The sequence below is a fragment of the Lacinutrix sp. MEBiC02404 genome (assembly GCF_053601575.1).
Genome location: NZ_JBSHNV010000096.1, coordinates 1 through 53058, shown reverse-complemented (window position 1 = coordinate 53058; position 53058 = coordinate 1). Strand labels below are relative to the sequence as shown.

Annotated in this window: 47 protein-coding genes; 2 read left to right on the top strand and 45 right to left on the bottom strand. The window is 31.9% G+C overall.

The genetic code is table 11. From position 1 onward, the window contains the following. Nucleotides 1–457: 457 nt before the first annotated feature. The 34 genes from ACVCXO_RS01015 to ACVCXO_RS00850 all read right to left on the bottom strand — a co-directional run bounded on the left by ACVCXO_RS01015 (nucleotide 458) and on the right by ACVCXO_RS00850 (nucleotide 35711). Nucleotides 458–1852 carry a sugar transferase gene (locus ACVCXO_RS01015; protein ID WP_452227740.1) on the bottom strand — a complete coding sequence of 465 codons (1395 nt, stop codon included), beginning with the start codon at nucleotides 1850–1852 and terminating at the stop codon, nucleotides 458–460. 55 nt (nucleotides 1853–1907) lie between these two features. After that, nucleotides 1908–2918: a glycosyltransferase family 4 protein gene (locus ACVCXO_RS01010; protein ID WP_452227739.1), complete on the bottom strand. Its 1011-nt coding sequence runs from the start codon at nucleotides 2916–2918 to the stop codon at nucleotides 1908–1910. Beyond that, a complete protein-coding gene (locus ACVCXO_RS01005) occupies nucleotides 2869–4233 on the bottom strand; it encodes an O-antigen ligase family protein (RefSeq protein ID WP_452227738.1) in 1365 nt (454 codons plus the stop codon). Before ACVCXO_RS01005 ends, ACVCXO_RS01010 begins: the two co-directional genes overlap by 50 nt. A gap of 70 nt (nucleotides 4234–4303) precedes the next feature. Continuing rightward, a complete protein-coding gene (locus ACVCXO_RS01000) occupies nucleotides 4304–5137 on the bottom strand; it encodes a transglutaminase domain-containing protein (RefSeq protein WP_452227737.1) in 834 nt (277 codons plus the stop codon). Between the two features lie 110 nt (nucleotides 5138–5247). Further along, a complete protein-coding gene (locus ACVCXO_RS00995; protein ID WP_452227736.1) occupies nucleotides 5248–6375 on the bottom strand; it encodes a glycosyltransferase in 1128 nt (375 codons plus the stop codon). Further along, nucleotides 6372–7469, bottom strand: a complete 1098-nt coding sequence (locus tag ACVCXO_RS00990; RefSeq protein ID WP_452227735.1) for a glycosyltransferase family 4 protein — start codon at nucleotides 7467–7469, stop codon at nucleotides 6372–6374. The genes ACVCXO_RS00995 and ACVCXO_RS00990 overlap by 4 nt, the downstream gene beginning before the upstream one ends. A gap of 900 nt (nucleotides 7470–8369) precedes the next feature. Next, a complete protein-coding gene (locus ACVCXO_RS00985) occupies nucleotides 8370–9722 on the bottom strand; it encodes a glycosyltransferase family 2 protein (RefSeq protein ID WP_452227734.1) in 1353 nt (450 codons plus the stop codon). A 19-nt stretch (nucleotides 9723–9741) separates the two neighbouring features. Beyond that, on the bottom strand, nucleotides 9742–10824 hold the full coding sequence (locus tag ACVCXO_RS00980) for a glycosyltransferase family 4 protein (RefSeq protein WP_452227733.1): 1083 nt from the start codon (nucleotides 10822–10824) through the stop codon (nucleotides 9742–9744). A 1-nt stretch (nucleotide 10825) separates the two neighbouring features. Continuing rightward, entirely contained in the window at nucleotides 10826–11908 is a 1083-nt protein-coding gene (locus tag ACVCXO_RS00975) for a glycosyltransferase family 4 protein (protein ID WP_452227732.1), read from the bottom strand. A gap of 79 nt (nucleotides 11909–11987) precedes the next feature. Then, on the bottom strand, nucleotides 11988–12743 hold the full coding sequence (locus ACVCXO_RS00970) for a hypothetical protein (protein ID WP_452227731.1): 756 nt from the start codon (nucleotides 12741–12743) through the stop codon (nucleotides 11988–11990). Nucleotides 12744–12759: 16 nt separating this feature from the next. Then, nucleotides 12760–13497, bottom strand: coding sequence for a class I SAM-dependent methyltransferase (locus ACVCXO_RS00965; RefSeq protein ID WP_452227730.1), 738 nt, complete (start codon nucleotides 13495–13497; stop codon nucleotides 12760–12762). A 121-nt stretch (nucleotides 13498–13618) separates the two neighbouring features. Further along, nucleotides 13619–14818: a glycosyltransferase family 4 protein gene (locus ACVCXO_RS00960; RefSeq protein ID WP_452227729.1), complete on the bottom strand. Its 1200-nt coding sequence runs from the start codon at nucleotides 14816–14818 to the stop codon at nucleotides 13619–13621. Next, a complete protein-coding gene (locus tag ACVCXO_RS00955; protein WP_452227728.1) occupies nucleotides 14805–15983 on the bottom strand; it encodes a glycosyltransferase family 4 protein in 1179 nt (392 codons plus the stop codon). Before ACVCXO_RS00955 ends, ACVCXO_RS00960 begins: the two co-directional genes overlap by 14 nt. Before the next feature lie 13 nt (nucleotides 15984–15996). Next, nucleotides 15997–16893: a hypothetical protein gene (locus ACVCXO_RS00950; RefSeq protein WP_452227727.1), complete on the bottom strand. Its 897-nt coding sequence runs from the start codon at nucleotides 16891–16893 to the stop codon at nucleotides 15997–15999. After that, on the bottom strand, nucleotides 16893–18320 hold the full coding sequence (locus ACVCXO_RS00945) for an MBOAT family O-acyltransferase (RefSeq protein WP_452227726.1): 1428 nt from the start codon (nucleotides 18318–18320) through the stop codon (nucleotides 16893–16895). The genes ACVCXO_RS00950 and ACVCXO_RS00945 overlap by 1 nt, the downstream gene beginning before the upstream one ends. 12 nt (nucleotides 18321–18332) lie before the next feature. Continuing rightward, nucleotides 18333–19250: a hypothetical protein gene (locus tag ACVCXO_RS00940; RefSeq protein WP_452227725.1), complete on the bottom strand. Its 918-nt coding sequence runs from the start codon at nucleotides 19248–19250 to the stop codon at nucleotides 18333–18335. A 2-nt stretch (nucleotides 19251–19252) separates the two neighbouring features. Further along, nucleotides 19253–20689, bottom strand: coding sequence for an MBOAT family O-acyltransferase (locus ACVCXO_RS00935; RefSeq protein ID WP_452227724.1), 1437 nt, complete (start codon nucleotides 20687–20689; stop codon nucleotides 19253–19255). A gap of 9 nt (nucleotides 20690–20698) precedes the next feature. Continuing rightward, complete coding sequence (locus tag ACVCXO_RS00930; protein WP_452227723.1) at nucleotides 20699–21691, bottom strand: sulfotransferase family protein; 993 nt, start codon at nucleotides 21689–21691, stop codon at nucleotides 20699–20701. A gap of 5 nt (nucleotides 21692–21696) precedes the next feature. Further along, nucleotides 21697–22800: a glycosyltransferase gene (locus ACVCXO_RS00925; RefSeq protein WP_452227722.1), complete on the bottom strand. Its 1104-nt coding sequence runs from the start codon at nucleotides 22798–22800 to the stop codon at nucleotides 21697–21699. A gap of 13 nt (nucleotides 22801–22813) precedes the next feature. Further along, nucleotides 22814–23389 (bottom strand): serine acetyltransferase, encoded by a 576-nt coding sequence (locus tag ACVCXO_RS00920; RefSeq protein WP_452227721.1) that lies wholly within the window; start codon nucleotides 23387–23389, stop codon nucleotides 22814–22816. 15 nt (nucleotides 23390–23404) lie between these two features. Continuing rightward, the gene (locus tag ACVCXO_RS00915; protein WP_452227720.1) at nucleotides 23405–24397 is read right to left on the bottom strand and encodes a glycosyltransferase family 2 protein; all 993 of its coding nucleotides are present in this window, start codon (nucleotides 24395–24397) and stop codon (nucleotides 23405–23407) included. A 3-nt stretch (nucleotides 24398–24400) separates the two neighbouring features. Continuing rightward, nucleotides 24401–25786 carry an asparagine synthase-related protein gene (locus ACVCXO_RS00910; protein WP_452227719.1) on the bottom strand — a complete coding sequence of 462 codons (1386 nt, stop codon included), beginning with the start codon at nucleotides 25784–25786 and terminating at the stop codon, nucleotides 24401–24403. A gap of 142 nt (nucleotides 25787–25928) precedes the next feature. Beyond that, entirely contained in the window at nucleotides 25929–26903 is a 975-nt protein-coding gene (locus ACVCXO_RS00905) for a glycosyltransferase (RefSeq protein ID WP_452227718.1), read from the bottom strand. Between the two features lie 14 nt (nucleotides 26904–26917). Further along, nucleotides 26918–27601: a sulfotransferase family protein gene (locus ACVCXO_RS00900; protein ID WP_452227717.1), complete on the bottom strand. Its 684-nt coding sequence runs from the start codon at nucleotides 27599–27601 to the stop codon at nucleotides 26918–26920. An 11-nt stretch (nucleotides 27602–27612) separates the two neighbouring features. Then, nucleotides 27613–28545, bottom strand: a complete 933-nt coding sequence (locus ACVCXO_RS00895) for a hypothetical protein (RefSeq protein ID WP_452227716.1) — start codon at nucleotides 28543–28545, stop codon at nucleotides 27613–27615. Then, nucleotides 28542–29201, bottom strand: a complete 660-nt coding sequence (locus tag ACVCXO_RS00890) for an acetyltransferase (RefSeq protein ID WP_452227715.1) — start codon at nucleotides 29199–29201, stop codon at nucleotides 28542–28544. Before ACVCXO_RS00890 ends, ACVCXO_RS00895 begins: the two co-directional genes overlap by 4 nt. A 1-nt stretch (nucleotide 29202) precedes the next feature. Further along, the gene (locus ACVCXO_RS00885; RefSeq protein ID WP_452227714.1) at nucleotides 29203–29826 is read right to left on the bottom strand and encodes a class I SAM-dependent methyltransferase; all 624 of its coding nucleotides are present in this window, start codon (nucleotides 29824–29826) and stop codon (nucleotides 29203–29205) included. Continuing rightward, entirely contained in the window at nucleotides 29823–30527 is a 705-nt protein-coding gene (locus ACVCXO_RS00880; protein ID WP_452227713.1) for a WbqC family protein, read from the bottom strand. Before ACVCXO_RS00880 ends, ACVCXO_RS00885 begins: the two co-directional genes overlap by 4 nt. Next, a complete protein-coding gene (locus tag ACVCXO_RS00875) occupies nucleotides 30524–31597 on the bottom strand; it encodes a DegT/DnrJ/EryC1/StrS family aminotransferase (protein ID WP_452227712.1) in 1074 nt (357 codons plus the stop codon). Before ACVCXO_RS00875 ends, ACVCXO_RS00880 begins: the two co-directional genes overlap by 4 nt. A gap of 16 nt (nucleotides 31598–31613) precedes the next feature. Then, nucleotides 31614–32246: a sulfotransferase gene (locus tag ACVCXO_RS00870; protein ID WP_452227711.1), complete on the bottom strand. Its 633-nt coding sequence runs from the start codon at nucleotides 32244–32246 to the stop codon at nucleotides 31614–31616. A gap of 59 nt (nucleotides 32247–32305) precedes the next feature. Beyond that, nucleotides 32306–33412, bottom strand: a complete 1107-nt coding sequence (locus ACVCXO_RS00865; protein WP_452227710.1) for a glycosyltransferase — start codon at nucleotides 33410–33412, stop codon at nucleotides 32306–32308. Nucleotides 33413–33417: 5 nt separating this feature from the next. After that, on the bottom strand, nucleotides 33418–34344 hold the full coding sequence (locus ACVCXO_RS00860; RefSeq protein ID WP_452227709.1) for a glycosyltransferase family 2 protein: 927 nt from the start codon (nucleotides 34342–34344) through the stop codon (nucleotides 33418–33420). Nucleotides 34345–34366: 22 nt separating this feature from the next. Then, on the bottom strand, nucleotides 34367–35353 hold the full coding sequence (locus ACVCXO_RS00855; protein ID WP_452227708.1) for a glycosyltransferase family 2 protein: 987 nt from the start codon (nucleotides 35351–35353) through the stop codon (nucleotides 34367–34369). A 172-nt stretch (nucleotides 35354–35525) separates the two neighbouring features. Next, nucleotides 35526–35711 carry a hypothetical protein gene (locus tag ACVCXO_RS00850; protein ID WP_452227707.1) on the bottom strand — a complete coding sequence of 62 codons (186 nt, stop codon included), beginning with the start codon at nucleotides 35709–35711 and terminating at the stop codon, nucleotides 35526–35528. Between the two features lie 585 nt (nucleotides 35712–36296). Here ACVCXO_RS00850 and ACVCXO_RS00845 point away from each other — a divergent pair. After that, complete coding sequence (locus ACVCXO_RS00845; protein ID WP_452227706.1) at nucleotides 36297–37046, top strand: hypothetical protein; 750 nt, start codon at nucleotides 36297–36299, stop codon at nucleotides 37044–37046. 55 nt (nucleotides 37047–37101) lie between these two features. On the opposite strand, the gene ACVCXO_RS00840 is transcribed toward ACVCXO_RS00845, so the two are convergent. The 11 genes from ACVCXO_RS00840 to ACVCXO_RS00790 form a co-directional block, all read right to left on the bottom strand. Continuing rightward, a complete protein-coding gene (locus ACVCXO_RS00840) occupies nucleotides 37102–38211 on the bottom strand; it encodes a glycosyltransferase (protein WP_452227705.1) in 1110 nt (369 codons plus the stop codon). Nucleotides 38212–38214: 3 nt separating this feature from the next. After that, complete coding sequence (locus ACVCXO_RS00835) at nucleotides 38215–39138, bottom strand: glycosyltransferase family 2 protein (RefSeq protein WP_452227704.1); 924 nt, start codon at nucleotides 39136–39138, stop codon at nucleotides 38215–38217. Between the two features lies 1 nt (nucleotide 39139). Then, nucleotides 39140–39889, bottom strand: a complete 750-nt coding sequence (locus ACVCXO_RS00830; RefSeq protein WP_452227703.1) for a hypothetical protein — start codon at nucleotides 39887–39889, stop codon at nucleotides 39140–39142. Further along, nucleotides 39886–41517 carry a class I SAM-dependent methyltransferase gene (locus ACVCXO_RS00825; RefSeq protein ID WP_452227702.1) on the bottom strand — a complete coding sequence of 544 codons (1632 nt, stop codon included), beginning with the start codon at nucleotides 41515–41517 and terminating at the stop codon, nucleotides 39886–39888. Before ACVCXO_RS00825 ends, ACVCXO_RS00830 begins: the two co-directional genes overlap by 4 nt. Next, the gene (locus ACVCXO_RS00820; RefSeq protein WP_452227701.1) at nucleotides 41507–42193 is read right to left on the bottom strand and encodes a sulfotransferase domain-containing protein; all 687 of its coding nucleotides are present in this window, start codon (nucleotides 42191–42193) and stop codon (nucleotides 41507–41509) included. The genes ACVCXO_RS00825 and ACVCXO_RS00820 overlap by 11 nt, the downstream gene beginning before the upstream one ends. Before the next feature lies 1 nt (nucleotide 42194). After that, nucleotides 42195–43439, bottom strand: a complete 1245-nt coding sequence (locus ACVCXO_RS00815) for an ABC transporter ATP-binding protein (RefSeq protein WP_452227700.1) — start codon at nucleotides 43437–43439, stop codon at nucleotides 42195–42197. A gap of 348 nt (nucleotides 43440–43787) precedes the next feature. Further along, nucleotides 43788–44633 (bottom strand): ABC transporter permease, encoded by an 846-nt coding sequence (locus ACVCXO_RS00810; protein ID WP_452227699.1) that lies wholly within the window; start codon nucleotides 44631–44633, stop codon nucleotides 43788–43790. A gap of 244 nt (nucleotides 44634–44877) precedes the next feature. Then, nucleotides 44878–45858 carry an SDR family oxidoreductase gene (locus ACVCXO_RS00805; RefSeq protein ID WP_452227698.1) on the bottom strand — a complete coding sequence of 327 codons (981 nt, stop codon included), beginning with the start codon at nucleotides 45856–45858 and terminating at the stop codon, nucleotides 44878–44880. Between the two features lie 388 nt (nucleotides 45859–46246). Then, a complete protein-coding gene (locus ACVCXO_RS00800; RefSeq protein WP_452227697.1) occupies nucleotides 46247–47536 on the bottom strand; it encodes a nucleotide sugar dehydrogenase in 1290 nt (429 codons plus the stop codon). A 36-nt stretch (nucleotides 47537–47572) separates the two neighbouring features. Then, nucleotides 47573–50056, bottom strand: a complete 2484-nt coding sequence (locus tag ACVCXO_RS00795; RefSeq protein ID WP_452227696.1) for a GumC family protein — start codon at nucleotides 50054–50056, stop codon at nucleotides 47573–47575. A 3-nt stretch (nucleotides 50057–50059) separates the two neighbouring features. Then, nucleotides 50060–50854: a polysaccharide biosynthesis/export family protein gene (locus ACVCXO_RS00790; RefSeq protein ID WP_452227695.1), complete on the bottom strand. Its 795-nt coding sequence runs from the start codon at nucleotides 50852–50854 to the stop codon at nucleotides 50060–50062. 106 nt (nucleotides 50855–50960) lie between these two features. Here ACVCXO_RS00790 and ACVCXO_RS00785 point away from each other — a divergent pair, with 106 nt between their 5' ends. Further along, nucleotides 50961–52823, top strand: a complete 1863-nt coding sequence (locus tag ACVCXO_RS00785; protein WP_452227694.1) for an ABC-F family ATP-binding cassette domain-containing protein — start codon at nucleotides 50961–50963, stop codon at nucleotides 52821–52823. Nucleotides 52824–53058 lie beyond the last annotated feature (235 nt).

Below are 53058 nucleotides of genomic sequence, written 5' to 3'. Positions count from 1 at the left end.
GCTATAGAATCATGAATAATATAGAGTATCACAGCTCCTCGCTTTAGCTAAAGAGAGGTGGATTTCCAGTAATGGAAATTCGGAGAGTTTGGCCTAAAATGCGCAGCTATTTTAAAAATGCAAACAAGACTTCTCTATTTTTTAATTGCTATAGAATCATGAATAATATAGAGTATCACAGCTCCTCGCTTTAGCTAAAGAGAGGTGGATTTCCAGTAATAGAAATTCGGAGCGTTGGACCTAAAATGCGCAGCTATTTTAAAAATGCAAACAAGACTTCTCTATTTTTTAATGGCTATAGAATGATGAATAATATAGAGTATCACAGCTCCTCGCTTTAGCTAAAGAGAGGTGGATTTCCAGTAATGGAAATTCGGAGAGTTTGACCTAAAATGCGCAGCTATTTTCCCATCTGCATTCCGTCTTCCGTCTTCCGTCTTCCGTCTTCTAGACCAAACTACTGCCCTCTAAAAAAGATCATAGTACTCAAGGTTTTAATAATAATATTAGCATCTAAAAAGAAACTTCTGTGCTTAATATAATACAAATCATACTGCAGTTTTAATAAGCTATCATCCACACTAGAACCATATCTAACTTTTACTTGTGCCCAACCTGTAAGTCCAGGCTTCACAATATGTCTCGTTTCATAAAAAGGAATGACCTGGGATAGTTCTTCCACAAAATAAGGCCGTTCTGGTCTCGGACCAATTAAACTCATATCTCCTTTTAGAATATTAATAAATTGAGGTATTTCATCTAATCTCGATCTTCTTAAAAACTTACCAAATAAAGTGACTCTTGCATCATTTTTGGTTGCCCAGACTGCGCCATTTTTTTCCGCATCTTTTATCATGGTTCGAAACTTAATGATCTCAAAAGTATTCCCATTTTTCCCAACACGTTCTTGTAAATAAAACAAAGAACCTCTATTAGCTATTACATTCCCTAATATTATTAATGGCAAAATAACAATACCTCCCAAAATTCCCATAACAGAGAAAAACACATCAAAAAAACGATGAAAGAATTGATATAGTTTATTTTGATTACTTCTGCTAAAAGGGAAATACTTATAAAAATCTTTACCCACAAACTGAACAGGAACACGATAGGTCATGTCTTCGTAAACTTGCGTATATTCTTTTATAGGAAAACCTCTTTCTAAAAGGGTTATTAAATCATGATAAATTTCTGGAGTTATCGTCTCCGAATTATAACTAGCTACAACAATTTCAGAAATATTTTCTTGTGCAATAATCTGATGTATCTCACTTGGCAGAAACTCTTTAACGCCATTAATCTTAAGGGTTTCTGTACTTTTTTCTTCACAATTAATAAAGCCTAAAATTTTATAATTAGGATCAGAACCTTTAAACGCATCTATAATTGGCTGAATATTAGAGATTTCCCCTACAATTAATGCTTTTTTATAAAATCTAGGAGAGGTTATAAAATTAATATAAGCGAGTCGCCAAACCACTAAAGCCAAATTTATAGCTAAATAAAAATAAAAAATTTGCAGTCTATTCTCTGGAAGAAAAGGTGTGAAATAAGGGGTTAACAAATAAAATAAAACCGTAACAGATGCTGTTAATACAATATTGGGAAGTACAGATTCTGGTTGACTTGCTTTTTGTAAATCGTACAACTCGAATACCGTCCCAAAAATGGTAATATATAGTGCTAATATTAAAATCCACGTCCAGTTTTCGGTAGTTATATAGAAATAGTCAAATTCAAAAAAATGACCAATACCATAAAGGGACATAAGAATAAAGACAAGATCAAAAACGCGAAGTAGTATTTTCCTTTCAGAAATATTAAAATGAATGTCTTTTTTTTTTGTCATGCAGTTAGGGAAATGATAAGGTAAAGATAATAAGTTAAGATAATTACACAAGTATTTAGGCAAGTACTTGAAACCATTTGGTTTTAATGTACTCCCAGCGGAAATCTTCCACTTTTTTTCTCGCTGTAATAGCCATTATTTTAGACTCTTCTGGTGTACTAGCAATCTTTTTTATAGCTGCTACAAAACCAGCTACATTCTCTTTTTCTACGAGCAGGCCTTCTTTGCTATTTTCTATTAAAAATGGCATTCCTCCAACGTTTGTAGAAACAACCGGCAATCCTAATGCCATAGCTTCAATTATGCTTACGGGCATATTATCAAAATTGGTAGTATTTAGAAAGATAGTATATTTTTCAGACAAGGAGATCCATTCTTTCTTGGTTAATTTACCCGTAAAAGTAACCGCTACGTTTAAGGTTTTTGCCAATTGTTTTACTTCCTGTAAAGTACCATCGCTATCGGGACCAACCATACAAAGTGTTGCTTGCAATCCTTCCTCTTGTAGACTTTTTAATATGCTAACTGCCAAACTAGGATTATATATTTTAGAAAAAGAGCGTACCCAAAGCATATCTATGGTTTCCAGGTTTCGTTTTTTAAAGGCATATTTTTTAATTTCGATCGCATTCGGAATGAAATCTACATTGGTATACCCTGCATGCTTAAAAGCATCCAATAAATACAAAGAAGGGGAAATGTTTTTATACGCATTTTTAAATATTAGATTAGATAAAAACGGGCTGTTTTCCAATCTAGAAGGTAAGTTCCCGCCATGCAGTATTGGTATATATTTTAAATGCAACACTTTACAAAGTCGACTAACAATTAAGGCATAATAAAAGTTAGTAGTGCTATAGGTATCTATAAGCACAAAATCAACTTTCTTAGATAAGCTTACACAAGACTTTACCATATCGAGCATTCTTAAAACTTTATTGGTTTGTGAAGAAGCATAATACAAAGTGTATCCTTCCTTTTCCAATAAGGTTCCTAATACCTGAATAGAAGAGATATTAGCCTTCTTGCTTTTTAAGTTGTTTCCTATGTATAGGATTTTTTTCATAAGTCACGTTTAATAAGGCCAATGCATAAATAAATGCCGGAGCCGCTATTCGCATGGAGGAATGATTAACGGTTGCAAACCAAAAACCTAAAAATGCATAGAAAAAATAATTCTGTTTATTATTAGATCTAAAATATAATGGTTTAAAAATTAATATTAGTAAAATAATAACTCCAAACATGCCATGTTCTGCCAATAACCTACTGGTTTCACTATGTGAGGTAACTCCTTGCCCATCTTTTTCTATTCTAGCGTCTTTAGCCCTACTAGAGCCTATCCCAAAAAAAGGATGTGACATAAAACCTTCTAATTCTTCTGCAAACAACTCCCCTCTACCTGTTGTTATATCGTTTTTTTCTCGTCCTAAATGGTCTTCATTTGCATATCGCATATCAATATACCCATCGGTTTGGGCTGAACTAATAACCCAAGTTCCTATCATCGTAAATAAAAAGACTAAAGCCATCATTACAATTTCACTTTTGCGCTTAACAGATACTTTTAAATAATACATCACCAAAAAAGCAAGAATAGCAATAATACCAGTAATAACACCACCTCGACTAAAAGTAACAATAGCGCGAAAGGAAATAGCAGAAAAAATCACAATATTAAAAGCTTTCAAAAAAACACTAGGAGATTTGGTAAAAATACGAACTGCCATAACAAACATACCTAAACCTAATATAGTAGCTACTTGATTTGCTCCCCAGCCTCCCGATGTAGATCGATTAGAACCAGTATTAGAAATCACATCTCTTACACTTGGATTGTAGAAAAAGATATATACAGTATTCGCTATAATAGGTAAAACCAAATACAAAAGAATTTTATATAATTGCTTAATACTCACTTTTTTATCATAACAAAAAAGAGCAGCAATCCCCAAACACACAGGTCCGCTTAATACAAATGCAATATTGGTTCTAAAATTAGCATCAAAACTTAGGGTAGTAGAAGCTACAAATATAGAAGGTACCAAAAACATGAGATACATAAAATACGGGTATCCTTTACCTGAAATACCTTTATAAAACATACCCATCACCATAAACACGATAACTAGATACTTAGCGGCTTCATAAGATATAGATCCTTTGGTTGTTCGAAAAAGTATCTCGGCGCCCACAAAATAAGCACAAGCTTTTAGTACTTCAAAGGTTTTTAAATGATTTGGAGAGATTATAATTCTATATAAAAAATAACACAAAGCACTAAAAAAGTAAACCTTTGCTAAAGACTCATTAAAATAAATAAGTATCCCAATGAGTACATGTAATCCAATAGCAGCAGTATAGGTAATATTAGTCTTCAAAAAGTTACTTTAAAATTTACGTAAGTTCAATAAGGTAAAAATAATATAACCAAACCATAAGTGAACTATATCAAGCAAGAAATAACAGGAAGGTAACGCAAGAAAATATTCTTCGATAATCATCTAAAGGAAATCGGTAATAATAGCTCTTTTGTAAAACATATAAACCAAAATGTATTACAAAAACGGGAATATGAGGTCTAAATAATCGCAAACTAGAATCATACGTTTTATTGGAATAGTTACAGATTAAAAAAGGAATAGTATCTGCATCTAGGTAATTCTTTGTGATATTAGCTTCGTCCGTTGGCTTCAAAACATTAAAAGTATGAAAGCTTAGTTGCTTATTCGCTCTAACAAGCTCAAAGAGTTCTATTACAGATAAAGGTATCTCGTTGTTATGGAAAAACAAGGAACTGTTATACACATCAATAAGTATCCATTTATCATGTTCTGTGCTAAATATTTCGTTAAAGGAATGTCCTCCAAACTCCTTATTAAATGGTGCTCGTGTAGTTCCCCATTCACGGACTTTAACACCATTAATCACACAAAAGTTATTAAATATCTGCGCCATATCACTACAAACGCCGCCTTTACCTGCTAGCATAATTTTAAGTGCTGCGTCACTAGCTTCACTCAATCCGGGACCTCCTTTAATATTATTTTGCAACCAAACACTTAATTGTTTAACGACTTCAAAATCTGTGGATGGCATGTTATCTTTAAAGACAATAGCATTAATTTCTTTAAAAACACTGGGAATGTCACTTTCGGGATTGGATGCATTATAAGAGCAACCTTCAAGATCCTCTGCACTAGAGTTCTTAGATAGCAATTTAAAACGCGTGGTATATAGAAAATGGTGCCGTTTAAAAAACCAGGACACTTTTTTTAAAATCATTCAGATAAATTAATAGTATAGCTTACGATAAATGTAATTTTTTTTTTTTGTTAGACCTAATATTTTAAAATTAACAGGTTCAAAAGACTGAAAAACAGATAAAAAACACATTATAATAGCTCATGTACTATTCTTGTAGCATAATAAGAATAGGTGAATTTATGTATTTCCGTACCTTGGCTTTGAATCATTTTAGAAAACAGAACAGGTTGTAACTCTAAAACCTTACGAATAGATTGCAAAAGACTGTCTGCAGAAATAGCATCTAATAAAAACCCATTCCTATCCGATTGCACATATTGCCCAATAGAAGAAACATTAGAAACTATAGGCAAGCAGCCATAATTCATAGCTTCTGCGATAACTTTTGGAAAACCTTCGGATGCAGATGGCAGCACAATGGCATGGGATGTTTTATATATGTTATGTACATCATCACGTGACAAAAAACCATGAAACTGAAAGGGTAAACCACTATTTTTAGTGCTATCTATATATTTTTGTTTTGCTTTTCCGTCACCAACAATATGAATTGTATTAATACTACGTTTTTCTGTTTCCGATAGCATTTTAAAAGCTTCAATGAATACTCCTACTCCTTTTTCTTCTTCTAATCTTCCAACAAAACAAAACTGAAGCGATGCATTATCCAACACTTTATTCCCACTAATGCTTTGCCCCAGAGCAACCTCAGCCTCTGTTAGGCAAGGGTTTTCAAAAGTAAGACATGGTTTTGGTTGATCTGCCCATACACCATTTATAGTAACCTTTCGCTTTTGCTTTTGTAATAGCCAACGCTGAAAACTATAGGCTAATGGAGCGTTTTCTTGTTTCCAATTCCCTGCATATTTAAACCATCCTTTTTTCCTACTAAAAAACACCAAATATGGAAGGACAAATACACCAATTCCTGTTGGTGCTCGAAACTGAAAATAATCGGTTTGGTTTATTGCTTTTTTTATAGTAGCTACTATTTTGGGCGCTTTATAAAGTATCGCTAATTTATCCGTTACTTTCTGTCCGCCAACAGCTGGTAATGCGATAAACTTTATTTTACTGGAGGTATAAGGTAATGCGCTAGGTGGCGCAGAAACTTCATGCAGCATGGCGACATGAATAATAGCATCAAAAACAGTGGTCAAATTATTTATTTCCGTAACTGTAGAGCCTAACCCAACAATGGTACCATCTGGATTTTTATAATGCTCTGTATGCGATATAATGGTTAACGTTTTCATGGTAATAGAGTAATATAACGTTTTATTATAGTGGACCAATCATGTTGTTTTGCCCATTTTTTGGCTTCCGCGGAAAACATTTCTTTAGATTGTAATATGTTCTCTATTCCTTTTTCAAACTGCATCGTATTTCCTCCATCTATTAATACACCGGAAACATTCGGTTTAATAGCATCTTCAATACCACAATTTACAGATCCTATTGCAGGAATACCTAAAGCATTTGCCTCTAAAATAGCAATACCAAAACCTTCCACATCCCCAGTTTTACTTTCGGTACTTAACATCACAAAAACATCGGTTTCTAAAAGAATTTGCTTTAAAACATCCTGGGCAACACTACCATGAAAAGTAATATGATTCGCTACGCCCAGCATTTTAGCTTCTTCAATAAAAACAGGTGCTTCTGTGGCAATACCAACACAATGATAATGCACATCCGGATACTTTTTTAAAAGTGCTGGTAATTGTTTAATCACTTGTAATTGTCCTTTTCGGGTACTCACGCGACCAACCGTTGTTAAAACAGGACTTCCTTGTAAATCGATTTCTGGAAGGTTTTCCATTTCCCAATTTTCAAGCTGAATCCCATTAGGTATAACCACAACTTCTTTATTTAAATGCAGCATGAAGCTTTTTGTATAGGTAGAAACGGCAACAATAGTATCCATTTTTTTTAAAGCCATATCTATCGACTTTCTTAATAGAACAGATTTAAAATTAACCTCAGTACCATGCACTACAGCTAAAGTATTTCTTTTTTTAAACAGACGAATAAAAGCAACATTCCAAAGGGAAAATTTACCAGTTGCTATTACATGGCTAGCATTTGAAAAACCGTTATACGTGGCAATAATACGTCGGACATACATTTTAAAACGCTGCTGGTATCGCGGGATTCTAACTACAGTAAATGGTAAGGTCTTATCAAAAACAACTTCCTCTGCACCAGATAACGAACGTTGGTCTGCAATTACAGTAACGGTATAATTTCTATTGCTTAAAGAGTTCGCTAAATGATACGCATGGTTTCCTATACCTCCGGGTTGCGGTGGAAACTCAGAAGTAACAATAAGTATGTGTTTATTTATCAATGGTTCTTTTATTCTTAATTCTTAAAATACTGTAATTACGAGTTGGGTAGCAACGTGGCAATTCTCGATAAAAAATTGCGAAAAAAGCAATTTCACTCGAACTGACAGAGGTTTCCTTTTCACTCTTATCTCTCTTTTCTCTTTTCTCTTTTCTACATTTTCACTTTTCACAAAACTCCTTCCCTTCTTTTAAGGGAAGGTGGATTTGATTTCCTTAAAGAAATCAAAGACGGAAGGGTCTTTTACAACTCCTTCCTAAACCTGTTCTCGATAAAAAATTGCGAAAAAAGCAATTTCACTCGAACTGACAAAGGTTTCCTTTTTACTATTATCTCTCTTTTCACTTTTAACTTTTAACTTTTAACTTTTCCCTTTTAACTTCCCTCTTCTCTATTTTCACTAATCACAAAGCTCCTTCCCTTCTTTTAAGGGAAGGTGGATTTGATTTCCCTAAAGAAATCAAAGACGGAAGGGTCTTTTACAACTCCTTCCTAAACCTGTTCTCGATACAAAATTGCAGAAAAAGCAATTTCACTCGAACTGACAAAGGTTTCCTTTTCACTCTTATCTCTCTTTTCACTTTTCACTTTTCACTTTTAACTTTTAACTTTTCACAAAGCTCCTTCCCTTTTTTCAAGGGAAGGTGGATTTGATTTCCTTAAAGAAATCAAAGACGGAAGGGTCTTTTACAACTCCTTCCTAAACCTGTTCTCGATACAAAATTGCAGAAAAAGCAATTTCACTCGAACTGACAGAGGTTCATTTTCACCTTTCACCTCTTCTCTATTTTCCCAAATCACTAAACTCCTTCCCTTTTTTTAAGGGAAGGTGGATTTGATTTTCCTAAAGAAATCAAAGACGGAAGGGTCTTTTCACTATTCACTTTTCACTATTCACTTCTCACTTTTCACTTTTCACTTTCCCATCTTCCAACCTTGCAATCAAATCCCCTTCCTTCAACTTCTTACTAGCCAAACCCCAAGATTTAAAAACCTGATAAAAAACGATAGGTAAAATGAACATCGTAAGTAAAACACCTATCACTAACAAAGGCTTATTCTTTTTAAATTGATATGGAAAAATAGATAAAGGCACCATACGCAACATTGCTAAACGGGAAGCTGTGTTACCAAAATAGCGTCTAAAAAAGTATAATACACTAGGAATTGGTCTTGGTGCAAAAAAGTTAGAAGGCCTAAAAGCATCCCAACTTCCCATTTCACGTAAACCTCCAGTTCCTGCTTTTACATCGATACAAGATGCTATTGGGTTGGATACACTTTTTATATCTTCTAAATACACGCGCATCCCAAACTCACCATCTCCCATGCGTTGTTTTTCAAATTGCCGATCAAACAATCCTACCGTTTCAAAAACACTTTTATAAAGCATCGCATTTCCGGTTGCAAATTGAGAGGCTATTGCAAAAAAGGACCTGTCTTTGGGTATTTGTTTTCCTTCCGGATAAAAAACACCTGCAGATACCTCAGCCTTAAAAAAATCCAAACACTTTAAATGACTAGAAATCCAATTAGGCGCTATACGCACATCATCTTCCGATAATGCGATTAAGGCCCCTTTCGCATTCTTAATAGCGGTATTTCTTGCCAACCAAAGTGCTTTCTCTTCTTGCCGAACGAGGTTAATATCCAGTGCATAATCGGTATAGAAATCCGGATGAAAAGGTTCGGATTGATCCACAACAATAACTTCAAAATTAGGGTAGTCTTGCTGCTCCAGATCTTTTAGCACCTCTTTTAAATAAGCATAACGATTTAGCGTAGGTATAACCACGCTTACCTTTTGATTTTCTTTTATTAATGCCGATTCAAAAGCTCCCCAATCACTATAAACAATAGGATGACTTCCTATAGAAACACGTTGTACCTGTCGCGTTTTTAACCAAGCTGTAATTTCTTTAAAAGGATTTTTAAAAGAAAAAAGACGAAGTACTAAAACATAAAAAACCCATGCTTTATTAAAATACTTACGTATAAAATGATAGTTGTCTTGTACAGACAGTTTTTCAAAAGAGGCATAGGTTGGTGCGGACCCTATATATCCTTTTTGTACTGCTTGCCAAGACAAGTCATAATCTTGCGCTAAAGCAGATGGATAGGTTGCATCTAAAGTTAACTGAGATAAAACGGATTCCGGTAAACTTTTTACAATAGGAAAAACAGAGGTATTCCCTTTTGTTAATAGTTGGAAATAATGGGTTGGTTGTAAATATTTTAAAAAGTAAAATAGCATATAAAGGAATAAAAGCAGTTTAATCTATAGTCTTTGGATGTATAATAATATTTTTTATCGATTGGTAAATTACTTCTTTATCAAAAGTTTTCACATACAAATCTCTAAAAAATTTACTAGCCAACCCTTTATTTTCCATATACTTTTCTAAATGTTTTATTAAATCGGAAACAGCATTGGGATTAAAGGTAAAACTATTAAGCGAAAATTGTTTTACATCAATAAAATCTAAGGCTCCGAATTTTTCAGACACAATAACAGGAGTTCCTAAAGCAATTGCTTCAATAAATACGAGACCAAAAGCTTCATGATAACTCGGTAATACTACCACGTCCATACTTTTATAAAAGGCAACCATTTCTGTTGTAGACAAGTTTCCTAAAAATACAACTTGATTTTTTAATTCTAATTGATCTACCAAAGCTTCTAATTCTTGCTTATAGGCACCATTACCAGCTATATATAATTCCACTTTCTTATCACTCTTTAACGCACGTATTGCTTTAATAACCGTCTGATGATTTTTGTCGGAAACCAAACGTCCCGGACATCCTATTTTAAAAACACCTGTTTTGTTTAAAGCATGTAAAGTTTTAACACATGGGCTATAGTCACATATATTAGTCCAAAACGGAATTCGTCTAGTGCGTTTTCTTGGCACTTTATAAACCGTGTGCATTTCTTCTTGTAACCCTTTAGAATTTGCTAATACTAAGCTAGCCATATTTAAATACATCGTCTTATTCATTACTTTAATAAAACTAGGTTTTGTATGTCCATAAGCGGTATGAAACCATGCAATATTATCTTTTACGCCTAATAATCTACCTGCTAAAACAGCAGGATTAATATAACTGAAATTAGAAATAATAACATCTGGTTTTTCCTTTTTCACAAACGTATAAATCTTATAATAATTTTTAAAATATCCCCGTTTTTTATCGCCATAAACATGAACGCCTTTTTGCACAAAATAATCTTCGCGATGCTTTAAATAAAAATTAACCACTTCATAACCATCTTGATAAATTTTTTCAGAAAGTTCCTGAAAAAAATTAGAAAGCAAACCTTTATTATAGGTATATAGGATTAATATTTTCAATTTATTTTTCTTCAATTTGAATACTATCTATAAAGCTTTTAAAAATGAATTCTTTATTAAAATTATCTTCATACAGTTGTTTAAAGTACGATTTTGGCAACCCTTTTTTATCTAAATATGGAATTAATTTTTCTTGAAGTTCTTTTACAGAATTAGGATCAAAAGCTATTTCAGAAATCACTTTATTTTCCTTTTTTATAAAAGACAACGCTCCAAACTGAGAAGAAACAATAACTGGAGCACCTAGAGATATAGCTTCTATAAAAACGAGACCAAATGCCTCATGTAAACTAGGTAAAACAATCAAATCCATAGAATTATAAAAATGCAACATATCATTAGAAGATAAATGCCCTAAAAAAGTAGTATTGGTACTAAGACCTATTACTTCTACCTGTTTTTTCAACATAGAAAGCGCTACTCCCACTCCTGCAAAGTAGATATGGAACTCATAATTATTCGTGTTTTTTAATTTAGAAAGTGCCTCAATAATTATTTTTTGATTTTTATCTATTGCTAGCCTACCAGGGCAACCTATTTTAATTATATTTTTATTTTTCTCAAATTGAATTTTAGAAGAGATATTTTCTTCATCTGTAATAGCACTCCAAAAAGGAATCGCTTGTATTCTATTTTCAGGCACTTTATATAATTGGTACAGCTCTTTTTTAGTTAAAAAAGAGTTAGCAATAACCACATCTGCTAGTTTTAAAAAAAGTTTTTTTATAAAAACTTGAAGCTTACTAGAAGATAATTGTTCGCTTAAAGAATGAAACCAAACGATGTTTTTTTTTACACCAAAAAGTTTACCGAATAGAAGTGCTGGATTAACATAACTAAAATTAGAAAGAATAACCTCTGGTTTTTCTGTTTTTATAATACGATACACATTATAATAGTTATTAAAATATCCTTTTTTTCTTTTTACAATAACACGTACACCATCTATAATTCTATCACTTACAGATGCTTTCCATGAAAAACTAACCACTTCATGTCCTTCTTGAACTAACTTCACAGAGAGTTCATGAAAAAAACTAGAAAGATACCCTTTGTTATAGGTATGAAATAAGAGAATTTTCAAAAAAATATAGTTTTTATTAAATAATAACTCAACGTTATCGCTTATAATTTCATCTAAGCATTTTAAGTTCAAAAAAGTATTATCTTTTAATATTTAATACTTTATAAGACCAATAGGGGACAACAAAAAAATGTCTAATTTGTTTTAATGTAAACCGAACTAAGTTATCGTTGTACAAAGTCCCAAAACCACCGCTAACTCCTTCTATCCTTAGTGGCCATATTAATTGTTTAAAAGTTCCTTTATTATTATAATAATTAATTACAGCCTCCCATAATGCCATTTCAAAAGAATATTTTAAATCAATTTTTTTTCCTGTGCTGTTTAAGTAAGTCCAAAAACTTAATGTAAAAATAAAACATCTTGAATCCATTTTATTCAGTTTAAAAATATTACAAGAGACTATTTCATGATTTTTTTTATTATTGCGAATTAAATTAGCTACTAAAGCATTTAAATTCAACACTTTTAACCTACCAGTTATTTTTACAATAAAATCAGCTTGTTTTATTTTTATTGAATTTTTAATAGAAAAATCAATTATTCCTAATTCTTTAAAACCTTTACCTTTATCATTCGCTTCGTTTTCCTCCTTAGGTAAATCATAAACAAGAAATTCAATTCTATTTTCATATTCTTTAAAGTATTCTTTTAAGGAAACACCAGAGTTTTCAGTAAAAACGATATTATAATTTGTGTTCTGGAGGTAATAAGAAATAGCATCTATATATTGTTTTTTTCTAATTTCAGGATCTCTCAACACTAATGTCTTAAAGCTATTTGGATTAATAGTGCCTGTTAGTAATAGTACCACGCTTTTTTTTAAAATCTCCATAAACTATTTATACAATTCATTTATACCCAATAGCAATCAAATGTGCGGTTTCTTGGGACGTATTTGCAACGCCTTTAGATTGAAACCTATTTACTACATTAGAAAAAATAGACTGTATAGTTTGTATTGGTCTTTTTAAACTATAACTTTTTAAACCTTGTACTCTATATTTCCCTGTTTTTACACCATAATGCACATCTACTTTATCAAAATATTTCTCCAATAGCGTTTGCAATTCTAGTCGTGTATAATGTCTAACGTGATCTGGATTTTTATTAGGTCCTTCATTTTTTATATAATCGCCATTAGGGGTTGTAAAATAGGCCCAACCTCCCGAAGTTATTACTTTAGCAATGTTTTTCACGAAGATGTCATCGGCTTCTACATGCTCTATAACCTCTATACATACAACGGCATCATAGGATGCATCTGGTAAAGTAGATTTGGTCATGTCTTCAATAATAACATCCTTTATGTTACTACGTTTTTTCTGAATGGTAGTTAAAATATCTTTCGTAAACCCCAAATTTAATGCTTCTCGCGTTCCTTCTTCTTGAGGTACATCTAGTAAAGTAACTGCTGCAGGCAAATTAATGGTATACGGTGATTTACGTCCGCCAACATCTAAAATATTTAACCTATTGCCACTCGTTTTATGTCCTTTTATCAATCTTTTTATGTCATTGCGAACGGTTACTAAATGTGTGGTCATTATAGGAAAAGTAAACCAACGCAGGAATTCATATTGTGTCATAATTACGTATAGATAGTATCTTTTAATTTTATAGTAGTACAATAATAGATATTATGAATTAAAAAACGGTATTGTTTATGCAAAAGCTATACAGCAAAACAAAAAAGGAGGCTTTAACTTCTTAATTTTCACTATAAAAATGAACAAATGCTTCTTGTTGTTTTAGTAAACCAAACTCTTTATGCACTCTAGAAATAGCATTTTCTCTAATTTTTTGCTTTTCTGCTTCCGATAATTTTAATATTGCTTCTATTCTATTTGCCAAAAGTTTTGGATTTCGTTTTGGCACCACCCAACCTGTTTTGCCATTTAAGACATTCTCTGCCAGACCTTCTGCATTAGAAACCACACACAACAAGCCCAAAGCTTGCGCTTCTAAAACGGCATTACAAAATCCTTCTTGAATACTATATTGCACATATATACTAGCTGCTTCTAGGTGTTTCTTTACTTCTGTTTGTGGTAATTTACCGGTAAACGTAATATGTTCTTTAAGCCCCAATTGATGTGCAGCAAAAACAAGGCGTTCTTTTTCACTTCCATCGCCTATAATGGTATAATGAAATGCAATTCCCAATTGTTTTAAAAGCGCTAAAGCTTCTAAGGTGTATACCAATCCTTTTTTCCAATGCAATCGTGCTACGGTTACTAACTCTAGCCTACTATTTTTTTCTATAGAATGATTAGGTGTGAAAAAGGAAATATCTATGGCTGGTGTAATGACTTGTATGGCATGGGAAGGAATGTTATACGATATAAGATCTTGCTTCATTTCTTGAGACAGCACATGATACCGAATATCTTTTTGAAATAACATAGCATAGCATCCCGGATGCTTTAAAGGCGACAAATACAAATCATACCCTCTAAAACTAACAGCCATTTTTGCACACATGGCTGCTGAAACATTTTCTCGCCCTACGGCTAACATACCAAATCCAAAATGCAACCAATCGACATCCACACTAAGAAAAAAGGAATTTAGAATTAACTGTTTTATATTTTTAAGAAAAGGAATACCATCCTTTTTATTTAATTGATACAGTTTTAAACTTCGCTTCGGATGGAAAAACACAGTCTTTATAATTGCTGAAAAACTATAGCTTATTTGTTTTAATTTCCCTTTACCAAAATCATTTCCGGCGACTACTTTGCAGCCAAAATGTGCATCTGCTTCGTTTAAATAATCTACAAACAAAACAACATGAAAGCCATGCTCCTGTAATCCTTTTATTTTATTTCTAAAAAAGGTTTCGGAATATCGAGGTACTGTAGATAAAACAATACCAATCGTTGATGTACCTGTTTTATGCTTTGTCATGGTATAGGCTTTGGTATAATGCTAACATGCCGTTAACCATTTGCTTCTCGCTATGTTTTTCTGTTATAGTTTGCAAAGCGTTCTGTTTTATTTTATTTTTTTCTAGGATTGGTAAGCTACCTATACTTAATATTTTTTGCGCTATCGCTTCCGCATTTCGTGTAGGAACTATAAATCCATTCTTGCCATCCATAATGACTTCCTGCATACCTCCACAATCTGTAGTTAATACTATTGTTTTGTTCTGCATAGACTCTAGAACCACATTAGCAATTCCTTCTTCTACACTTGGTAATAATAATACATCTGCATATTGCATCAATTCCTGTACTTTTTCATAAGATACATTATCTAATAAGGTGACAGCCGCTGTTAATTTAAGATCCTTCACTTGATAAGTAGATTCTATATCGCTTTTAGCTCCAATTATGGTATAATGAAACTTAAAGCCCTGTTCTTTAAGTATTTTACAAGTGTCTAAAGCATAGGAATAGCCCTTTTTCCAATGCGCCCTTCCTACAGAAATAATTTGAAAAACAGTATTTGATTCTGCCTGTTTCTTCTTTGTTACCACTTCTGCCAATCCACTATATACCACTTGTATCCTTTCTTTAGGAGCACCATACTTTTCAGCCTCTAAACCTATTGCTTTAGATACGGCATGAAAGCCATCTACTTTTGGAAAGTGTGCCCTATACATGGCTGCTAATTTTTTATCAGCAATAGGAGAATAATTGATGTGTGCGCCTCGCAGACTAAGCACTAGTTTAATTCCAAATTCTTGCACCCAAATCCAATCTGCTAAACCTTTTGCCCATTGCACATGAAAAACATCTGGTTTATGCCATAATACCGGATAGCTTTTTACCTTGGCAAGTAATACGTTTTCAGATTGTTCTTTTAAAATACGATCTAGTTTTCGTTTTTCTTTATGCTTAAAGCAGAATAATAAAAAACTATATTTTAAATAATGTAAAGCCTTGCGTAATCTCGTGTTTCGATACCCAAATACAGAAACCGAATCCGGATACTTTGTTTTCTTTTTAACAAAACCAAACAAATAGATACTATTCCCGGTATTTGATAATCCCTGTATTAACCTTTCTATAAAAGTAGTACTTGGTATATCTCCAGAATAAACAGCTATTTTTAATTGGTCTTTCATTAATCAGGTATAATTACTTTAATAAAGTTTTAAATACATTGGCAAAATGTGTACTCGCAATTTGCCTTCCTTTTGTATTTACATGTAAGACATCATAAAAATAAGCTTCGTTTTTTAATAAATCGCTATGGTTAATGATTGAAAAATCACTGATTTCCGTAATCACTTTTCGCCCTTTTATAGGCGAAAAATAACAAATCAGTTCTATATTATTAGCCATACATAAGGCTTTTATTTTCGCTACATAAGGATTTGAAAAAGAAACAGGAAATGCTTTAAATTCAGAAATAACAGCATGCTTATTATCTTTTATTGGATAGGTATAATTCCCATTGGCATCGAATCTATTTCTCTTTTTGGACTGTATACTAGTAAACAAGGAAGGATAAAACACTTCCACATTAAAATAAGAAACGCCCAACATAGGTAACCATTTCGAATTGCTTATCAACTTTGCTCTAGTACTAGCGTACTGCTTAAAATACTGAAAAACATATGCTTCATTAATATACGGTAAAAACCGATAATCATTATCACTAATATCTAGATCTTTAGCATCAAAACTAGCAGCGCTCGGCGCCAAAACACAAAACTTCGCAGTTTTTCCTTGCGCTAAAAAATGTTCTAACATTAAGTACTGACTAGATAAAGCGGTGTCATCCATAGACAGATTGATTCCTTTAGTTGGAATAACCGAATCAATAACGGTCGTATTTAATGTAGTCAATCCTGTACTTGCTCCTAACACGATATAATCAAAGTCTTTTTCCGTTATAGCATTCACTAAAAAAGAAGGTTTATAAAAAGAAGATTGACGTAACGCCCATAAGCTTCCAAAAGAAACAATAGTGGAAACACTAATAAAAACTAGCAGGATAAAACCGATTCTTTTTAAAAATAATAGCATCATTAAAATTGAAAATAGATAAACTCCGATGGATTTTTAAAAACCCCCATAAAACAAATAAGAATGGCAATACCTATAGCAGTATATACGTTTAAAGTTACTTCCTTTTTGTTTTTTTGAATTGCTAAAAACTCAAACAGGAGCAAGATAACAATACTTAATACAATAATAGCGCTAAACAATACCATTTTAGAACTCTTATAAAATAGGTCTACCGAACTACCATTAAAACGAAGTATCTCTTTTATAAAAGTATAGGCTATTTCTACACTATCTGCTCTAAAAAAGATCCATGCAAAAGTTACAAATACAAAAGTTAGCACTAACATAGGTAGTTGCTGTAGGTTTATTTTTGTAGACGCTACATGCTTTCTATTAGATTTTAAAAGTAATAAAGGCAAGAACAAGATAGCGTGAATACCTCCCCAAACTATAAAAGTCCAATTAGCGCCATGCCAAAAGCCACTCACTAAAAATACGATAAATACATTTCTAACATTTTGCCAAGTAGTACCTCTAGAACCTCCTAAAGGAATATACAAATAATCGCGAAACCATGTAGATAAAGAAATATGCCAGCGTCTCCAAAACTCAGCAATATCTCTGGAGAAATAAGGGAATGAAAAATTAGTCTTTAAATCAAAGCCAAATAATCTAGATACACCAATAGCAATATCAGAATACCCTGAAAAATCACCATATATTTGAAAAGCAAAAAGCACCGCTCCTATAAATAATTCCATAGAAGAATAGTTTCCTGCACCATCAAAAATCTGATTTACAAAATAAGCGCAATTATCTGCTACCACTACTTTTTTAAACAGTCCCCAAATGATAAGATAAAATCCGCTGATAGCAAATTCACTATTAAAAACACGTTTGGTTTGAAACTGAGGTAGTAAATGTGAAGCTCTTTCTATAGGTCCTGCTACCAATTGCGGAAAGAAGGACACAAATGCTGCAAATTGAAGTAAACTATGGGTTGGTGCTATTTTCTTTCTATATACATCAATGGTATAGCTTAAGGTTTGAAAGGTGTAAAAACTAATACCTACTGGAAGTATAATTTTTAAGGTCGACGTTTGCATTTCTATACCAAACAGTTGCCAGGCGTCTACCCAACTTTCTATAAAAAAATTAAAGTATTTAAAAAAGGCTAACATGCCTAAATTAAAAAATAAACTAACAAAAAGGAGTGCTTTTCTTCTATTACGCACGGTTTCCTTTTGTAATTGTCTAGCAACTATAAAATCGACTAGAGTGCTTAAAGCAATTAAAGCTAAAAAACGATAATCCCACCACCCATAAAACAGATAACTAGCAGCAACGATAAGTATATTTTGTAGGGAAAGCGAACGCTTGGTTACAAACCAATACCCTATAAAAACTATTGGTAAAAAAATCGCAAAATCTACGGAGTTAAATAGCATAAATTAACTGTATTATTTTTTTAATGATTTCATTAATTTTTCTAATTCTATATTTAGTGATTTTGTTAATTTCTTTGCTCCATAAATATTTAAATGATCTTCATTATAAAACATATCTTTTTCATCTTCATACGTAGTTTCATAATTCAGGATATAGACTCTATCAAGCTTCTTATACTTTTCAAATACTAAATTTCTTCTCTCTAATTTGGTTGATGTATAATTTTTGTTATATGTACTGTATTTGGGTGGAGAAAACAAGATTAAATCTAATCCTTTTTCTTCACATGTAGTAACCATATTAGCCAACAATTTAGTTTCTATTTTATAATTATCTAAACTTTCTTTTATATGTCTACTCTTCAATTCTGAAGCAGGATAACCACTTTTATCTAATGTTTTTTTTGTGGAAGTAATAAAGCCATAGTTATTGTATTCGCCAAACTCAGGAAAAATAGATCTTGTCCATATTTTTTTTATATATGCTTTGGGATTAGCTGTTAACAATAGATTTTCAGACCACGGCGCAGCTCCTTCATAATTATTTACATCATAATATATATGAAACAAATGATTTTTATTCCAGCTGGTATTTCTAAATTCTTCAAAGGTATGGTAAGACGTTTCTAGAATTACCACTTTAAGGTTAGGAAAATTATCAACATATTTTTTAAATAGTAAATAATCAATATTCAAAGCACTCCCACCATGAGCTAATGGGGCAACATCCATTGTTAAATATTCCGGATTAATTGCTCTCCAAGTTTGCGAAGATCCTAAAATTAAAACTTCAATGGAGTTTTTGTTATCCTTAATATATTTACTTTTTGTATAAAATGTATTATTAGTTCTATTTTCAATTTCAATAAAGAGAAAACATAAAACCAATGGCAAAATAAACAGACTCGATTTAACTATAAATTTTTTCATATTTAAAACTGAAAATATATAAATTGTTGCTCATTACCTCCAAACCAAAATATGGCAATAATAATTACATAATAGAAACTATAGCGTAATATTATATGCTTTCTTAGAAACATTCGAGCAATGGCATACTGCTCACTTCTTCCCATCCACTCAATCACTAAAAACACAAAGATTAATAGTATTAAATAAGTAGGTGCAATTTTTGGCATAGAAAATAAAGAAACATCCAATATATGTCTCACGTAGTCTACTGCTTTTGTAATAGTTTCTGCTCTAAAAAAAATCCATGCAAAAACAGTAATTAAAAATGTAAATAGCATACTAAAAAACTCTTTTACACTAGGTAATATCGTGTTTTCAGCTACTAAATTTGTGTTTTTTTTGTTTTTATTAGATAGTAATAATGGTAAAAAATAGAGTGCATTTAAAGCGCCCCAAACTATAAAGGTCCAATTAGCTCCATGCCAGAATCCACTAACAATAAATATAATAAACACATTCCTAATTTGATTCCATTTACTTCCACGAGAACCTCCTAATGGTATGTATACATAATCTCGAAACCATGTAGATAAAGAAATGTGCCATCTTCTCCAAAACTCTGCAATGTCTCTAGAGAAATACGGAAATGCAAAATTCTGTTTTAGATTAAACCCAAATAATCTAGAAACACCTATTGCTATATCACTATAACCTGAAAAATCACCATAAATTTGAAATGCAAAAAACACTGCACCTAATAATAATGTACTAGCAGAATAGTTTTCATAATTTTCAAAAATAACATTCACATATTGAGCACAGTTATCTGCAATAACTACCTTTTTAAATAAACCCCACAATATTTGTCTTAATCCATCTACGGCTTTGTCATATTCAAACTTTCGTTTTACATAAAACTGAGGCAATAAATTAGAAGCTCGTTCTATTGGACCTGCTACTAACTGAGGAAAAAAGGAAACAAAAGCCGCAAAGGCAATAATATCATTTGTAGGTTCTAACTTTTTACGATACACATCTATCGTATAACTAAGGGTTTGAAAGGTGTAAAAACTAATACCTACTGGTAAAATAATATTTAAGGTATTAGATTGTATTTCGCTTCCAAAAAAGGAAAAAGCAGCTGTGAAATTATCTATAAAGAAATTATAATATTTAAAAAACCCTAAAAGTCCAATATTAACAAAAACACTAGTATATAACAGGATTTTTCTTTTTGAAGTATCTGCCGTTTTTTTTAAATAATTGCCAATCCAAAAATCAACAAGGGTGCTAAAAAGAATAAGTGCCAAAAAGCGATAATCCCACCAGCCGTAAAACAAATAGCTAGCAACTACAATTAATAAATTCTGAAACTTAAGTACTTGTTTATTTAATACCCAATAGAGCATAAAAACTATTGGTAAAAAAATCGCAAAATCTATGGAGTTAAATAGCATATCTACAATCTAATTTTTAAACCATTTAGAAAAAATCTCCTTTTTCACAATGTTATCCAAATCTTTAAATTCTGTTTTAAAAAAATCATCTAGTAATGCTACTGTAGCCGTGGATGCTTTAAATTTAATAGTGCTTTTTAAGGGATTCCATTTTTTATGTAATCTATCTATAATACGATATTGCAATGGCATTTTACCTTGAAAATCCGGTTGTAAAGGTAAAAAACCAGAATACCTATAGTTTCCACTTTTACGTAACCATCGATTTCTAAGAAGTTGTAATCTTATATTTTTTGGTGTTTTTGTTTTATTAGAATGTATATGAAACACACTTTTATCTAACTTAGAAAAATCTACTTCTAAAAAATCACATACTTCTTGTATACACCTTTCCTTATCTTCTAATAAATCTTCAAACAATACCACTTTAATCCTTTCGAACGGGATATGCTTATAATAGGCCTCTAACTGCTCATGATACATACTTCTTCTAATAATACTATTCGGATTATATCTTAAAGTATCCTCTAGAGAATAAATGGCTCTTCCTGATTTTAGTAAGTGTAAATAATTAGATATCGTTCTCTTGGTAGGATGGCGTAATATAAAAATAAGCTTCATGGGCTTGTCTTGCAAAGCGATTCGTTTTGCGGCGGTTTCCGAACATAAATACGTAGTAGAATCCTCCCCTATTATTTTTGCTTTTTTCTCGATACTTTTAAATTGCGATGCATACCAATTCCATAATAGCGTTGGCTGTTCTTGCATGGATTGGCTGGTCCAAGTCTCTTTTTTAGCATCGTAAAAATTATAATCTGGATGCTGTAAAATACTATCTATATCAAAAAAACCCAATTCATCATGTGCTATAGCAATATCTGGATGACTATGTAAAATAGCATGCAAACTGGTAGTACCCGATTTCATGGCACCTCCTATAATAAAATCTGGTAGCTGTTCTGGTGTTTTAGATTTCCATACCTCTTGTGCATTCTTTGTCATACAATCTATTTAACAATACTTAAATATAAGGATTCATGATTTTTTAGAAACTCTTCTATGGAGAATTCTTTAATTACTTGCTTTCGCATCGCTTTCCCTAAGGTACTTCTTTCGGTTTCCGACATACTCTTTACTGCCTGTATTTTTTCGGCTAACATCTCCACATTACTCGCTTCAAACAAGTATTCTGGAAAGGCCTTTAAAATATCTTTTACACCAGACACATTAGAACCTACCACCACACATTCTGTAGCCATTGCTTCTAGTGGTGCATTTGGTATTCCTTCGCGCCTTCCTTCGTCTTTAGTAGGGATAACAAACAAATCTGCTAAAGCCAAATAAGGTCTAACTTCTAGCTGTTTTCCGGCAAACACTATATTTGTGTTTTCACGATATCTTTCTTTTAATGCTTCGCCGTATGCATTGGTGTCATTTCCAACAATTAAAACCTTTATAGAAGTATCCTTTAATTGCTGTACCGCTTCAAAAAGAATCTCCATTCCTTTTACTGCTACTAGATTTGCGATAGATAATATTACAAAATCCTCCTTTTTAAAAGCATATTTTTCTAATAAAGCATCATTAGTTGCTGTAGCTTGATAACGACTTGTATCTATGGCTAATGGAAACTTCTTTGCTTTATGTAGCATGGTATTAAAATACTGCTGCATCATATCTTCATTCACAACAATAACCTTGGTGCTTAGTTTCGAGCGCCAAGACCAATACCTATTTCCCCAACCCATTGCTTTTTTGGTATACACATAAGGTATTCCTGCTAATCGGGCTGCTAGTGGTTCCGAAATATCAGAACTCCAATGCCAAGAATGAATCAAATCAAACTGGTTGTCTTTAAAAAATTTTCTAATTTTTAAAACTCGGGATAGAAAAGTTATTCTAGGCCTGTAGTTTGCTGTAAAAGGAAAAAGATGCATCTTAACCCCTAGCTTTTCCACTTCTTTATAATAGTTCCCTTTATTATGAAAACAACATATTTCTGGTTCAAACAGCGTACGATCTAATTTTTCAACCAAATCATAAACAGATCTACCACTTCCTGCGGTGTTAAAATTAGGTATGGTATATAAAACTTTTATTTTTTTCGACATAAAAGCATTTGCTTTATTTAATAATCCGTGCAGGATTCCCTGCGATTACACAATTAGAAGGAACATCTTTAACCACTACCGATCCTGCTCCAATAACCACATCATTACTAATAGTAATATTTCCTATAATAACCACATTTGCTCCTACCGTTACATTATTTCCAATGGTGGGAATTAAGGTGTTATCGTTACTTTTATTTCCTATGGTTAATCCGTTTCTAAACTGAAAATTAGTCCCAATAGATTTTGCATTAATCACGGTTGCAAACGGATGATAACACAACATACCTCCTGCTATTTTTGTGCTTCTAAATATTTTACAAGGTACCTCTGGCGTAAACCATTTTTTCCATCGATAGTTCTTACGTTTTATTCTCCAAAAGAAAATAAAAGCGAAATCCGGATAATAAATCATCAAGTGTTCAAACCTTTTTTTCAAAGTATCTGGTTTCACCGTACAACCTCTTACTTTTACGGTTTGATTAATATCTTCTTGAATACTGGTATTCGTAGCCACATAACGACGAAATAACTTTTTTAAAAGTAGTTTTTTAAATGCATGTTGGATAAGAAATAATAAGCGCTTCATTACTACTAAATCGGATTAAAGTTTTGGTGTAAAATTCTTTATATAAAAGGGAACAAGGTAATAAACATATACTTTAAGTAAAATAGAAACCGGTAATATAGTTAGTTTCCATAAATACAAACGCAAAAGTAGCGGGAGTTTTACGGGTTTAATTTCTTGTAATAATTCTTTTCTTAGCTTATTTCTATTCGAAAAACCTTTGGTTTGATAAATGCGCTTCCCAATGGTTTTATACAAATAGGCATATAACATTTCTTTATAGCGTATAGGCACTTCATTGGCTAAATAAAAAGGGAGGTGTGATTTTACAAAACGTGTCCAATGCAGTGCTACCAAGTCTTCCTTTCTTTTGGCCAACTCAATAGTAGAAGAAGCATGTTTAAAATACAAGTACACATAAGTATCTAAAAAGGCAACATTACTGGTCATTCCTAATTTAATATCAAAGGCAGTATCTTCTGTGTTTTTTATTCCTTCGTTATAAACACCTATGGTATCAAATACTCTTTTTCTATATAAAAATGCAGGTGGTCCTACCACATGTTTTAAATGTTCAAACCAATACATTCCCCAATATGGTTTTTCTTTAAGGATTACTTTATTGGTTTCATCTGTTGGTTTTTTCGTTTCCGAAATTCCAGTATGTGATTTCACCATTTTGCCAAATACAGCATCCATTTCTGGATTGTCATCTAAAACGGCAATCATTTTATGTAATGCTTCCGGATATATTTCATCATCCACATCAAAGATATATACATAGGTTCCTGAAGCTTTTTCTATTCCTAAATTCCTGGCTGGTGCTGCGCCTTGCTTTGGTTGTTTTAAAAGTTTTACGCGAGTATCTTTTGCTGTTAGTTTTTGTATGTTTTGTACCGAAGCATCTTTAGAATTATTATCCACATATAGAATCTCAAAATCCTCTAAATGTTGATTTAAAATGGAATGATAGGATTTCTCAATAAAATCGGCACCATTATAAACAGGAATAATTACAGATAATTTCATAAACTAGGTATTATAAAAGTGTTTTTTCCAAAGGGAAAAAGTTAATAACATACTAACAGGTGTGGAATAATAAACCGGATTTACGTTTTTAAACTTATCATAAAATTCGGTTACCACTTCTTTGGGTATAAACTCTAAAAAAGAAGTATCAAAAATTCGATCTTGCAGTTTTTTATCATTTGCTTCTCCATAAAACTGTAATTCAAAATTACGTTGAATATACGGATTACCTAGTGCTGCTTGAAATTCACGTTTTAATTTATTTAGTATTCTATACGGTAAATTATAAGGTGTTTTATTGTATTGATAATTATTTAAATGAAACGGTTTTTGCTCTTGCCACGTGATATTTGCTAAAGCGTTGTCTTGTTGTAAGTGTGCGATTTGCAGACGTCTATCTGCTAAATATTCCTCTGGAATAGTACAAATAAACTGCATCATTCTATCGTCATAATACGGCAAAGTAATAGGATGTGCTTCTGCAAAGACACTTAAATTCGTGGTGGTCCAACGATGTGCCCATTGCGAAGTTTTAAAAGCACGAACTCTAGCACTAATATTATCTATTTTAATTTTAGACAAACCATTTTCTATTCTAGAAATAAAATACGGTTTAAAAGTACCTGCTAAACCCCAAGATTTCCAGAGTGCTTCCGCGAATTCTAATCCGCCAGGTTTTAGCATTTTTTTTAATAAAAGCGGAATGACATCTTCTTCTTTAATATCTTCGGGAGCTCCTCTATCAAAAAGCACATCTCCCCAATGCCCTAAAGAAAATACGCCTTTTTTCTGTTTTAATTCTGGTAACACCGCCATTTGTCGGGCATGTGTAAATTCTGAAAAACAACCATTTATATGTGCTAAATCATCTATGCTATCCCATAAATATCCTTTTGGTATGGTATAGGCATCAAATTCAAATCCGCAAACTTTTGCTATTTTCTCGCTTATTTTATGTTCTGGAAAACCTCCTGGAAAAGAATAACTATAGGCTTGCACTTTATTGGTTAGTCCTTTAAAAATAAGTGCCTGACTTCTACTATCTAATCCTCCAGAGATAGGTAGAATAACAGGACCATCGCCTACTTGTTCTTTGGTTATAGTAGTTAATAAAGCTATATATTCTTCTAAAGCTTGATCAAAAGAGATTTCTCTTGGACTATAATGCCAATGAAACCAAGGCTCACTTTTAACAAGAACCCCTTCCGCATCTAGGCTATGCTCATGTGCTGGTAATAAACAAACTTCGTCTTTAAAATAGGTATCTCCATCCATAAAAAAACCAGTTGCTGCATAAATACATATAGCCTCTTTATGTAATTCATGAGGTGCATCTAGTTTTGTAAACGTTTGTTTTGTAGGTAATATGGGGGTTTTTAGAGGCTTCATATATCGATAACGAATATAGTATTATTCAAGGAAGAAGAAAAATCATTTATTGGCTAATTTATTGATGTTAAAAACCCTGGAAAATTAATTAATCATCGAAACAGAATTAATTACTAGTAACAAAATTAAATTCTTATTGTATTTAATAACTAAACAAACGATCACAAATTTTTAAAAACAAGTTTTGTAAGCCATTAATTTTATTAATAAACGGTAGCGACACCAATAAAAACATACATCTTACTTTTAATTTTACACCTAAAGACATATCCTTTTTATAATTTTTAAAGGCCTGCTTTATTTTTGCTTTATTTTTTCTAAAAAGTGCCTTTTCTAAAAAACGTAACTCTATTAATTTTTTAAATAACAGTTTAAAGTATTTAGAGTATAAAGTTTTATCTATTAACTCTAAACTTAAAGTTCCTGTTTCAATTATTTGTTCTTTTTGTATTGCTTTTGATTTTGCACTATAAATACCTCCTCCATGTTTTCTATAACTTCCTGTTATTTCGTTTATGAATTTAATTTTACCAAATTTTGATTGCCACAGCAAAATAAAAGTATCCATTCCTGGAGTATTTGGTAAATTTTTAAAATCTCTGTTTCTATAAACTCTTGTTAACGTTGGTGCCCAAATAGGCAAATCTTTTTGCTTATATTCTGTTTTACGATTATCTGTAATTAAAGCTTCTTTTGTAATGGTATTATTTTCATCTACAATACGAATATTTGTAAAACACACTTCGTAGTCTGGATTCACTTCTAAAAAATCAACTTGTTTTTGAAGTTTGAAAGGATCTGTCCAATAGTCATCTCCTTCCAATAATGCTACATATTTGGCTTCACTTTCAAAACATTTTTCATATACAGACATCGCATTATTAAATGAACCTATATTATTATCATGTAAAATTAATTCAATTGAGTTTGGGTATTTTTTTTTAAATTCTATACATATTTGACGTGTATTATCTATAGAGCAATCTTCACCTATAAATATTTTAAAACTAAAATTCGTTTCCTGATTTATAACAGATTCTATTGCTTGTTGAATAAAACCTTCATGATTATAGGTAACCATCCATATTGCAACTTTTAAATTAAATTCTTTCTCCAATTTTTTAATGTTTTTTATTTTTGAACAAGAGACTTAATTTTTAAAAATATTTTGCGATTAAAATTGCTAACCGTTTTCTTTTTTTTTAATGAAGGTGCTTTATTAGCGTGTGGAAAACTTCTATTCGGAATAGATATGTTTAAAAAAGGGCATAAGACTTCCCAACCTTCATTTTCGACTAAATCCATTGATAAATATGCGGAATCATTTTTAACAAAAAACGAATTTAATTCTTCATTAATTTTTATATAGTAATTTAATATTTTAGCCTTCGAGTTTTCTAATGTATCAACTTTTACAACTTCTATTAAATAATAAATTACACCATACCTGCCTTTTTCATGAAAGGTTTGCATGGCAGTACTATAATTGGAATCAAATTTAGTAATCATTTTTATTAAAGAATTATGCCAAGAATCAGCATCACGTTGTGTATGGATAAATTTAGCTGTAGGATATTTTTTGGCTAAATATTTATAAAAATCTGTTCCACCAAAAGGTAAATCTGTAAAGGCATCATAGTAATCGATAATTTTATCTATTTCATCAAATTCATTATTAACAAATAGACTTATTAAGTAATTTGTGTGATTATTATTAAAATGCCCTTTACATACCTTAAAGCCTAATAAAGATAAAGCTTCCTCTAAAGAAGTAGTACCTGTTTTAGGGAAACCAATACAAAATATTTTTTCCATAATTATAGTTGCTATTTTAATTGTGCATAGCCAAAACCTGATTTACCAAAACCATTTCCATTATAAAACAAGTACTTTTTATTGTTAGATTTAATAACATTAGGATAAGACATCATTTCACTATCCCAACCTTCTTTTGATAAATTTATTCCAACATTTTCATCTAACCGATTCCATGATAATCCATCTATAGATTCTGCATATCCAATTCTATAAGCTGAAGTTTTACTGTTTCGGTAATCTTTAGCTTTCCTAAAGGCATACCACATTTTATATTTATTATCTTCCTTTATCACGGAAGCACTTACAATGCCACCTTCTAATTCATCTTTAAAATCAATTGCTACCATTCCTTCTCTTTTCCAGTGTATTCCATCGTTAGATTCTGCATATTTAATGTGATAAAAAGGCTCTTTTTTTCCATCAATAATTTTCCATTTTACACAAGACAAATACCACATTCGCCAAATTTCTTCTTCCATTAAAACATAAGATGTTCCTGTAAAATAAGGTTCGGAGTGAATAGCAGGCAAAATTGAACCTGGAAAACATTTTTTAAATGTTCTTCCATCATCTTTACTTACTGCAATACCTATTGAGTTATGATAAGGTACAGTACTTTTTAGTGTCCAGCCAATATAAAAAAGAAATTTCTCACCTTTGTAATTCACTATAGATGACGGCATTAGTCCTGAATCATCAAACGTTCCTAATTCTCCAAACTCAAACAGAAAATCGGGATGTTCGTAAAGAATATTTTTAGGGTTTTCTGCTTCTACTTCAATGTAACTAATTTGACTTTGTCCTTTTGAATTTCTTGTAGCATAATAAATTCTCCAAACTCTATCACTTACAATATCAACAACAGGACATTGTGCATGACTTTTATTCCAAAAATAATTCCCTTTAACATTATAAATCAATCCTTTCTTTTCCCACTTCATATATGGATATCTAAACTTGATTTTTCGATTTTTCTAGCTGGATTCCCTATGTAAACACCATATGGTTCTGTATTCCTTGTAACAGATGCTGCCATTGAAATTAAACTTCCCTGAGCTATATTTAGACCATCTCGAATAGTTGCATTAACACCAAAAAAGCTATAAGATTTCACGATGCAATGACCAGAGAGTACTACATGTGAAGTAAACATGACGTGATCTTCAATTACACAGTGATGACCAATGTGATTACCACTCCAGAGGATAACATTATTTCCAATAGTAGTGAATGGTTGTATGGTATTATTTTCTAAAATAAAACAATTTTCACCAATTTGATTGTTAAAAGTAGTGGCTTTAGAACTTATATAACTAATAAAGGAGTAACCTTTATCCTTGGCACTTTTATAAATTGTTTCACGCAAGGTATTCATCTTTGAAGGAGCCATTGGCGCAAAAAACAAATACTTTGAAGGAGGAAAAACTTCTTCAACATTTTCAAAAGCTACAAGTGGTAACTCATTAAAAGTTTTACTTTCATTTAAGTATTTTTCATTAACACAGAATGCTATTACATTAAAGTCACTATCATTTTCTAAATAATAATGTGCTAATTCTGCAAAGTCTTGAATGCCAAAAATAATTACGTCTTTCATATTATTTATATATATACACTGTATATTCATAAAGTCCATAATCATTACGAATAACAAAGTTTCTAGATATTTTTTTGGTTATAAAGTCAATTAATAGATCTGTTGGCAAATGAAATAAATCCCAGCGCTCCCAATCTACACTTTTAGACATTACATTAAATGCAATACCTTTATTGGTTTTACTAAAAAGAACTTCTAGCATTTCCTGAAAATAAGACCACATAGCATCAAAAGATAGTTCTCTTTTTTCAGTAAAAACGCCATTGCAAATTAAATAATCGAATTCAGGAAGATCTTCTGTATCCTTTAAAATATCTAAACAATAAAAAGAATTGCTTGGAAATTTATTTTTAGCAGCATCTACAAAGGCATGAGATAAATCTAAACCTGAATAATTAATATTTTTGATAGAATTATCCTGTATAAATTGATATAAATGTGCTGTGCCACAACCAAAATCTAACACTGAGTTTTCAACTTCAGTTTCTCTAATAACGGCTAACATAACTTGATAACGCTTTATGGCATCTTCTAAATTTGGCCAATCAACTCCAAGATGATTATCTCCATGTTCTTTAAAGCATTCTTCGTAGTGATTTACAATATTTTTATAAGATCCCTTCATATTAGTTCAAATTCATTAAGCATTTTTTTTATATCCAAAATACTGTTGAACATTAACACATCTATCATAGAAAGCCAAGGTACAAAATCATTACTAAATTGCTTATAATTTATGTTATTGCTTTTTAAAAAATGAAGAGTAATATCATGACTTTCAAAGTCCTCTTTTTTATATAATTCTAACCCTCCTAAAGGGTTTATATAGGTTGTCGCTTTCGCCTTTTTCGCAACCTGTATTAATCTTTCTTCCTTTTTTAACCCTCTAGATTCCTCATAATCTTTAGAACTAACAGCCCATTTACAAGTTAAAGAAAGATAATTTGAAATAGCTTTTATACTACCAATAGCAAACTCTGAAATCGTTTTTGATGAATCTTCCGTAATTAGCTTTTCTAATAAAAAATATACCTCATTAAAAAAAGGTGCTTTCTTATAAGTTTGTTGTAGCGTTTTTAGAAATTTTTGTTTTCCTTTATCATCAAAAAGAATTTCTATATCTTTTATAAGTTTGTTTTGACTAATATTTTTGCATGGAATTACAAACTGATGTTTTTCGCCATTTACCAAAAGGTTATTACGATTTATGTAACCTCTTTTAATAAAATTAACGTCATCATAAAACACAAATTCATCAACAGCATGTATTAACTGAAAATAACCAATGTAAGGAAACACATAAGGTTGCATAATTGCTATTTTCATATAGTATCTAAAATTATTCTAATTATTTTATTTTGATCTACTTTTTTTAAATCTGGAAATAATGGTAAACATAAAACGCGAGATGCAATACTTTCAGAAAACAAACAAGTTACTTTTTCTACATATGGTAACATATTTAAACTAGGATAGAAATATCGTCTAGCATATATACTCTTTTCTTCTAAAGCATTTTTAACTTCTAATAATAGGGCTTCAGTTGCAAAAATAACTGGATAATAACTATAATTCCAATTAGTATATTTTCGTATTTTTTGTAATTTTAAGCTAGTTGTTTTAAAAGCTTCATTATAGGCATCTACAACTATTTTTCTTTGTTCTAGAATTTTATTTAAATATGGAAAAACTGCCAATCCCATTCCCGCCTGTAATTCGCTCATTTTTGCATTAATACCAACTGTATGAAAATTTTCATGTCCATCATGTCCAAAATTGTGATTATGAAATAGTTTCTCATGTAATTGGTTGTTATTAGCAAACATAGCACCTCCTTCTCCGGTATGAAAAAGTTTTGTAGCATGAAAACTACAGGTACTTACATCGCCATAATTAAAAACACTCTCTTCTTTGTAACTCACACCAAAGCAATGTGCAGCATCGTAAATCACTTTAAGATTATGCTTTTTTGCTATGGTTTTAATAGCTTCTACATGACACGGATTACCAAAAACGTGTGTTGCCAAAATAGCAGAAGTATTTGGTGTGATGGCAGCTTCTATCTTCGTTTCGTCAATAGTTAAATATTCTGGATGAATATCTACAAAAACAGGAGTACAACCTTCCCAAACAATGCTACTAGTTGTAGCTACATAACTAAATGGTGTGGTAATAATCTCTCCTTTTAAGCCTAATGCTTTAATTGCAATTTGTAAAGGCAAAGTTCCATTGGTAGTCGCAATAACATGCTTGACATCCAAATATTCCTTTATTTTTTTTTCTAATTCTAAGACTAACACTCCTCTATTAGTCATCCAGCCTGTAGACCAAGCGCGCTCTAATATAGCTTGATACTCTTTTTGTGGCGGTAAAAAGGTTTTAGTAACGTTTATCATAAAATTTTTAGAGTACTTAAGTTTTATTTACCCATGGAAAATTATCGCCTTTTGGGGTTTGATTTAAAAAAGAACATAATTTACTATAATCTTTCGCATTGGCAACGTTAATCACTAACAATTTTTCTGGTCGACTTTTAAAATAATTTTTTACGGTCTGGTTATAATTTAGATAGTGTGCTTTTAGAATAGCTTCATTATACACATCCGTTTCAGGCGTATTAAAAACATACTGATTAAACCGATATACATACCCTAACTCCCTATAGGTTACTGCTTTTAAATCTGCTGCCGTAGGAATACGTTTTCCATCTGCCCATAGTTTAGAGTGAAATTTGGTAAGGGATTGATACCACTGTTCTGCGCTATCGCGTTCGGTTAAAATAAATTTAGCATTTGGAAACGCAACATCTAAATGTTCAAAAGTATAAGGAAGTGAAAATGGCACATCTTGAAAAGCCTCTGCTGTTTTACAGAATTTAATGATGCTTTTAAAATCACGCGTATACCAAGCATCTAATAACAATTCTCCTTGTACTTGATTTCCTAATTGATAGTCAAAACCTTTTAGTACTGTTTCTATGGTTGTGGTACCTGTTTTATTTTGGCCGATACAGAAAACCTTATATTTACTTTTTTTGAATAACATTTTTCATCTTAATATTAAAACCTTTATAGCATTTAACGTAATAGAATCTTCCTCTGTAATTAGGAGGAAACTACTCGTGCATATAGTTCGACTAAACGACTAACTTCAAGACTATTAGAGAAGTTAACGGAACTATTATCAATACTTGCCTTCGAAAATTGCTCATATAGTTTTGTATCTTTCCATAATTTTAAAATATAACGTGAAGCTAATTCTGAATCCCATGAATCCACTACATACCCAGACTTTCCATTACAGATTGTTTCTGGCAAACCTCCAGAATTAGCTATAACAGCAGGAAGGCCAACAGACTGGGCTTCAATCACTGCCATACCTAAAGATTCAGAGTGACTTAATTGCAAATAAATATCTGATCCGTGAATACCTTTAATCAATTCTTCATTAGATACCTTACCATGCAAATAAACACATTCTTTAATATCATATTTATGAATTAAAAATAGTAACTCACCTAGCATATGACCAGAACCATATATATCATATCTAACATTATAACCTTGTTCTTTCAATAATTTTATAACCCGTAAATTACCTTCAATATTTTTCTCCCAAACCAAGCGAAAAACAGATAGTAAACGAATACAATTTGTATCCTTTTTTTTATTTATAGATTCAAACGACGAGTTGATAGATATAGGAATTACTTCTATTTTATTACTTTCAATACCAAACTCCATCAGCCTTTCCTTTTGATTTATACTCATAGTAATAAAGCAATCAATCTTAGAGGCATGAGCTTTATAAAACAATTTCCATTTATCATAAACTAAAGGCTTCACATAAGTATCACTACCACGCATAGTCATAATTATTTTTGGTCTTTCATTAGGAGACAATTCTACTAAATTTAAAATTTTATCAAACAGGAATGAATCCATTATATGTAAAACATCAACATCAGACTTTAAACAAAAACGCTCTAAATAGTTTTTTTTATTATTAAAAACAAACGAATTAAATTTATCCCTAACTTTCCTTGCCCTATAACTTGGTATCTTTATCTCATTACCAGAATCTTCCCCTTTGTAATGCATAATATTTAAATCTATTTTAGAGTGTTGTTTCAGCAACTCTAATACAGGTGGTATATAAGGCTGAAAAAACAAGGGATAGGTATGAAATAACTGAACAACTTTAACCGACATTATTATTAATTTAATTGTTTATTAATTGGCTTCAAAAATTGATACTTTATTATCAAATAAAACAAATGAACTCCTTCTATAATATTATTATTAAAAACAGATTTTATAAATCCTATTTTTTTCAAAACACCAGGATAATGATTAGCCATCAGTTTCCTATATCGTTGCCATTCTATTTTATATATTAAATTGTAGTCAGACGGCTCAAATCGATTCTTACCCCATTTTAACAAAGATTTTGTCAGTTTTCTGTATAATTCATAACTATCAAAAGGCTTGCCTGTTCTAGTTTTAGACATGTTTTCGGGATGTAATCTAACATAAGCTAATACTTCGTTTATACTATAGAACTCAAAACAGTAACTTACACGTCTCCAAAACTCCCAGTCTTCAGCTATCGTATAGCTAGGGTTAAAAAAGCCAGTCTTATCAAAAACTTCTCGTCTTAATAATGGTGTAATCGATGCTGTTCTATTTTTCTCAAGAAAACTAGCAAAAACATAACCTTGATTATGTCCTCGATGGCATTTTATACGGCCTGTTTTTTGCCCAGTAACCGCAACGTATTCAATATCACCTGTTATAACGTAAACATCCGGGTTTTCATTAAAAACGGCTAGTTGTTTTTCTAACTTGTTTATTACCCAAAAGTCATCATCATCACAAAAACCAACAAAAGCACCTTTACTTCTAGAAATACCATAATTTCTAGAATCTGGTTGCCCTGTGTTTGCTTTATAGTAGTAACTACATTTTGAAAAACTAGCTGTTATTTCTTTATTTATTTTAGCTATGTCAGGTTTTGATCCATCATCAATAACTAAAATTTCAATCAAAGGATAGCTTTGATTAACAATACTATTTAGTGTCTCTTTTAAATATGTACTACGGTTAAATGTGGTTATTATTATGCTTACTAAATTTGAATTCATACACAAGTGCCAAACTTTTATTTTAATTAAAAACGAATTTTCTCAATTTATGATAACCAAAATTTGGCGAAATATTTAATTTATGATAATAACACAAAAATAAAAGACCAAGCTTCTTTAAACCTTTAATAAACTTTCGTTTAGAATTTAATTGCCAAACATTTTTAAAGCAATATATATCATCTATAAAAACATACTTGCTCAAAACCCTAATATAAAGCATTCTTAAATACCTATCTATCTCTTTAAAACTAATTAATTCTTCATGTAACATAAAGCATATATATATTTTATTAATATACATGATATGGGCATTAATAATTACTGGGAGTTTTTCTGGACTTACATAATCTGTATAATTATTTAAAACACGATACCAAGAGTCTGTATATGCTATACGTTTAATTTTATAACCTTTTAACAATAATCTTGTATGTAAATCAACATCTTGTAATCTTTTAAAATCTTCATCAAAACCGCCTAACTCGTTAAAAACATCTCGACGCCAAAATGGACAAGTTATTGTCCAAGGTGTATTACCTATCATAAAGTTTATCAAATACGCTTTAATTGTATCAAAATCTTTATTAAAAATTTTTTCTGTTTTATTTTGATGTTCATAAATACCCATTGAAAAAACAGGAATTTCATTAGTAATTTGACTATTCGAAGAAAGTGATTTTACACGGTTTTCTATACAGGTACTTTCTAGTAAATCATCACTGTCTAAAAAGATAATAAATTCCCCTTTACTTTTTTCAAATCCATAGTTTCTACAAGCATTTGCGCCTTTCTTTTTTTCTAAAGGTCGCTGATAAAAATTAAACCGTTTGTTTTTATTTACAAACGTTTGTACATATTCTATGGTAGCATCTGTACTTCCATCATCTACCACAATACACTCCCAATTTAGATAGCTTTGTGCCAACACAGAATCTAACGTTTCCCCAATAAAAAGGGCACGATTATAGGTTGGAATAATAATAGAAACAAGGGGTTCTGCTGTCATGGTAAATATTTACGATACCAATATACAAAGTCAGAGGAAAACGAAGGCCAAAAAGAAAAAAAAGTAGTGCAGATTATAAAAGAATCCATGGTATGCAATAGCTAATTAAAGTATAGAAAAAAAAGATTAAAAGGGAGGATAGAAAAGAAAAAGAAGAATAATAAAGATAGATTTAAGCAATCTCTTTTGTTGCTTTAACCTTATTAATCATATTAAAAACATCAGAAAAAGGCAAACCCATATATACACAAAACTCACGTATAGTTAACGCTTGATGTTTGTCTTTGCCATGTACATCTTTTATAGTACGCACCAAACTTTGGGCTGTAGTTAAAGACTTACCTAATAGGATAGCCACTTCTTTCGGATATATACATATTTGCTTCATTCCTTCTTGGGATCGTTGTGGGTATATTCTTCATTATTTGTGGAATTTTCATTGAATCACATAGTACTAAGCTAAAAAATAATTCGGTTAAAAAAAAGAGAATATTTAAAAAAACCCATGCCAAACACTAATAACAAACAACTTAACACAAATGCTATGCATATTTTTAGAATTATCCTACTACAAATAGTCAACAACGAGATGACCCATAGATAATCCGTAGATATTCCGTAGATAGTCCGTGTAAACTAGTCCCCATAATACAACACACCAAAAACATAAAAAAGCATCAAAACCAACAAAAAACACACAAACAAGCTGTACACAAGAATAAAACACAAAGACCCGCAAAAAACAAGCAAACCACTCAAAACCAAAACACACGTCTTAAACACCCACTACATTAGCTAACAGAAAGTTACAACCGCGCTTATTATTGATTTTTTAAGCAGGAGCTCATGCTTAAGTGCACCTTTAATAAACGGCTAGGTAACAATTAAAAATGTATAACCAGTATGCGCTACAAAATAGAACGCATACATAAATGATAATAAAATGGCGAAGTACAAAAGTTTATTTAAAATAGAAGGAACATTAGATGATGTAAACTTCTACAAAACAGAAGATGGGTATCGTGTGCGCACCAAAGGTGGTGTAAGTAAATCACGCATACAAAAAGATCCTGCGTTTCAGAGAACGCGAGAAAACAACAGCGAGTTTGGCGCTAGTGCAACCAGTGGTAAAATACTGCGTCGTGCTATTATTGACATACTAGCAAATGCTAAAGATAGTAAACTAGCATCCCGAGTAACGCAAGTAATGACCCAGGTTAAAAATTTCGATCTTACCTCTGTTAGAGGAAAACGTAATGTGGCAGTGGGCATAGCAACACCAGATGGTAAAATACCATTAAGAGGATTTAATTTTAATAGAAAATCCAGTCTTTCCGAAGTATTGTTGTCCGATTATATTCTAGATACCGCTACCGGAGAGGTGGTTATTAATAATTTTATTCCCATGCAAAGGCTTGCGGTACCAGAAGGTGCCACACATGTAGAATTTACAGCTGGTTTTTTAAACCTAGATTTTGCAACCGAAGTCAAAGATTTTCAAACAAGTAATGTAGAAAATCTGCCTATTAATAGCACAGTATCTACAATTACCTTAACACCTGCAGCTCCCGCAACAGGTACAGGACAAAGTTTTTACGTATTAAAAGTAGCATTCTTTCAAGAAATCAATAACATACAATATCCGTTAAAAAACGGAACGTTTAATGCATTGCAAATCTTAGAAGTATTGTAACATAAGTATCGGTAGAAATACAAAAACGGATACTGCAGTATCCGTTTTTTATTTTTTAAATAGTCTGTGTCATAGCACCTTCTAAAATGTCTTGCAAAGCAACTATGTGACGTTCCATACTAAAATGTGCTAAAATATGTTGTTTTCCAGAAGTGCCCATTTTTATAGCAAATGCTTTATCTTCTAACAGTTGAAGCATATTATTAGCCATTCCGGTAACATCCTGTTCTTCACACAACAATCCGGTTTCGCCATCTACAATGACATCTGGTATTCCTGCATGTCTCGTTGCTATAACTGGTAATCCAGCAACACTTGCTTCTAAAACCGCTAATGGTGTTCCTTCCATATCGCCATTTGCAGCAGTAATCGAATGTTGTACAAAGGCTAAGGACTCGGTTAATAATTCTCTATATGCATCTGGTGTAATGATACCCAAAAACTGTACTTGATTTTCAAGATGATAATGTCTTACTAAATTCTGACACATATTTAGCAACATCCCATCTCCTGCTAATAACAACTTAGCATCTGGATGTTTGTTAACGACTTCTTTAAAAGCCATAAGAGTATAATAGGGCGCTTTTTTATCGGTAAAACGACCAATACCTATAAATTGTTTTTTGGTGTACGTTGGTTGCACCGTTTCAAATTCTGGTTGTGGGCCATACACATTATACACCAGTTTTTCTTTAGGACAACCTATAGCTAACAACATCTGCTCCATCTTTCTAGAAACAGCAACGACTTTTGTCGCCAAACTAAAAACTTCTTTATAATCGTTACATGCTTTTATTACCGTATGTACACTGGCATCATAGCCATGAAAATGCACTACTACAGGCAAACCACTCGCTTTTAAAATGGATAATAAGGCATACGCATGCGTACCATACTCCACCAAAATAGCATCTACAGCATTATTTTTTAAAGAAGTAAGTACAGATTGTTCTTTTATATAAGAAAAGGAATACTTTTTTAATTTACGAATAATACGAAATCGTAATAAAGCCCATTTGTTGACTAAAGAAGAAACACCTTCTAGCTGTACACGCCCAGGCTTTCCATAATAGTAAAACACACCTCCTTTAAGATACTTTTTATGCGCCTGAATAAAAGTTTCAGAATATGGGTTTTGATTGGGTGAAAAAATGGCTATGTTCATTAATTAATATTTTTTAAGCTTAAAACATATAAATTGAAAAGCGAATACAACCTTTTTAGTAAAAGAGTTTTGTAAATTATAAAAACTACTAGCAAACAAGTCTTTCTTTGTGTGTAATTTAAACCAGTTCACACGCAGCTTATTATTTAATACTTTATTTTCAATCCCTTGTTTCTCTTTTAAATACTCCCTTATAACAGATTCTTCAAGCAGTCGCACTTTTTTTTTATTACTATTAAAATGATTTCGACTTACCTGCTTATGGTGTCTAAAAAAGTTTAAATCTTGACTAACAAAAGTAACATTCGTATTATATACCAATTGCAACCAAAAAAACCAGTCGCCACACATTTTCATAGCTAGCAAAGCTTCATTAAAAAAACCTGCATGAACCGTTTCTTTTTTAAAAACAACAGCGCTTGCATTAGGAATAACATTCTTTATTATTAAATACTTGGCGTTAAAATAAAAACCAGGCACCTTAAAATTATCTTTCCAAATATTTGGTTTAAAAGACTTGGTATAGCGTATTCTATGGGACGTTTCTTTTCCTTCAAAATCAACATCGATGCTCTGCGTGTATGCCAACCCAACATCTTTAGTTAATGCTTTTATACAGGTTTCCAAAAAATGCAACGCACAATAATCATCACTTTCGGCAATCCATATATAATCTCCTTTAGCAAGTTCTATTCCTTTTTGCCATTGCTTAAATGGACTTCCAGAATTGACTGTATTAAAAACGGTATGAGAAACCTTTTTATGGCTTTTATATGTTTTAAGTAAATCTTGACTTCCATCGGTAGAAGCATCATCTAACAAGATCACTTCAAAATTTTGAAATGTTTGGTTGAAAACAGAATCTAAACGTTGTTGCAAAAACGCGACATGATTGTAGTTAGGTATTATGATGGAAACTTTAGGCATATTAAAACTTTAAACTTAATTGCAATAATTGCTCCTCTATCAATTCTGGCTTATAATATAAGTTGTATATTTTATTTATTGTTCTACTATTTTTTTTAGAAAACATTGCATTTTCTACTATAGTATTTAGGGGTTTATAGTTTAAATTTAATTCAAACACATTGGTTAAATAATCAAACACTTTTTTATCATTTTCTAAAAAATCATCTAATTTAATCAACACACAATTCGAGGGATTTTTAGTATAAAAATCAATGATTTGTTTATTATAGTGCAACCAAGTTTGGTAGCAGTTTTTAAGGCTTATTTGGTCTAACGGATGTTTACTTCTTTTCTTTCGTTTTTGTAAAGAATTTATAACAGCTTCTGCTTCACGCCAAATAAAAAAATATTTCAAATCTTTTACAGTTGTATTCCATTCATTTAAAAGTAAAACGCTTCTAGGGTCTTTCCAACCCCATTGATTAAAAGATTCTCTTTTATTAAGAATTTCTTGCACACCTTTTTTAAAGCCTTGCACTTGTATAGCATCTTTTACAACCCATCCCTTACTTTCTGGTTTTGCAGTTTTTATTAATTGTGCTTGAAATTTCATTATTTCTTCATCTTCAAAATGACCTTTTTTATTACCAACAGCACTTGCAACCAAACCTCCTGAATCAATTTTAAGTCCTTGTTCAAATAACCACGAAGCCAAAAGAGACGTACCAGAACGATGCATTCCTGTTATACAAATCACTTGTTTATTCATAAAAAACTTTTTCTTTCTAAAATAGCTTTCACATACCAAACATCTGTTCTAGATTCAAAAATATCTCGTTGTATATGTTCAGAAATAATTTTAAAACCAGCAGCTATTATTTCCCTTTTAAAACTTTCCATTGTTCCGTGAATCTCTTGACTTTCTACTAGCTTCCCTTCGGAGTAATTCCAAATATCATTGGTATTAGGAGCTACATCAATAGTTAATAAAAGCTCACCTCCTTTTCTCAATAATTTGGAAGCACGTTTTAACATTTTCACTCGGATTGCTTTAGACATATGTTCAATAACAGAAATCGAATAAATACAATCAAACTTTTTGAACGATCTTACTTTAGTAAAATCTTGATGTTTAGATACTATTGCTTTATTAAAAACACTATAATCTAAATACCCCCATTCATTCCAATTTGCTTTATCTTCTAGTTTTCGTACCGTTGGATGCAAATCAACAGTTGTAACATGAAACCCCATATCATTAAGACATAATGGCACTGGACATACTCCCGCTCCAATATCTAAAACAGTAATATCCTTTTTATCTTCTAATTGTTCTATTATCCAAGTATATTCAAATACTCTTGGGTAATGTGCGGTATAAAAACCGAAATTATGCCTAGAAACCTGAACAATGTGTTGTAACAAATCCGGTCTATCCACCTCACTTACAGCTCTTTTTAAATTAGTTACACCAATATCTCTTTGATGATTTATACTTTCATTTATTATCTCTGAATTTAGTATTGTCAACATAAACTCGGTGTTTTTCACATCTTTCTTTACCATTTTTTTTATTACCGTATTAATAGTGTCTATAGTTTTATCTGTTGAAGTTAATCCTACATTCTTTAAAGTTAAATCATTTTTAACTTCACCATGAAAATGTAGTATTCTAGGTTGTATATCTATTTCTGTTTTTACATGTGTTGGATAGTTCCATTCTATACCAAGATGTGTTACTTTTTTATTTAAACTAGTTAGAGCTAAAGCAAAAGCAACTTGATCCGCATGCTTACTATATTTTGGCGTAAATAAACTTTCTTGCTCAATACTTACTTTAACATAATGTATCCATTTTGGCGCTAATATTTTTAAAAAGTCTTTTTTTATAATATACAAACCGCCATTACAATTATTCCAATCCGTTACCTGTTCTCCTTTTATTGGAAATGTAGTCTCAACTGGTAGTAACTGCAATTCATTTTCATCAAATATACGTTGTAAAATTGGCAGAGGAGGATTAGGGAAATCTACAATTTTAGCATATACCTCCTCTGTTAAATTCACATTTTTTAAATCTACCACAGCGGTATCACAATCCATTAGAAACACATAATCATAATCTTCTAAACCTACAAAAGTTTCTAACTGTATTAACTTATTACAATACTTATTTCTGTTATCGAAAGTAGTTTTATGGATAACATTTACCTCAATTCCATGTAAATATTCTAAAAACGCATCTGGAGCACCAGATACAAGATGTATATATATTTGATGTGGATGTATTGGATATTCTAATAAACTATTTAACCATATATAACTTTGAAGCGCCATATTAGGATTATAATCTAATACACAGGAAAAAAGTGTTTTTTGAAATGTTTCACTCTTCATACAAGAATTTTTTATGAGGAATTTGAGAATAAAAAAACGTTAAATCATCTTCATTAAAAAGATTTTCCCAACTATTTATTTTAGCAGCATTTGGCTTCAATCCTACTTTATCATTTATTGGATTAAAATTTTTAAAACCAAACATTCTTGATTTTAGATGTAATAATGGGTAGTACTTTTTACATATTTCAAGATAAGCTTTTTTAGGATTTTTTTTCATGTCTTCAAATCTTAAAAAAAGTATATCATTTTTATTATTTTCCCATGCCTCAATATGATTAAACCAATGTTGTACAATATTCAAATTTGGTTCTGCCTTTTGGCCAGGACCACCATACCAATCTAAATCTTTTCTTAAAAATTCAGAAAAAGTCATACCTTTCCATTCTTTATTGTAAAACTCAGTTCTCCATAAAGAGGCAATCACAGCTCTACCATCTCGATATATATAAATAGATTTATTGAAAACTTTTGTCTTATCTGGAAAAAAATGAGAGCCAAATAACTTATGGTAAGGTTCCCCTTCTTCTAATAATATTTTATTTGACCAATGCCCATAGTGAATAGAACCATTGGAAGATAAATCTTCCTTATCATAAAAGTTTTTTGCTAAAAATGCTTCTAAAAAGTGTGTCCCACTTCTGGGGTGTGAATATATTTTTATATAATCTTTCATTTTATTTAATATTCCAATTTCCCAAAAACTGAACAGGTGCATGCCCTGTTCCTATTCCTGAAATAGTTATAGTACTTATATTAGAATTATAAAGGTAAATCTCTCCTCTTGAATTGCCTTCCTTTATTTCATTAACGGCAACACCGATATTATATGTTCCTTGTCCTAAAATCAAATTACCTATTTCCCCTTCAATAATAACTTCTCCTTTTTTATTAAATATAGAATCTGAAAAAACAGAAAAGAAATTGGCTACTTGTTTAGTCTCCTTGTCTATAAAAGAGTAATTCACAAAATATTTTTTGACTTGAGCTTTAACAACTAATTTAATTTGAAAAACATATTTACGGTTATGGTTTAGTAATAAAAAACCATTTTCAGCATTTATATTATTAAGCTTTTCGTCTAAAATATTAAATGCTTTAATTTCAATCAAACCATTTCCTCCCGTAATTTTATCACCATTTTTAAATAATTGATAATATTTTTCAACCCCTTCACTAACGTTTTTACTATTGACTAATTCACTTCCTTTTCCCATCAACAAAATTCTATTAGCAATTCTAGAAACTTGCGGCATGGAATGCGATACAAAAATAACTGCTGTAGTTTTTAACAATTCTCCTATACGTGTTAAACATTTCATGCGAAAACCTAAATCTCCCACCGCCAATACCTCATCAATAATCAACACATCGGGTTCCATTTGTGCGGCTACAGCAAAACCCAAACGCACTTTCATTCCAGAACTATAATGCTGTACCGGCATGTCTATAAATTCTTCCAGCTCTGCAAAAGCGATAATTTCTTCTAGTTTACTATCTATTTCCTTACGCGTGAAGCCTAAAATGGCGCCATTATTATAAATATTTTCGCGACCACTTAAAATAGAGTTAAATCCAGCTCCTAATTCTATTAAAGCCCCTACTCTTCCTTTTATGGTTACTTTTCCAGCATCTGGATTTATTAAGCCGTTCAGTATTTTTAATAATGTAGATTTTCCTGCGCCATTATGCCCTATCAAACCTAAACATTCCCCACGACGGAGTTCAAAATTAATATCTTTTACTGCCCAAAATTCTTTAGGTCGCAAGGTACTATTTGCACTAGTACCACATATACCCCCTATTAAATCTTGAACACCATACCAAAGACTTGTTTTGAGCTCTTTGCAAAACTTTTTGCTTAGTCCTTCTACGGTAACCAAAACTTCCCCTTGGGTACTTATGGTCTCTTCTTTAGACATATAACTTTATATCACACATTTTTACTATTTCTTTATTTGTAAAACGTATTTCTTCCATCTTATCTGCTTCTCTTTTCTTTACAGAAAACCCTTTACAATCTTATCTAATTTTTATCTAAGCGCTTTTATCTTATCCCTTCTGCCTTTTCACTTTTCACTTTTCACTTATCCCTTTTCACTTTTCACTTTTCATTTTTCACTTTTCACTTTCCTCTTTTCCCTTTTCACTTTCCACTTATCACTTTCCTCTTTTCCCTTTTCATTTTTCTCTTATCACTTTCCTCTTTTCACTTTTCACTTTCCCCTTATCCCTTTTCACTTTAAACTTTTCACTTTCAACTTAACCCCCTAAGCACTCAAACGTTCCACAATAATAGGAATAGAAATGCGATAAATAATTAAACCTAAAAACAAGAGCGGTATACACACCAACATAACCCCTATAAAATAGCCTATATGTTCTGGGTGAAAACCAACTATTAAATCTCTAGCAGTTAATACCAATGGCGTAATAGGATTCCAGGTCATTAGCGTATGCATAATACCTGTTTTAGGTATGGCATATACTACAGGAGTTACATACATTAAAAACTGCAAGCCAAAAGTAATAATCTTACCAATGTCTTTATATAACAAACCTAATGGCGTTATAAATAAACCTAGGGTAGTACCAAACAAAACAGCGCCTAAAATAGCTACTGGAAATAATAATAAGCTCCAATGAAAACCAACACCATAAATAAATACAAACAAAACCAATAAGATAATTTTAATAAAACTATCGAACAGGAGTTTATAGATACCAGAGACTATAAGTGCTTCTTTTGGGAAATTTATTTTGGTTAAAATACCTTTTGCGGCATTGGTACTTTGCATGGGCGAATTAATAGCGGCTACTATAATAGACCAAATTAAGGTCCCTGAAAAAGCATATACTGGATATGGGATTCCGGTATCCGATAAGGTTATTGTACCACTATTATTTAAAACAATCCACACCAAAGCAGTAGCTAGAGGCATTATAAATGCCCAAACAATGCCTAAATATGATTGCCGATATTGCGCCTTAATATCGCGTTCTGCTAATTGTCTAGCTAAAAAGCGCGAAGTATAGATATCTTGAAGGCTCGCTTTTAAAAGCGCGCCAACTTTTATAGTACGTTCTTTTTGGTAAACCCGAGTTTCTAAAGCCATAGGTGGTTACTAGTATAAAGGAAAAACTCCTTTTTATTTGGTTCTGGCTAATATAAACAATGAAGTGCTAATAATAAAAAATTATGAATTGAAAAGCCTTTTTTTCTGCCCTGTCTATACATTCGCTGTACTGCTATTCTCTAAAAGGAATAAATAGCAATTTCACAGGGCGCTTTCTAAAGTATTTCCCACGGTGCTAGATTAATCTAAGAATAAGAAGATGGCCTTTTGGTTCTTTTACATATTAGCTATTAAACGCCTTCCATGTAATCTCTAAACCTTCACCAACCGTAAATTCAGGCACATAGTCTAATAGTTTTTTTGCTTTAGAAATATCGGCTAAAGAATCTCTTACATCGCCTTGACGTGTAGGTCCATAGATAGCTTTTATATTGGTGTTCGCTGCTTGGTTTAAAGTATTCCATAAGTAATTCACACTAATACGCTCGTTACAAGCTATATTAAAGACTTCGTTACTTGCTGCTTTACTTGCAAACATGCCTTTTACATTTGCTTGTACTGCATTGGCTACAAAAGTAAAGTCTCTGGTTTGCTCCCCATCGCCATGAATAGTTGGTGCTTCTCCATCTTTTAGGGCTTGCATAAATAATGGAATTACCGCGGCATAGGCACCATTCGGACTTTGTTTTGGTCCGAAAATATTAAAGTAGCGAAAACCTATTACATCGGTATTGTAGGTTTTTCCAAAAACATCAGCATATAATTCGTTTACATATTTAGTTACCGCATAAGGCGATAATGGTTTACCAATAGTTTCTTCTACTTTAGGTAATGCTTTACTATCGCCATAGGTAGAACTGGAAGCGGCATATACCATACGTTTTACAGAATCACTTTCTTTTAATGCAATCAACATATTTAAAAAACCACTAATATTAACATCATTCGTAGTTGCTGGATCGGCTATTGAACGCGGTACAGAACCTAATGCGGCTTGATGCGAAACATAATCGATATCTAGCATCGCTTTTTTACAGGTGGCTATATCTCTAATATCCCCTTCTAATAATTCGAATGCGGGATTAGACATAAATTCCGTAAGGTTTTCTCTATAGCCATTGGAAAAATTATCTAGTACGCGCACTTTTTTTGCTCCGAATTGTAATAGATATGCAACAAGATTAGAGCCGATAAAACCTGCTCCTCCGGTGACTAAGAAATTAAAATTAGATAAATCTTGGTTGTGATAGGCGTTTTGGTACATGGTATTTAAATTTTATGTGTCATTGCGAGAAGCGCAGCGACGCGGCAATCTGTTAATTATTTATGGAGATGCTTCATGAGATTGCTTCACTACTTTGACTGTTGTTACTACTAAGACAAACCCTCCGTCTAGCCTTCCTATTGTCAGGCCATCCACCTCCCTTTAACTAAAGGGAGGAGCTTAAATGGTTACTATTTATTATATGTGATATTTTGTCCTAATTTCATGAGATTGCTTCATTGCTTTGATTATGGTTGCAACTAAGACAAACCCTCCGATTAGCCTTCCTTGCAAGCGCGCCGGCTCACCCCTTCGCTAAAATAGTCCACAGGACTATTATTTTACGCTTGATTGTCCTTTAATTAAAGGCAAGAGCTAAAAAAAAACGTTATAATCTCCCGTCTACCATATCTTTAGGTAGTAAAGACTTCACATCAAAAATAACCCCGATAGGAGATTTTAATTTCTGTAAATCTAATTTTATAAATTCATTATGAGATACAGCTAAAATAATAGCATCGTAATTAGCGCTTATTTCTATTTTAGAACACAACAAATCAAAACCATATTCGTGCTTTACTTCTTCTGCCGAAGCCCAAGGATCAAATACATCTACATCTACATGGTAGGTTTCTAATTCCTTGATAATATCTATCACTCTAGAATTTCTAATATCGGGACAGTTCTCTTTAAAGGTAATCCCTAAAACCAAGACCTTAGAGCCTTTAATAGTAGCGCCTTTCTTAATCATCATTTTAACGGTCTCCTGCGCCACATAGCTTCCCATGCTGTCATTCATTTTACGACCTGCTAAAATAATTTCTGGGTTATACCCAGACTCGATCGCTTTTTGCGCTAAATAGTACGGATCGACACCTATGCAATGTCCGCCAACCAATCCTGGTGTGAAGTTGATAAAATTCCATTTGGTGCCTGCGGCTTCTAATACCGCTTTAGTGTCTATATCTAATAATCTAAAAATTTTAGAAAGCTCATTTACAAAAGCAATATTGATATCGCGTTGGGAGTTCTCAATTACTTTTGCAGCTTCTGCTACTTTTATAGATGGTGCTTTGTGAGTGCCTGCAGTAATTATAGATTTATACAAATCGTCTACCACAGTAGCTATTTCTGGTGTAGAACCAGAGGTTACTTTTAATATTTTAGTAACGGTATGTTTTTTATCGCCTGGATTAATTCGTTCTGGGGAATAGCCTGCAAAAAAGTCGGTATTAAAGACTAAACCCGATTGTTCTACTAAAATAGGAACGCAAATATCTTCGGTAACTCCAGGATAAACGGTAGATTCGTAAATAACAATATCTCCTTTTTTTAATACTTTAGCAACCGCTTCACTCGCTTTTATTAATGGCGTAAAAATAGGTTTGTTTAAACTATCTGTTGGTGTAGGAACCGTGATGATAAAAACAGTCGATTGCGCTAAATCTTCTGGTGTATTGGTTATATACAGTCCTTTAGATTCTTTGGTATTGGTAACCAATACTTTTTTAAGTGCTTCGGTTTCTACTTCTAAGGTTTTGTCTTTTCCTTCTTTTAATTCTTGAACTCTACTGGTATTGATATCAAAGCCAACAACTATATATTTTTTTGCGAATTCGACCGCCAAAGGCAAGCCAACATACCCTAAACCAATAACGGTTATCTTATGGTTTTTCATTATTTTTTTAATTGATTAATAGCGTTAACGAATATATTAAATACTTTTAATAAATGCCTTAGCTTTTTTAAATAATGACTTTTTAGAGTCTTCGTGATAGGCATTTCCATACACACCATAACCGTAACCATAGCCATAACCATAGCCATAACCATAATTATGATTCGTTTTATGTTTGTAAAAGTTAAGTACAATACTGATGTTCTTCACTTCTCCTGCGCGATACTTGGCATTAATTAATTGCAACATCCCTTTTTTGGTATAATCTAATCGTACCATAAAAATAGAAGCATCTGCATATTGCACAAGCTCTAAAGCATCGGTAACCAGCCCTAAAGGCGGCGTATCTAACACGATCATATCATACTCTTGGCGTAACTTACTTATTAAAGCCCCCATTTTATCACTCATTAATAATTCGGAAGGATTTGGTGGTATAGGCCCAGAAGTAACTACATCTAAATTATCTATTTTGGTATGATTGATTACTTCATCAAAAGTACTGTCTCCAATAAAATAATTTACTACTCCTTTTTCATTGGTTAAATCAAAGTCATCAAATATTTTTGGTTTACGTAAATCCAGTCCTAATAAAATGGTTTTTTTACCAGAAAGAGCATAAACCGTAGCAATATTAATAGAACAAAATGTTTTACCTTCTCCACTTACCGAAGAAGTTATCATAATCGTTTTCCCGCCTCCTTCATGATCCTTTAATTTGTTTTTATAGAAAAACTGCAAGCTAGAACGAATAGCCCTAAAAGATTCTGCTACTGCCGATTTAGGCTTTTCAAATACCACTAAATTATTAGGATATTTGTATTTACCAATTAAGCCTAGAATAGGAATACCGGTTAATTGCTCTACTTCATCGGAACCATGGATGGTACTGTCTAAAAGAAAAATAACAAAAATCAAGAATAAAGGAATAAAGAAACCTAGCATCAATCCCATCATATAATTTAGAGAGGTATTAGGCCCTATCTTTCCGCCTCCAATATCTTTAGCTTCATCTACTATAGAAATATCGGAAATATTCGCGGCTTTAACAATAGCAGCTTCACTACGTTTGTTCATATAGACATCATAAGTTTCTTGACTGATATCTAAATTACGCTGAATCTTTAAATATTCTTGTTGATCTTCAGGAAGCCCTCTCAATTTAGCATCCATATTTGCTATATTCCTGTTTATGGTTCCTAGTTGTATATTAATAGTACTAATAGTAGATTTAATAGTTTCTAGTAGTACATTTTTTTCTGCATCTATTTGTCGGTCAATATTTTTAAAGATCTCCGACTCCTCTCTTGTGGTGTACTCTAGACTTTTACGCTCAATAGCCAAGCTTGTTATTTTACGAACACTAGACAAAATATTTCCTTCAGAAATCCCAACAGAAGTTGGTGCTGCTATATTGGTATAATCGGTTTTAGTTTGCAAATAGCTCTCTAACCTATTTAGGTAGTTTAGTTTGGTTTGTTCTGCTTCTTTCTGCGCTTCAAATCCTTTTAGTCTACCAGAAATATCGGTCATTTCTGCACCCACATCAAAAACCTTATTCTTTTGCCTAAAGGTATTCATTTCTTTAGTAAACCCCTTTAAACTCGTATCAACTGCAGCCAAACTACTATCAATAAACTTTATGGTATTGGTAGCGTATAAATTCTTACGTTCTAACTCTGTTCTACTTAAAATAGCAGCAGTAGTATTTAAGTAATCTACTATTTTTCCTTTATTTGTCCCTGCTAAAGAAAGCTGTAACACGGGGGAGTTTGTTTTATTAAAAGACCCTACATTGAGACTGTTTTTATATGAATTCACCACTCCATCAAATCCGCTAAAACGTAAATAAAACTCCGCTCCTGGTTTTATTTGTTTTTCATTTCTTAATTCCAGGGTTCCACTAAAAAATGGCAATGCCACTTTTTCGCCAATAGCATATACTTTGCTAAATGCGCCTACAGGAACTTCAACAGCTATTGTTTCTTTAGTATCATACTTTTGCCCACGACCTTTAGCTCCTTCAAATTCGGTAAAAATCTCGAATTGATCAGAACTCGTAAATCGAATACCAATATATTTATTAAGTACTTGTGGCTTTGTTAGATCTAATACCACCTTAAATGGCGCTCGCTTATAAATATCAACCTTTTTGTATTTTCCTTCTACAAAATAGTTCATATAAAACTGCAGAGAATCTACTACTTTTTCATTATGTGTTCTCGTTTGCAGCGTAGTAATAGTCTTACCCATTTTTCCAGAAACACCTCCCCAATTAAAAGAGATACTAGTATTGGCTGTAAAAAAAGGATTTTGATCATTCTCCACACTAATTAAAGAGTCTAGTTTATACACATTCTCTTTTCGTACATTGATTAGATAGGCAATAATTAACGCCGTTCCAATACATAGTAAAACAAACTTCCATAAATTAATAATTTTAAACAAAAAGCCTTTAAAATCGAAAGCTATGTGACTAGAGTCGATACTTTCCATATCATCAAATTCATTGTAGGCCATAACTTATAAACGGTTAAATAATAATATAGAAGTAGTTATCACAGACAAAACAGTTGCAACAGCCCCAATATTTTGTAAAGCATTGGTTCCTGTTCCCCAAGCTTTTTGTCGTAATGGTTTTACATAAATCATATCGTTGGGTTGGATATAATAATATGGCGATTGCATCACATTAATATCGGTTAAATCTAAGTGATGTATTTTTTGTCCTTGTGGATATTGCCTAATAATTAAAACATCTTTCTTATTTCCAGTTACAGGGATATCGCCAGAGTTTGCAATAGCTTCTAATATATTTACACGTTCTTGAAACAAGATTTTTGTCCCTGTACTTCCTATTTCTCCTGTGGTAATGTATTTTAATCCGGTAAGTTTTACGGTTACAAAGATATTAGCGGTTTCTTTAAACTCTTCTGCCAATAGCTTTTTTTCTATCATTTGCTCAATCTCTTCGGTAGTGTATCCTAAAACATTCATTTTACCTAATGTTGGTATCCTAATATTACCATGTAAATCTACAGTAAACCCATCAAAATAGGATTTTTCCACACCACTTGCATTTAAATCTCCATTCCCTATGGGATTAAAAATCTGCACATTATCTTGATCTAAGGCTTTTACACGAATGTTTAAGATATCGTTAATTTGAACGCGATATGGCTTTTGTTGTTCTACTATAGTTTGAAAAGAATCTATGGAAGTTCCTTTATCTTGAATATATAATGTGTCTTTATGCGGAATACAAGAGCTGACAAACACAGTAATTAGTAGAGAAATCGCAAGAAATAATCTCTTCATTTTTGAAATTTAATGTTTTGTAACAAATATAACTTTTCAAGAGGAATATAAAAACTTATGGAACTTTTTTTGGTTTTTTGTACGTTATTTGTAAAAAATATAAAATTTGAATTATCTAAACGTAGAAAATATATCGAAATCATACGGAGAGCTTACGCTTTTTGAAGACATTTCTTTTAGTATTCATAAAGACCAAAAAGTAGCATTTGTAGCTAAAAACGGAACCGGTAAAACTTCCATTCTAAATATTTTAGCAAATCTAGATGAACCAGATACTGGTCAAGTAGTTTTCAGAAAAGATATCGTCGTTTCTTTCTTACCACAAGAACCAATTTTAGACCAAAATCTAACGATTGAAGAAACTATTTTTAGTTCGGATAATGAAATTCTAAAAGTGATTCAAGCCTATGAAAAAGCACTTTTAAATCCGGAAGACGCAGAAGCCTATCAAAAAGCTTTTGAGAACATGGAAATACATAATGCTTGGGATTTTGAAACACAATACAAACAAATCTTATTCAAGTTAAATTTAGAAGGTTTTGATCAAAAAGTGAGCACGCTTTCCGGTGGACAAAAAAAACGTCTTTCTTTAGCGAATGCATTAATTAACAAACCAGATTTACTAATCCTGGATGAACCTACCAATCATTTAGATTTAGAAATGATTGAGTGGCTAGAAGCCTTTTTTGCAAAAGAAAACATTACCCTTTTTATGGTAACGCATGATCGCTATTTTTTAGAGCGTGTGTGTAATGAAATTATTGAATTAGACCAAGGCGAATTATTCTCTTATAAAGGAAACTATTCCTATTATTTAGAGAAGAAAGAGGAACGCATAAACATAGAAACCGTAGAAACGGGTAAGGCAAAACAACTCTATAAAAAAGAGCTTACCTGGATGCGTAGACAGCCAAAAGCAAGAACGACAAAATCTAAATCTAGAATAGACGATTTTACCGAAATAAAGCACAGAGCACATCAACGTAGAAACGACCATGAGATGCAGCTAGAGCTGAACATGGAACGCCTAGGAACCAAAATTATCGAGATCCACAAAATATCGAAATCTTTTAAAGACAAAGTGATATTAGACCAATTTGAATACAACTTTCAAAAAGGGGAACGTGTTGGTATTATTGGTAAAAATGGAACTGGAAAATCTACCTTTCTAAATATTCTTACGCAAACTGCACAACCAGATTCCGGAAGAATCGTCATTGGTGAAACCGTAAAGTTTGGATACTATACGCAAAGCGGAATTAATATCAAACCAAATCAAAAGGTTATAGATGTTGTAAGAGAATTTGGGGATTATATTCCACTAAAAAAAGGAAAACAAATAAGCGCACAACAACTTTTAGAGCGCTTTCTTTTCGATAGAAAAAAGCAATATGATTTTGTAGAAAAACTAAGTGGTGGAGAACGAAAAAGGCTGTACTTATGTACAATATTAATCCAAAACCCTAACTTTTTAATTCTGGATGAGCCTACCAACGATTTAGATATTGTAACCTTAAATGTTCTAGAAAGCTTCTTATTAGATTTCCCTGGTTGCCTAATTGTGGTTTCTCACGACAGGTATTTTATGGATAAAATTGTAGACCACCTTTTTATATTTAGAGGCGAAGGTGTTGTGGAAGATTTCCCTGGTAACTATAGTGATTTCAGAGCGTATGAAGATAGCCAACCTGCTATAGAAGAAAACGCGGACGATAAAAAAGAAAAGAAATCTTGGAAAAAAGAAACGAAAACAAAGCTGTCCTACAATGAGCAAAAGGAATATAAAAACATGGAAAGCAAACTAAAATCTTTAGAGTTTGACAAAAAAGAATTAGAAGCAAAATTTCATGACGAATCATTAACTCAAGAGGAAATCGCAGCCCTTTCTGATAAATTGCAAAATATTATAACAGAAATGGAAACCAAAGAAGCACGTTGGTTTGAACTTATGGAAAAAATGGAAGGGTAAATTTGCTGTTAGCTATTAGCATTTAGCCTTTAGCCTTTAGCAAAAATTGTCATTTCGAGTGATTTTACTAGTTCTGGTGATTTTATGATTTCAATGATTTTGTCAGTTCGAGTGAAATTGCATTTTTTTTATGCAATTTTGTATCGAGAACCAATGCTAAAACCCTTCCGTCTTTGATTTCTTTTACGGAAATCAAATCCACCTTCCCTTGAAAAAAGGGAAGGAGTTTTGTGAT

Coding starts and splice junctions, on each gene's coding strand:
- ACVCXO_RS00820 (WP_452227701.1), bottom strand. CDS start 42,193: ATGAAAGATTATATAAAAATATATTCACACCCCAGAAGTGGGACACAC.
- ACVCXO_RS00995 (WP_452227736.1), bottom strand. CDS start 6,375: ATGAAAACGTTAACCATTATATCGCATACAGAGCATTATAAAAATCCA.
- ACVCXO_RS01010 (WP_452227739.1), bottom strand. CDS start 2,918: ATGAAAAAAATCCTATACATAGGAAACAACTTAAAAAGCAAGAAGGCT.
- ACVCXO_RS00880 (WP_452227713.1), bottom strand. CDS start 30,527: ATGAAAATAGCAATTATGCAACCTTATGTGTTTCCTTACATTGGTTAT.
- ACVCXO_RS00950 (WP_452227727.1), bottom strand. CDS start 16,893: ATGATGCTATTATTTTTAAAAAGAATCGGTTTTATCCTGCTAGTTTTT.
- ACVCXO_RS00970 (WP_452227731.1), bottom strand. CDS start 12,743: ATGGAGATTTTAAAAAAAAGCGTGGTACTATTACTAACAGGCACTATT.
- ACVCXO_RS00930 (WP_452227723.1), bottom strand. CDS start 21,691: ATGACAAAGAATGCACAAGAGGTATGGAAATCTAAAACACCAGAACAG.
- ACVCXO_RS01015 (WP_452227740.1), bottom strand. CDS start 1,852: ATGACAAAAAAAAAAGACATTCATTTTAATATTTCTGAAAGGAAAATA.
- ACVCXO_RS01000 (WP_452227737.1), bottom strand. CDS start 5,137: ATGATTTTAAAAAAAGTGTCCTGGTTTTTTAAACGGCACCATTTTCTA.
- ACVCXO_RS00940 (WP_452227725.1), bottom strand. CDS start 19,250: ATGAAAAAATTTATAGTTAAATCGAGTCTGTTTATTTTGCCATTGGTT.
- ACVCXO_RS00790 (WP_452227695.1), bottom strand. CDS start 50,854: ATGAAGAGATTATTTCTTGCGATTTCTCTACTAATTACTGTGTTTGTC.
- ACVCXO_RS00855 (WP_452227708.1), bottom strand. CDS start 35,353: ATGACAGCAGAACCCCTTGTTTCTATTATTATTCCAACCTATAATCGT.
- ACVCXO_RS00900 (WP_452227717.1), bottom strand. CDS start 27,601: ATGGAAAAAATATTTTGTATTGGTTTCCCTAAAACAGGTACTACTTCT.
- ACVCXO_RS00865 (WP_452227710.1), bottom strand. CDS start 33,412: ATGTCGGTTAAAGTTGTTCAGTTATTTCATACCTATCCCTTGTTTTTT.
- ACVCXO_RS00800 (WP_452227697.1), bottom strand. CDS start 47,536: ATGAAAAACCATAAGATAACCGTTATTGGTTTAGGGTATGTTGGCTTG.
- ACVCXO_RS00860 (WP_452227709.1), bottom strand. CDS start 34,344: ATGAATTCAAATTTAGTAAGCATAATAATAACCACATTTAACCGTAGT.
- ACVCXO_RS00835 (WP_452227704.1), bottom strand. CDS start 39,138: ATGCCTAAAGTTTCCATCATAATACCTAACTACAATCATGTCGCGTTT.
- ACVCXO_RS00915 (WP_452227720.1), bottom strand. CDS start 24,397: ATGAAATTATCTGTAATTATTCCTGTTTATAATGGTGCCGATTTTATT.
- ACVCXO_RS00870 (WP_452227711.1), bottom strand. CDS start 32,246: ATGTTATTCAAAAAAAGTAAATATAAGGTTTTCTGTATCGGCCAAAAT.
- ACVCXO_RS00890 (WP_452227715.1), bottom strand. CDS start 29,201: ATGAAAGACGTAATTATTTTTGGCATTCAAGACTTTGCAGAATTAGCA.
- ACVCXO_RS00795 (WP_452227696.1), bottom strand. CDS start 50,056: ATGGCCTACAATGAATTTGATGATATGGAAAGTATCGACTCTAGTCAC.
- ACVCXO_RS00840 (WP_452227705.1), bottom strand. CDS start 38,211: ATGAACATAGCCATTTTTTCACCCAATCAAAACCCATATTCTGAAACT.
- ACVCXO_RS00935 (WP_452227724.1), bottom strand. CDS start 20,689: ATGCTATTTAACTCCATAGATTTTGCGATTTTTTTACCAATAGTTTTT.
- ACVCXO_RS00920 (WP_452227721.1), bottom strand. CDS start 23,389: ATGAAGCGCTTATTATTTCTTATCCAACATGCATTTAAAAAACTACTT.
- ACVCXO_RS00960 (WP_452227729.1), bottom strand. CDS start 14,818: ATGACAAAGCATAAAACAGGTACATCAACGATTGGTATTGTTTTATCT.
- ACVCXO_RS00805 (WP_452227698.1), bottom strand. CDS start 45,858: ATGTACCAAAACGCCTATCACAACCAAGATTTATCTAATTTTAATTTC.
- ACVCXO_RS00895 (WP_452227716.1), bottom strand. CDS start 28,545: ATGAAGTGGGAAAAGAAAGGATTGATTTATAATGTTAAAGGGAATTAT.
- ACVCXO_RS00875 (WP_452227712.1), bottom strand. CDS start 31,597: ATGATAAACGTTACTAAAACCTTTTTACCGCCACAAAAAGAGTATCAA.
- ACVCXO_RS00815 (WP_452227700.1), bottom strand. CDS start 43,439: ATGTCTAAAGAAGAGACCATAAGTACCCAAGGGGAAGTTTTGGTTACC.
- ACVCXO_RS00945 (WP_452227726.1), bottom strand. CDS start 18,320: ATGCTATTTAACTCCGTAGATTTTGCGATTTTTTTACCAATAGTTTTT.
- ACVCXO_RS00885 (WP_452227714.1), bottom strand. CDS start 29,826: ATGAAGGGATCTTATAAAAATATTGTAAATCACTACGAAGAATGCTTT.
- ACVCXO_RS00925 (WP_452227722.1), bottom strand. CDS start 22,800: ATGTCGAAAAAAATAAAAGTTTTATATACCATACCTAATTTTAACACC.
- ACVCXO_RS00955 (WP_452227728.1), bottom strand. CDS start 15,983: ATGAAAGACCAATTAAAAATAGCTGTTTATTCTGGAGATATACCAAGT.
- ACVCXO_RS00910 (WP_452227719.1), bottom strand. CDS start 25,786: ATGAAGCCTCTAAAAACCCCCATATTACCTACAAAACAAACGTTTACA.
- ACVCXO_RS00830 (WP_452227703.1), bottom strand. CDS start 39,889: ATGAATAAACAAGTGATTTGTATAACAGGAATGCATCGTTCTGGTACG.
- ACVCXO_RS00845 (WP_452227706.1), top strand. CDS start 36,297: ATGGCGAAGTACAAAAGTTTATTTAAAATAGAAGGAACATTAGATGAT.
- ACVCXO_RS00810 (WP_452227699.1), bottom strand. CDS start 44,633: ATGGCTTTAGAAACTCGGGTTTACCAAAAAGAACGTACTATAAAAGTT.
- ACVCXO_RS00965 (WP_452227730.1), bottom strand. CDS start 13,497: ATGACACAATATGAATTCCTGCGTTGGTTTACTTTTCCTATAATGACC.
- ACVCXO_RS00985 (WP_452227734.1), bottom strand. CDS start 9,722: ATGCTATTTTACTTTTTAAAATATTTACAACCAACCCATTATTTCCAA.
- ACVCXO_RS00825 (WP_452227702.1), bottom strand. CDS start 41,517: ATGAAGAGTGAAACATTTCAAAAAACACTTTTTTCCTGTGTATTAGAT.